This window comes from Alteromonas sp. ABE4_545, from assembly GCF_056161325.1.
In genome coordinates this window covers 1-57,671 of the sequence record NZ_JBSWYY010000014.1, presented here as the reverse complement: position 1 = coordinate 57,671, position 57,671 = coordinate 1, and the positions used below count along the sequence as shown (strand labels likewise).

Sequence of the window (57,671 nt, the reverse complement as noted above, 5' to 3'; positions counted from 1 at the left end):
TGTTTGAAATATCGATAAAGCCCTGCACCACGCCATTGCCATCACTGATAAGGTTCAGTGCGGTATAAGACAAGAACAAGCCGCCAGCAACAAGCAAGACCACTTGGATAATGTCGGTCATTGCCACCGCTTTAAGGCCGCCGTAGAGCGAATAAGCCAATGAGAATGCACCAAGGAACACCATGCCGTAAACCATATCGACACCGGCGATAGTGTTGATAGCAAGCGCACCCAACCACAATACTGCGGTAAGGTTTACAAACACATAAACACCCAACCAGAAAACGGCCATTACCATACGTACACGATGGTCATAGCGCTGCTCTAGAAACTGAGGCATGGTGTAAATTTTGTGTTTTAAGAAAATAGGTAAGAAGTACTTACCAACAATAATTAAGGTTAGCGCTGCCATCCACTCATAAGAGGCAATGGCTAAGCCAATTTTATAACCTGAGCCTGACATACCAATGATTTGTTCAGCAGATATATTGGCAGCAATAAGTGATGCTCCAATTGCCCACCACGGCAAGCTAGACCCTGCCAAAAAGTAATCATTGGTGTCTTTTTCGTGTCCTTGTTTGTCACGGGATACCCACCAGGCCACCCCAATCAGCGCCACCACATAGATGACGAATAGCGCAATATCTAAGGTCTCGATATTCATATTATTTCCCAACGTCTTTGTTGTTTTAGAGACTCACATTGAAGCAACTAAGTTAATGACTTATGCAAAAGCCCCTTGCTCAGCTGAACATATGTAAATGGTTTGTTTATGCCCGGTGTGCGCATGATATAGCGTATCGACCACTTCCGTCACCTCCGAAACGCGATTTTTTGGCACAAGTGCGACCACACAGCCGCCAAAACCACCACCTGTCATACGAACACCGCCTTCTTTACCCAATACATCGTCGATAATTTCAACAAGGTAATCGATAGGCGGTACTGTAATTTCAAAATCGTCTCGCATTGAAGCATGTGATTGCGCCATCAATTCACTCACGTCAGCAATGCGCCCTGCGCGCAACGCGTCGAACATATCCAACGTACGTTGGTTCTCGGTGATCACATGACGAGCACGTCGATATACTGGGTTAGACATAGCAGGCTTGTGCTGCTCCAATAGCGCGAGATCGGCATCGCGAAGGGCAGTTACGCCCATGATTTTTGCACTTTCTTCACACTGTTCTCGGCGAACATTGTACTCACTGTCGACAAGCCCACGCTTTACATTGGAGTTAATGATGACGATAGCGTGAGAGTCTGGCAGTGGCGTGTGCTGGAAATCAAGCGAACGGCAATCAAGGAGCATTGCTTCTCCCTGTTTACCCATTGCAGAAATCAACTGGTCCATAATCCCACATGAACATCCCACAAAGGTATTTTCCGCTTTTTGCCCGAGCAACGCTGCTTCTACACCAGTGACTTCTAGGTTGTAGAGGGCTTTAAACATTTTCACGATCGCCACTTCAAACGACGCAGAAGAACTCAACCCTGCTCCTTGAGGTACATTACCTGTTACCGCAAGGTTTGCACCTTGCAAATCAGGGAACACATCAAGTAACACCTTACACACACCACGCACATAGTTAGACCAAGTTGCAGTGTCAACGTGTTGAATATCATCAAGAGAAAATTGAATACGCTCGCCGTCGTAATCTAATGCGACAACATCGATAATGCGGTCATTGCGCGGCGTAGCAGCGATCCACGTACCAAAATTAATCGCAGCAGGAAAGACAAAACCATCATTGTAATCAGTGTGCTCACCAATAAGATTTACGCGACCCGGTGCTTGAATATTTATCGCAGGAGTCTCACCAAACGCTACTTCAAAAGCTGCTGCAAGATCTGTTTGTTGATTCATAATGTTATTTCTCTTTGTAATGGATCGCAGGCAAGGCTTTTAGTCTTTCTGCCGCTTGTTCTGGTGTTAGATCACGTTGGGCTTCTGCCATCATTTCGTAACCCACCATAAATTTACGCACTGTGGCAGAGCGCAATAGCGGTGGGAAGAAATGCGCATGTAGCCCCCATTCAGGATGCTCTTGGCCATCAAATGGTGCACTGTGCCAACCCATTGAGTACGGGAATGAAGTTTCGAATAAATTGTCGTACTTCACGGTTATTTGCCCAACAATGTCAGCCAAGCTGTGCTGTTGCGCCTCTGTGAGTTGTGTCAGGTTTTGAATTTCAAAACGAGGTAATAGCAAGGTTTCAAACGGCCACGCCGCCCAGTAAGGAACAACCACTGCCCAATCGTCGTTTAGGCACACAACGCGTTCGTCACTGGCCACTTCACGCTGCACATAATCCAACAACATGCTGCTGCCATGTTTGGCTGTATATTCAGAGAAATGGGTTTGCTTTTTCGACGCCAGTGTAGGCAAGTGTTGCTGAGCCCATACTTGTCCATGCGGGTGTGGGTTAGAACAGCCCATTACCGCACCTTTGTTTTCAAACACTTGTATCCAGGCGTAAGACTCACTTAGTTCCAACGTTTGTTGTTGCCAACACTTCACTACACCCACGCGAGCTTCATGAGTAAGCTCTGGCAATGTCTTACTGTGATCAGGTGAGAAACAAATTACGCGACTACATCCTTGTTCTGAACTGAAGGTAAACAAAGGGTCATCAGAACTTGCTTCAGGGGTATCTTGTTGCAGCGCGGCAAAGTCATTCGTAAAGACAAATGTACCTTCGTAGCTAGGATTTACTTCTCCGTTAACACGCGTATTACTTGGGCACAAATAGCACGTTTCGTCGTAGCTCGGGCGTACTTCATTAGAAGGTGTTTCGTTTTGCCCTTGCCAAGGTCGCTTAGCACGGTGAGGAGACACCAACACCCATTCGCCAATCATTGGATTATATCGACGATGAGGGTGGTCGGTTGGATTAAATTCTACAGTCATGACATGTCTCACTGATAAACTGAATACGTTAATAAATTGTACATGCTACAAGAACAAAGGTAAAACGTTTAACCTTTTTAATAACCAGCATGTTAGCTAAAATAAATACTGACTTAAGCTAGGCCTTACTCACCAAAAAAATTCATACTCGATATGGGTATGATGCGCTTCCCCCGGCAATAACCAGCCAGCGGGAAATGCGGCTTGGTTTGGAGTATCAGGAAACGCTTGCGGCTCCAAACAAATTGCGCCTCTGTTCACCAATGCTGCATGAGAGCGAAAGCCCATGGCTTCACCTAAGAAATTAGCGGTATAGCATTGTAAGCCTGGCGTATTGGTGGTTAGCTTGAGCACTCTTCCTGACTCAGGATCGCGCAGTACAGCGCTTGCTTGCCCATTGTTTTGACTACTGCGAAGTACAAAGTTGTGGTCGTACCCTGCGCCTAGTCGCAATTGTTCGTGAGCGGCATCGATATGCTCACCAATCTGTTTTGTTGTGCGAAAATCAAATGGCGTGCCACTGACATCAGCCAGCTGTCCCGTTGGAATTAATGCATCATTCACTGGAGTGTATGCGTCTGCATTAATAAACAACTCATGGCCCAATACACTGGCGCTAGCAACCGGCGATGACGCATCAACCACACCGGCTAAGTTAAAGTAACTGTGGTTAGTTAAGCTTATCGGTGTTTTATGATTGCTAGTGGCATACATATCCAACGTCAACACACCCGCATTGTTTAAGCGGTACTCGGCTTTAATCGCAACATCGCCTGGGAATCCGCCTTGACCGTCAGGGCTAATTAGCCTCAACGTCAACATTACGTGGTCGTCGTATTGCGCCTCTTGTGGCTCCCAATGCTTTTTGTTTACGCCAGCACTGGCACTGTGTAAATTATTTGTGCCGTTGTTTTGTTCCAGTGCGTACGACTTGTTAGCAATAGTAAACTCACCATTGGCGATTCGATTGGCATACGGCCCAACGATCGCACCTAAATACGCATTATCCGCTTTGTAAGCTGCCAAGTCGTTGTGGCCAACCACGATATTCGCTTTACGCCCCGCTTTATCAGGCGTTTCAATTGCCGTGATAATGCCGCCGTAATTGGTCACCTTGACAACGACACCAGCGTCAGACGACAAGGTATATAACCATACAGGCTTTCCATCTACTTCACCAAAGGGGGCTTTTGTTATTTCAGGCACAACTTTTTTCTCTATTTATTCGACCGGCTAAACCGTTAAGTGGCAACAAACCTGTTAACACTCAAGTTACATTAAGGGTATACGTTTTCCCTCTTTTTGAAAAGAGTTAGTTACAAGTTTACGTCTATCGCTCCGATAAATAGGGAAGTTTTTATCAAAGTGAGGCATAATTACGGCAAGATAATCAGAGTCACAAGGGAAATGTTTACCCTTCATTGGACGAGTTAGATTAGAACATGGCCACAATTAAAGATATTGCCAGCGCAGCGGGCGTTTCATTAGCAACGGTATCACGTGTTATTAACGATGGTCCGAAAGTAGGTAAAGAAACCCGAGAACGCGTTAAAAAAATTATGCGAGAAATGGGCTATCGTCCCAATGCGAATGCCCGAGCCCTTGTCACTCAGCGCAGTGCTTCATTAGGCGTGGTTATCGCCGAATTGCTAGACCCCTTTTTCGCTACACTCGCACACGGTATTGAGTCAACCACTCGTAAACACAACGTACAAATTCTCATGAGCGCGGGTTCTATTGCGAAAGAAACCGAACTCAAAGCCATTGAGACTCTACTCGAACATCGCTGTGAAGCTATGGTTGTGCACAGTAAAGCCCTTGACGACGACACGCTGATAGAATTTGCCCAACAAGTACCCGGCTTTGTACTGATTAACCGTCACATTGAAGCAATTTCTAATCGTTGTGTATGGCTGGATAACGAAGCCGGTGGCAGACTCATGGCTGAGCATGTGTTGCATCAAGGCCATAAAAAACTCGCCGTCATCAGCAGTAAATATCAGATTGACGACCCCGTCGACCGTTTGGCTGGTATCCGACAAGCCATTGAAGCTGCAGGCATGTCATTACCCGATACTCACATAGAATTTGCGACGCCTGACCAGGAAGGAGGCGAGAGAGCTATTCAAAACTTGTTGGCTAGAGGGGTCGAATTCAGTGCCGTGCTGGCGTACAACGATGCCATGGCCTCTGGTGCAATGACCATGTTGTTAGACCATAACATTCAAATACCTGATCAAGTCTCCGTTGTGGGATACGACGATGTACTGTTAGCAAAATACTGCCGCCCCAAACTCACAACACTGCATTACCCGATAGAAATGATGGCGTGCAAAGCGGCTGAGTTAGCCTTGCAATACGCGAACGGCATTCGCGCTCAAGAAGGCATAACGTACAAGTACACCCCGACCATCGTGAAGCGTGAGTCAGTGGCCAGAATCTAAGCCGTAAAATTAACGAGTCATTGAGCGAGTTAAACCAACGGGATAGGTTGGTAGACCAGTTGCCCCCACATCGAGAATAAAAACATCGCCGGCGGCAGGATATTGTTGACGCTGGGTAGGTGACAAATCAGCCCATGCGGTTGTCACCACCAGTTTGTCTAGCTGGGGGCCTGCGAATACCACATTTGTCACATCTCTCACTGGTAAAAACCACGTGCTTAACAATGTACCCTGCGGTGAGAAACAACGTATGCCATGGCCGTCCCAACCAGCAATCCACAACCGACCTTGCGCGTCTACCGTCATACCATCAGGCGAGCCATCTTTGTGTTCAAACTGAGCGAACACCCGTTTATTGTCGAGCTGTCCGTCATCTACAACGTCAAACGCGAACGTTGTAAAGTCCATTGACGCGTTGTGATAAAGGGTTTTCCCATCTAAGGTTAACGCAGGTCCATTACTGACGATGTAATGATCATCAAGCTGACGTAAACAACCATCGGGTGATAAACAATAAAAAAATCCAGAAGGAGAACGTTCGAGCTTGTCCATGGTGCCAAAATACAGCCGGCCTTCACTGTCCACCGAAGCGTCATTTAAACGATTAATATCTGGGTTGTCTGGGTGCAGAACAAAATCTCGTTGGTTGGTCGCTTCACTCCACCAATAGATGCCGCTGGCAAACCCAGCTAACCACTCACCGGCTTCGTTTTCAACTAACCAACACACAGGTTCAGGCTGTGCCCACGTTGTGATTTTGTTTGTTTGCCAATCTAATCGATATATTGCGTTACCACGAATATCTACCCAATAAACAGCAAGCTTTCGCTGACTGTAATACACGCCTTCACCAAGACGACATTGGGTGTGAAATTGATTAATAATACCAAGAGGTTGGGTCATGCGTTTTCGCTTTTAGCTGCGCCTTTGATTACCTCGCAAAACATCGCTAAAAGGACGTGTTGTGGCAATACAGGTTTTTTCACATCAGGATGATGTCAGTTTACCCATTAGAAAGCACAAGTACTAGACCTGCAACCGTGGCGACAAGCAGAATTAATTTTCGAATGAGTGCGGCATTAATAGAGCGATTGATAAGAAACGATACGCCCCAGCCGAGCAATACTGCGGGTATGCACTTCAGAAAAAGTACAAAGTCGGTACCGTCTACGGCATCGGTTATCCAAAGCACAATAATACCGAATAGGTTTATGTAGACAAAAAATATACTAAGGTTGGCTTTTATTTTGTCTTGGTCTTCAGATTGATAAAGAAGGCCCATTGGCGCCCCACCCGCAGAGGTTGTTGTACCCATAAACCCCGAAACCACCGCAGCAATAAGGTTAGACACCACACTCAACCGTGGAATAAACCCCCAAACCGACAGCAATACCGCGAGTAAAATACAGCCACCAAACAGGAGTTGATATTGATGAGCGTCGATGTACAGCATGACGCTACCGGCAATGAGCACGCCAGCCGTGCCACCTAAGATAGAAAAACCCGTATGCTTTAAATCGATTTGACCGCGGTGTTTAACCGCCAAAATAGACGTGATCAGTAACGCATTGAGAATCATGGGGCCTGGCACTAACTCAGGCATGATCAGATAGACGAGTGGCGCGCTAAGAAGGCCTAGCCCAAAGCCAATAACACTTTGTAAGCATGCTCCTATAATCAAAACGCAGTAAACCAATACGAAATCGGTTAGCTCAACACCAATCATCACTTCTCTAAATCGTGTAAGACATTATTGATGATTTCATATCAATAACGTAATTTTAACATATTATAATATTATTTATCGCAGGCCAACGCAGTAATTGTCAATGTTTATTCACAAAAAAGCATCAAATGTGGAACTTTATACCCAACCTGCGTCTATGATCAGGGTTTGCGCCGTCATCATTTTACTTTCGTCAGACGCAAGGAATAGTGCAGCTTTTGCAATATCATAAGGCTGCAACGTTTGCGGAATACATTGGGCTTCTTGTACATCTTGAACAATGTTCGGGTTCAACCAACGCTTCATTTGGCGTTCTGTCATCACCCAGCCGGGAATGAGTGTATTCACACGAATATGATCTTTGCCCGCGCTAGCAGCAAGGCTTCGAGTCAGACCTTCTATCGCCGCCTTCGCGGTTGTGTATGCTGGCATACAATCTTGTTTTAACCGCCAACTCACCGACCCCATATTGATGATAGAACCACCACCTAATTTGCGCATTTGAGGGATCACGGCTTGGGCAGCGAAAAAGCTCGGTCTCAGGTTGACCGCTAACCGGTCATCCCAGTAATCAACCGTTACGGTTTCGAAATCATGACGGGTATCGTCTGCAGCGTTATTCACCAATACTGAGATGTCACCAAACATGTGTGCCGCTGAATCGATGGCTCGCTTAAGACAGTCTACGTCGCGCAGGTCACATTGAATAAAACGCGGCGCATGAGCATATTGCCCGGCTAACCGTTCAACCAACGCCATACTTTTTTCTGCTTCTAGATCGACAAAAGTGACCTTCGCACCTTGCGCACAAAAATGCTCAACCATCACCTCACCAATGCCTGTACCACCACCAGTGATGAATACACTTTTCTCAGCTAAGCTGGGGTAAATTGCATGATTTTCAGAAGGCTTGGACATCATAGACAGACCGAATGGACCCTAGAAGTTGGATTATTGTATCACAGAAGCGCCACGGCGAAACGGCAATTAAGCCGCTCCGTCCATACGTTCTATCTCAGCGTCGATGAATGCCATCGCTTCATCGATCAAGTAGGTCATCATGTTTTTTGCACGCTCAGCTTCACCACTGGCAATAGCGACATATATCTTTTTGTGATCTTCGGCGATATCACACAAGCTACCTTTTGCTGGTGTAGTGTGCTGAATACTCACATTTAATGCCGTGCGAATAAAATCGCGCAACTGGAAGAAAAAGCGATTACCGCTAGCAAACAAAATAGCAGTGTGAAATGCCAAGTCACCTTCATGCATTCCACCTTCACCACTTTCAGCCGCGGTGTGCATTTGTTGTAAGGCCTCACCAATTTGCGCAATGGCCTGTTGATCACCTTTTTTAGCAGCGAGCGCAGCAGCTTGGGGTTCTATCGCTAAGCGCATCTGTAAAAATTCTTTCAACACGTGCAGTGAAGGACTGCTTTCCAGCATCCATTTCAATACACTCGTATCGTACAAATTCCAGTTCTCTGGAGATTCAACACGAATACCTTGACGCGGGCGACTCGTAATCAGCCCTTTTGCAGCCAACATTTTCACCGCTTCACGCACAGCGGTACGACTAATGCCGTATTCCGCGCACAATTGGGCTTCAGTAGGCAACCCGGTCTCTGAGTTGTAACTACCTGAAATAATGGCCTTGCCTAGCTCGTTCGTCACTCGTTGTGACAAGTTTAAATTTTCAATTCGCGCCATCTTTAGATCCTGTTATTTTCACGCGTGCCTGCATATTACCACAAGTAACGAATGGCGCGATAAATCACCACCCACAAACCTTAAAATATCTTTAAATTTAGACAGTTTTTCAGTTTTGAGCACAACAATTTCACGTCATGCTCTGATTCTACCAAGTGCTAACAGATAAACAACAATAGACTTAACGCTAATTTAACAATAGTCTTCCATTTATGTAATTTGTCATATAATATTTCAATAATTGTTAAAAGCTGACGTGACGATCGGCATTTCAGAGGTTAAAAACGGATTATGGTTGAATTAAGTACACTAGACTGGCTGGTATTAGCCGGTTTCTTTGTCTTGCTTCTCGGTGTGGTAGTCATGTCTATGCGCCAAAAAGAAGAAGACACTGCTGATTACTTTCTCGCTGGTCGTAACGCCAGCTGGTTGGTCATAGGTGCCTCAATATTTGCTTCAAATATTGGTTCAGAACACCTAGTCGGATTGTCTGGCTCTGGTGCTCAATCTGGTATGGCACTCGCCCACTGGGAACTCCAATCATGGATTATCCTGTTACTCGGTTGGATATTCGTGCCCTTTTACTGGAGCAGCAAAGTTTACACCATGCCCGAGTTTCTCGAGCGCCGCTACAACTCCCAATCTCGTACTTTCCTCTCTGTTATCTCGCTCGTCAGCTATGTACTTACCAAGGTGGCAGTAACTGTGTACGCCGGTGGTATAGCCTTCAAAACCATTCTGGGCATTGAAAGTATTTGGGGCATCGATTTCTTCTGGATTTCAGCTCTGGGGCTCGTCATTATCACGGGTATTTATACGGTACTCGGTGGTATGAAAGCCATCATGTGGACATCGGTGCTTCAAACACCAGTATTGATTATCGGCTCGGTAGTCATTCTTGTGGTTGGCCTTGATAAAGTAGGTGGCTGGTCTGAAGTTGAACGTTTGAATGAAGCCAATATGCATCTCATTCGCTCGGCATCCGACAGTGAATTCCCATGGCCTGGTATTATCTTTGGCTCTTTCATCATCGGATTCTGGTACTGGTGTACCGACCAATATATCGTGCAGCGTGTATTGTCAGCTAAAGGGATCAAGGAAGCACGTCGCGGCACCATGTTCGCAGGTTACTTAAAACTACTTCCAGTATTTATCTTCCTAGTACCCGGTATGATTGCTTATGCCTTAAACGCGAAGGGTATTATTACTTATGAATCAGCCGACCAGGCTTTCCCAACTCTAGTATCTGAACTCCTCCCCTCTGGCGTGAAAGGGATTGTTATCGGTGGTTTGGTAGCAGCATTAATGAGTTCCTTAGCATCATTGTTCAACTCGTCTGCAACCCTGTTCACCATTGACTTCTACAAGAAGTTCAAGCCAGAGTCGACAGAGAAGCATCTACTCAAAGTTGGCCGTTTAGCCACCATCGTTATCGTGGTATTGGGTATTTTGTGGATCCCAGTAATGAGTTTAATCGCTGATGTGTTGTACGAGTACTTGCAGAGCGTTCAGTCGTTGATTGCACCAGGAATTGCAGCCGTATTCTTACTTGGTTTGGTGAGCAATCGCATTACACCAGCAGCGGGTTACTTTGGTCTAGTATCTGGTTTCGTATTGGGCATGATTCGCCTAGTGCTACTGCCATTCAGAGACAGTCTAGTCGGCACCTCATTAGAATGGATTGTGTCTATGAACTGGCTTTACTACTGTATTTTACTGTTTGTTGTAGTGACTGCGCTGATGATTGTAGTGAGCTTCTTTACCAAACCGGCAGATGAAGAAAGCTTAAAAGGACTTACCTTCCCAAGCATGAGCAAAGACACCTTGAAAGAAGTCGTAGCCGGTATCGACAAATGGGATTACATCCATACCGCAGGCATTATCGGTATCACGGCATTTATATATATCAGATTCTGGTAAGTACCGATTCTCTGCTCTCCATAGTGAGATTGGGCGCCTTCGGGCGCCTTTTTTTATTGAGTCAAAAGCAGATGTCAGTTAGCTTAATCACCATAACGACAACACTTCTAACTATGCCAACAGCTTGTTAGAATTCGATAAAACCTAATTGTGAAGTGAAATGATGGACCAACAACCCGATTACACCCAGTATTCACTGGAAGAATTAAAGAACGCGGCGGAAGGCATTGATCGCGAAGCATATCCTGATCGCGCGGCCCTGCTCGATGCTTTGATTGCAGAGAAAGAAAAAAATCAACACACTGCACCAATGGTCGATGAATTCGTTGATGATACGTTAGCAAGTCGTGGTGAACGCTTTGGTGCCGCCATTATTGACGGGCTGATTAGTCTGGTCGCCACTGTACCATTGTTTATGTATTTTGGTTTAGAGCGCATTCAAGAACCGGACTTACAACTTTATGTAATGAGCTTTGTATACAGCATTGTTACTTTGCTTATCATCCACGGTTACACTTTGCACTATTTTGCTCAGACTATCGGCAAACGCATGATGGGCATTCGAATTGAAACGCTCGACGGGCACCCCGCTACGTTGAGTACGATTCTTTACAAGCGCATTATCCCAACTGGATTGGCCGGTCAGCTAATCCCTTTATTGGCTCTGGTCGACGTATTGTTTATCTTCAGACAAGACCGCCGTTGTATCCACGACATGATCGCGGGAACCAAAGTGTCACGTGTACCTGAATAAGCGCAAGACTCGTTTGTTTTAGTACATTAAAAGTATAAAAAAACGCCGCCGTAATTATTAATTATGGCGGCGTTTTTATTTTCTCTTTTCTAAGGATTAGTCAGCTTGGTTTGGCATTAACACCGGAAAGCCTTCTGCATCCCAATAAATCACTCGGGCGCGTGCATGTCGGTTTGGATCAGTAAGTGGATTGCCCTTCAGTTCAAGATAATCTCGACTGTGATAAATCATCAGGTCAGTCACCCCATCTTCCGCTTTTACAAAACTATTGTGGCCCGGACCAAAACGCCCTGCATCGGCATTGGTTTCAAAAATAGGCTCAGGCTTCTTTTGCCAACTTGCAGGGTCGAGTAGGTCAGCATTGTCATCTGCCCACACTAAGCCCATGGCATACCTGTGGTCGGTCGCACTCGCAGAGTAAGTAATCATAACTTTGCCATGTCGTTGAATCACCGCCGCCCCTTCATTCACTTTATAACCCTGTACTTCCCAAGGTAAGGTAGGTTCTGTGAGAAGGGTCACCGGTTGTTTAATACTGGTTGGCGAGTCCATTTCAGCTATCCAGAGGGCGGAATTATAAGTTTGCTTTGCGTCTTGTTGCGCCCAAACTAAATAGCGTTTGCCGTGATGCTCAAACGATGTTGCATCTAAAGAGAAGCTATCAAGATGGGAATAAATTCTCCCCGTTTCTTCCCATTTCCCTTGCATAGGGTCAGCGGCAGTATTCTTCAACGCATACATGCGAATACTGAACGGCTTATCAATATCACCTGCGGCAAAATAGATATACCAAGCATCATCGATATGGTGAAGCTCCGGCGCCCAAATATTCACACTCATTGGGCCGTGTTCTTTTTTACGCCAAATCACCTTAGGCTCAGCTAACTTTAAATCATTTAAGCGACAAGCCTGACGCAATTCAATTTCATCAAATTTCGGTGATGTGCCAATAAAGGTATAGCAACCCGTGTCTTCATGTCGCACTAACCATGGATCTGCCCGTTGTAAAACAATGGGGTTATCAATAGGTGGTAATGGTTGCGAATACGCAGAAAAACTGCTGACAATCGCACTAAGTACACATAGAGAGATGGCTAAAATCTGACTTCGCTTCAACATGGGGTTGTCCTTATAATGAAGTGGAGTAATGCTAATCAATTATTAATATTGTATTACATATTTAACATGAATCCTGTTAAACTGTAAAAAGACTTTTTAGAGAAATTTGAGGACCTCATGATTCGACGTATTTGCCACTGTTTTCCTCAACTTGTAAAACGCGCTTTAACGGCCTTTACGGCATTAGCCATCGTAGGTTGCGGCGCACAAGCGAAGCAAGTTGAAGTACACGACCCCGTCATGGCGAAGGAAGGCGACACATATTATGTGTTTAGCACTGGGCCAGGCATTACCTACTATGAATCTAAAGACATGGTGAATTGGACACTGACCGGCCGTGTATTTAAAGACGAGCCCAGTTGGTCTCACCGTGTTGCTCCTGGTTTTGGCGGGCATTTATGGGCGCCAGATGTGTACTTTAAAAATGGTCAGTACTACCTTTATTACTCGGTTTCTGCGTTTGGTAAAAACACATCGGGAATAGGGGTCACCGTGAATAAAACTCTCGACCCTGACTCTCCTGATTATCAATGGGTTGATTACGGTATTGTGATCCAATCAGTTCCCGGCCGAGACCATTGGAATGCGATAGACCCAGCTATTGTAGAAGATGAAAACGGCGACGCTTGGATGAGCTTTGGGTCGTTTTGGGAAGGTTTGAAACTGGTTAAACTCGACGATGATTTGGTGCGGGTGGCCGAGCCTCAAGAATGGCACAGTATCGCTAAACGCCCTTCTGCTGATGGTATGGGCGCCATTGAAGCTCCGTATATTTTTAAGAAGAACGGTTATTATTATTTATTTGTTTCTTTCGATAAATGCTGCCGTGGTTTAGATAGTGATTACAACGTACGCGTTGGCCGCAGTAAAACAGTTACAGGGCCATATCTCGACAAAGACGGAAAGTCGTTAATGGAAGGCGGCGGTTCGCTGGTTATCAAAGGTACAAAAGATTGGGTAGCGTTGGGGCATAATGCAGCCTACACCTTTGACGGCAACGATTACCTTGTGCTGCATGCCTATGAAACCGCCGACAACGGCATTCAAAAATTGCGGATTTTGCCGATGAGTTGGGACAATGACTGGCCGGTAGTTAATCCTGCAGATCTCAACACTCATAAAACCGTTTTGCACCCCAAACCATAAAATGCCCATTTGCGCTGGCGCAATAAAGCCAGCGCAAATTTTGACTCCCCCTTCGACCTTACGTATAAATAGTCAACACAGCCTTATGTACAATTTGGTGCACAACCTAGGGACAGTGCCGTGTTTACCATTGCTGCGTCATACCAAGCCTATTATGTTTTCGCCGTTATTCTGTTGGCCGCTGTATTAATGGCGACAAATCGTGTGCGGTACGATTTGATCGCCTTACTGGTAGTGCTTGCCCTTTCATTAACCCATATATTAACCATTAACCAAGCTTTATCTGGGTTTGGAAACACGGTGGTGATATTAGTCGCTGGGTTGTTAATTATTGGCGAAATGCTAGATAGAACGGGCGCAGCCCGGTTTGTTGGTGACTATATTGCTAAATATGGTAAGCACTCGTTCAGTCGGCTAACCATTTTGACCATGATCGCCACTGCGCTTTTGAGTGCAGTCATGAGCTCAACAGCGGTGGTTGCTATTTTTATTCCTATCGTTTTACGTATTGCCAAACAAACCTCTTGGTCGCCGAGTCAACTTTTACTACCTATGTCATATGCGGCTTTGGTCAGTGGGATGCTCACGCTCATCGCAACACCACCGAATTTAGTGATCAGTGCACAACTCACCGAGGCTGGCTATAACCCTTTAGGGTTCTTTAGTTTCTCGGTTATCGGCGTGTTTGTGCTTGCACTAACATGTTTGTTAATGGTTCTCGCTGGGCCGGTATTGCTTCCCAAATTATCTAACCCAAGCCCACCTAGCTATGCCAGAAATTGGACGGCGCTATGGAACGATTTCAGAGTGAGCCAAGAATTAGTCGACTTACGCGTTTCTGCCCAGTCACCATTTTGCGGACGCTCCATCGCGTCGACATTACTGTACCAAGACTATCGTGTACGCATCTTAGCTGTCACCCGAGTCATTAATGGTCAACCAACTCATTTTGCAAACCCTAGCACCGACTTTATTCTACGCCCAAGCGATGGACTTTATGTTGCGGGCAAACAAGCGTCTATAGACACCATTCGGTCATTGTTCTCCTTGGATGATTATCAACCATCTCAAATCAGTTTGCAGTTTCGTCATTGGGAACTGGGGGCTGTGAGTGTGTTGTTGCACCCAAACTCTACCTTAATTGGGCGCACTTTGAAGTCTGCGAGTTTTCGCGAGCGCTACGGCTTAACCGTATTCGGGTTACGCCGAAACCAACAAGCTATTGAGGACTTTGAGCAAACGCCATTAGCTTCAGCTGACAGCCTGTTAATCAGTGGCGCATGGTCAAAAATTAAAAAGCTACAACAGCAAAACAGCGATTTTGTGGTATTGGAAACCCCTACTGATGCCGATGATGTTGTTCCTGCCTATCAGCGCCTGCCTACCGCACTCGCCATTACAGGGTTTATGATTGGCATGGCACTATTGAATGTGATCCCTCTGGTCTCGGTAGTACTTATTGCGGTTATTGCGGCCGTATTAACGCGTTGTATTTCAGCCAACCAAGCGTATCAGTCTATTCACTGGCAAAGTATTGTTTTACTTGCCGGCATGTTACCGCTAGCCGATGCGCTAGTACAAACCGGTGGCACACAAATGATAGTAGATGGCATGCTGTCATTAACACAAAGCGCCAGCGCTGAAGTGATGTTGTGCTTGCTGTTCGCGATAACAGTGATCATGACCAATGTGTTGTCTAATACTGCCTCAGCAGTGCTCATGGCCCCCATCGCTATAGAAGCAGCTAACGCTCTGGAGGTTTCACCTTACCCTTTTGCAGTTGCAGTACTTCTTGCTGCGTCTTCGGCTTTTTTAACGCCTGTCGCGTCTCCGGTTGTCACACTTGTCGTCGAACCAGGGCAATACAAACTATCAGACTTCTTAAAAATGGGGTTACCGCTTGTTATCGTGGTATTTGCCACCGCCTATTTTTTCGTTCCGTTACTCTTCCCTTGGTAACACACAAGCCCTATAAATATAGGGCTTGCCTTATAAACAGACGTTTATCACTTCAGTCTGCTATCAACCGCCGCTTTTACACGAGTGGCGTAGTCGCTATCTGCCTGTTCGTATTGCGAATACATACGCTCTCTCACGTCTTCGGTTACCTGAGATAGCCCATCAGCAATGTTGTTCGCTAGCTGGTCTTTCTGGTTCTCAGACATAATCCGGTACAACTCACCTGCTTGGGTAAAATTGTCGTCATCCTGCGTATTATAAATATCTAACCACGCATCTTGCTCAATCGGCATTGCTGGCTCCAACACCTCTGGTACGGTATCGGGTGCGCCTTGCGTTGTTCTATCATTGGGATAGAAGTTAGCACCACTCCCAGCAAGTGAAGGTGTGATACCAGCAAATGCACCATCGCGTTGGTAGTTGTGTACAGGACAACGCGGCGCGTTTACCGGTATCTGGTTGTAGTTGGCACCAATACGATAACGGTGTGCATCCTGATAGGCTAACAAACGAGCCTGTAACATACGGTCAGGTGACGCGCCTATACCGGGCACCATATTACTCGGCGCAAAAGCAGACTGCTCATTTTCAGCAAAGAAGTTATCTACGTTGCGATTCAACTCAAGTTGGCCAACTTCGATCAATGGGAAATCTTTGTGCGGCCATACTTTAGTCAAGTCGAACGGATTAATGCGATAGTGACGCCCTTGTTCTTCCGTCATTATTTGCACTTTCACCGTCCAGCTCGGGAAATCCCCATTATCAATACTGTTCACTAAATCTTGTTGGGCCCCAAAAGGAGACATTTTCGCCGCTTCTTCACCGGTCAAGGTTTTAATGCCTTGATTAGTTTTAAAGTGCCACTTCACCCAATAACGCTCACCTTTGTCATTCCACAAGCTCAACGTATGTGAGCTATAGCCATTGGTATGGCGGTACGACAACGGAATACCACGGTCAGACATCAAAATAGTCGCTTGATGTAAAGATTGTGGATTGTTAGCCCAGAATTCATAAACCGCCTGAGGATCAGGCAAGTTAGTACGAGGGTTCTTCTTTTGGCTATGAATAAAATCGGGGAACTTAATACCGTCTCGTAAGAAAAAGACCGGCGTGTTGTTACCCACCATATCCCAGTTGCCGCGCTTGGTGTAAAACTTCACCGCGAAACCACGAGGGTCTCGAGCATAGTCGCTAGAATCTTGACCACCGCCTACGGTTGAAAAACGCAAGAACACGTCGGTTTGTTGACCTTCTTCCTGTAGAAAATCTGCAATGGTGTACGCAGCTAAGCTTTTAGTCAGAGTGAATGTGCCATAGGCGGCGCTACCACGTGCATGAACAACACGCTCAGGAATACGTTCACGGTTAAAGTGGGCTAGCTTTTCGAACAAATAATGATTATCGAAAGTTACAGGACCACGTGCACCGACGGTGCGGCTTTGGTTATCTTCTGCAACAGGGGCACCAGCACTGGTGGTCATTGGGCAACGCTTTATATCACTCATTCTACTCTCCTCAATATTTTATTGATTGGCACTGTGTGCTAATCAGTTTTTAAGATATTAAAGAGAATTACTGATTACATAAAGTGATATAAAGCTATTCAGAAAATCGCTTTTTAAGATTAAAGTGTGGCACTCACTTTTCAACAAACCGACGCGTCAAATGACATTTACCGCTCATCTAAACTATTCAAAAGACACTAATCGAACATCTACAATCATCACCGCATTCGGACCAATTTTACCGCCATTGCCTTTCTTCCCCCACGCGAGTTCAGGAGGGATCACAAATTCATAGCGGCTACCCACAGGCATCATGGGTATGGCTTCTTGCAGGCCTTCTATGGCTTCTTCAAGAGCAAATTCTTCGGGCAGCCCTTTCTTATACGTATCGTCAATCACGCTACCATCAGCCAATAGAATACGCTGTTGCACTTTCACTGTGTGCATCAGGCTTGGCTTCTCTCCCTCGGCGGCTTGCACCACGCGAAACATCAACCCAGAAGGAAGGGTCTCAACACCATCTTTTTGTTGATATTTTTGAATGTACTGCTCGGTGAGGTTTTTATTTTGTCCTGCCGACCCTTTCGCGGTCTTTTTGGTTTTGCCTTTAGCCATGGTGTCTAATTCGCTTTGTTTGTTTTTTACTATGTTGCATCAAAAACAGGAAAAGCCGGCTAACCGGCTTTTCCATAAGAAGACAAATTATATTACTGATTAATGAGTCTAATGCCATAAATACCACCAGCGACAGAGCCTTCGGCAGCCTCGAATCGCAAACTCAGTGTTTTATTGGCTTTCATTTTATCGGTTAGTGGATAATCCACGTTATAAAAGTCTTCTTCACTTGTAGTCACAGGTAAAGACACATTCGCCAACACCTCACCGTTTATTTTGATAGCAAAGGTGCGATTCACATCACCTTTAAAATAAGTAATACGCAGGTGTTGCGCTGCTAAATCTGCATTTTTTAGCTGATATTCAAAATAGCCGGTAGCATCACGCCAATGCCAGCCGTTGTTCACGCCAGCGCGAGTGCCCTCGCCCTTAAAGTCATGCTCCACTTCCGGTTGCTGTTCTCCCGGCGTGATTTTATCAACGGTCATTGCCGCTAATGCTGCCTTTTCAGCTGCTTCCTGCTTTGCCTTAGCCACAAAGCTGTCAAAACCTTTGGCATCCAACTGTGGCCAGTACACTTGATAACGGCTGTCATGGAGTCGGAAAAAAGGAATAAGCGTAGTTTTCTCATTTTTATTAACCGGATCAGCAATAGCGACATGGTCGGTCACATCGAATACTAATTCGGCCCCACTTTCCCGCTGCAAAGAATCAATAAACGCTTGCGGTTTGCCTAACATAATCGGCAACGCCTCAGGCGGACAAACCGGCCCTGCGGCAATGTGCCCCATTCTGCTGTCGTCGGCAACAAAGTTAAGATGCTCATCTTTAAACGCCGTAACTTTTGTTGCCATAACCACCGGCCCATACAACACCGAATAGTAATTCTGACCGTCGGGTAATTGTTCTGTGGTCAACGCGGGTGTTAATGTGAAGCTCACTGTATCACCGCTTTGCCACGTACGCGCTATCTCAACGTAGCCATTAGCCGACTTGGCTGCTACCACCTCGCCATTTACAAGCACTTCAAGTGCGCTCGTTGACCAACTTGGTTCACGTACTTTCAATGTAAAATCAGCACTTTCATTGTCGGTTAGTACTTCAATATTCACATCATTAGCGTCGGGGAAGTTTGTGTCTTGAACCAGCACTACGCCTTTTTCAGCCCAATTCAGTTGCGCAGGCATAAATAGATTTACCGCGACACTGGTATCGTCATGGGAGTAAACGAGTTCACCGTACTTACTGTGGTTTTCAATGCCAGACCCAACACAGCACCACATCGAATCTTCAACTGAAGAATACATACGGTAATGGCCCGGACGCATAGAAGTAAAATACACTAAACCACCATGTTGTGGGTGCTGGCTTGAAAGAATGTGGTTGTAGGTAGCGCGTTCGTAAAAGTCTAAATAACGCATATCACCAGTGTGAAGGAACAACATTTTGCTCAACTTCATCATGTTATAAGTGTTGCACGTTTCCGGCCCTTCCACGTCTTCGATCATCGGCGTGAAGTCTTCGCTATCGTGGAAGTGCTCTCTCACACTGTTGCCACCAATCGACACTGAGCGATGCTGGGTCACGGTTTCCCAGAAAAACGTAGCCGCATCTTCCCACGCTTTGTCGTCGGTTTCTTCAGCGACTTTTAAAATACCAATAATTTTAGGAATTTGGGTATTGGCGTGCAGACCGGTCAGTTCGTCTTTGTGTTGAATTAACGGTTTCAATATACGTTGATGAGAGAACTGTCTCGCGAGTTTGATAAACCGCTCGTCGCCTGTAATTTCAGCAATATCAGCGAATACTTCATTTAACCCACCGTACTCTGAATACAACATTTGTTGAATCTGCTCGTCGGATAATTGCGCAGTGATATCCAGCATCCATTCGCCCAATTCAACCAACATGGTTTTGGCTTGCTCAATGTGAGCAATTTGGTAGGCGTCGCGCAAACCGTGAAAGATTTTATCGATGTTGTAGAGAGGCACCCAACGGTCATTCAAACTGAATAGGTCGGCTTTAATTTTACCTGCTTTTATCTCAGCCCACATGGCATTGCCGTTGGGGATGCCGCCTAAATAGCCATGGTTGGCCAGTTGTGCTTCGCGCAATTGATCAAGCATGTAATCTAATCGGTCTTTTAACGCCGTGTCGCCCGTTGCCGCCCACGCCAAACTCAAAGCACTGAGGTAGTGGCCACCTATATGACCGTCTAAGCCGCTGTTTTCCCAATTGCCGTAGGAGGCCGACTTAGGTTCTATGCCCGCTTCTCGCAAGTATGGTGCAAGTAAACGGTCTGGCTCCATCGCCAGTAAGTAGTTCACATTGGTTAATTGGGCATCTGCGAAAGGGCCATGAGCAATACGCACGTTACTCAGATCAAACAACGTTTGCTGATGCACCTGTTGAGTGTGCGTGGCCTTAGCCGGAGCTGTTACCGCCGTTCCCGCCTGTGATGTTTGTTGGCCTTCACTTTGTTGCTGGCTGCAACCAGATAGTGCCAGAATCACAGCACTCGCACATAATGTGGTACGTAAGAATGAGGTCGGTAATGTCATCGGCTAAACGGCTCCTAGTAAAGCTGAGGTATAACGCGGTTACACACACGCCACTAACATTAATAATCAGTGGCGTGAGATGTTAAGACTTATTCAGGTAAACGCTGCTCTTTCACCATGTTGTTGTAGTAGTTGTCAGAGATTTTATATTTAAACAATACAAAGCCTGTTAACGCATGGAACACGCCCGGAATGACAGTGAGCATCAAAGCTAACCCTGTAAGAGTAAAGTCTGACTGGGCGACATTGGGCTGATATTCGAAGAAGCTCAACAACAAGCCTCCTGTTAAGCCAGCTAAGCCTCCACCTGCTTTTTGACAGAATGAGATACCACCAAACGACAAACCTGAAGCTCTTACTTTGTCTTTCATTTCGCCATAGTCCACAGCTTCAGCAATGGCTGACCAGAATACAGGGGCGTGTAAATCAACCACAAAAGAAAGGAAAATATAAAAGATGAACGCCAATAGCACATCACCAGGTTGTACGAAGAAATACATCCCTACAGAGATAAGCAGAACTGCTATTTGTGAATAACGGAACAACTTGATTTTACAGTAGCGTTTTGTGATCCATGTACTCGCCACCATAGACACAATTGACGCTGCGATGCCGGCACTGGTGAAGGTGCCCGCTAAGTCAGGTACTTTCAAATAGTAGGTCGCGTAGTACATTGCCACACTGCCGCGAATCGCATAACCCAAAGTACCAAATACGCAGGCCGCACAAAGCAATAACCATTGGTCGTTTTTCAACAACACTTTAAGTTGTTCACCAATCCCCTGCTGTTCAACTTTGTGCTCCATACGCTCCTTGGTTTTAAAGAAGCAAAATAGCAACAAGCCGATACCACACAGAGAAACGAGAATCATCGCCATTTGGTAACCGTGAGCAATGTTATCGCCGCCCCACAATTTCGCTAACTCTGGTACAGACCATACAATCAGTACGTTGGCAATTTTGGCAAAGAACATTCGATATCCGTTTGCCGACAAGCGCTCTTTAGGGTCTGCCGTTAATACCCCGATATACGAAATATAAGGAATGGCCACGCCAGTAAACATCAACGTTGCTAGCAAGTATGTTGCATAAGCCCAAATCAATTTGGTTGCGTAATCAAAGTCGGGCGTAGTAAACAGCAGCACAATGGATACGCCATAAGGGACAGACAAAAACAAAAACCAATGTCGGAATTGCCCCCAACGCGTTTTCACTTTGTCAGTGATTACCCCCATCATCGGATCACTAAACGCATCAACAAAGCGAGCAACGAGGAAAAGTATCCCCATATCAACAGGGTCCAGACCGAAAATATCGGTATAGAAGAACGACATAAAGTAGAACAAGGCTGCCACCATGATATTGACCGCCATGTCGCCTGCGCCAAATCCTACTTTTTCCGTGACAGAGAGTTTTTGTGAAGTCATACCGCTTTAATCCGGTTCGCGAATACTCACCGCGTTATTGTTACGAAAGTACTCGAAATGTGAATGCTGCTTTTGTATTCTGCCAACGCTTGTTTTAAGCTTTGCTTTTGAATACATTTGCAAACCAAATGTTAACGGCAAATATACTATTATCATACCAATAATACTACAACAGTTTTTCCACCTATTTCTCTTCCCCTAGACATATCAATAGCTCGCTAAGATGAGCTTAAAAAATCCCTAAGAGAAAAAACAAAAAACCCCGACACAAGGTCGAGGTTTTTTTACATTTTACTCTAGCAACTTGTTACATTGAGTAACGTACACCCAGCGCGAATGTGCGGCTATAAAGCGCATTACCAAAGTTATAAACATCAGGGTACTGGTAATAGCTCTGATAGTACTCTTCCGTCAAGTTGGTGGCATCAAACGTTACCGTTAGGTTTTCAGTTACGTCGTAGCTCATTTGGAAATCCAAACTTTGCTCAGGCTTACGATATACACCAAGCGGGTTAGCAAACAATGCCGCTTCGTAGTTATTCAAGAAATCATCACGCCATACATAAGCTAAACGGGCGCTGTAGTTTTCTTTTTCGTAAATCAATACACCACTGTAAGACGTGTCTGAAACACCGAAGATAGGCTGTGGGATATAGCCGGTAATTTCACCTGTATTGTTGAACTGTGGAATATCTTGATTTGAATCCAACAAGGTCAAGCTTGCTTGAATACCAAAGCCATCAAGTACTGCTGGCAGTTCTTCAGGGAAGTAAACCGCGCCAAATTCCCAACCGTCTAGTACACCGTTTGACGTGTTACCCGGCGCTGAAAGAATGTAAGTACCCGCTTCAATATCGTCTGAGCCTTCGTAGTCAATGGCGATACGTGAAGCATAAACCAACCCTTCAATGTCACGGCGGAACCATGTGGCATAGATTGAGTTGCCTTCGCCAAAGTAGTATTCCAAGCTTAAGTCTAAATTTTGAGACTCAACGGGTGCAAGGTTAGAGTTACCACCAGCAGCAGTACCATATCCCACATCCGTCACATCTTCGTAATACTGAATCACTGAATTTAAGTCAGTAAAGTTAGGACGACGGATAGTTTCTGTGTAAGCAAAACGCGCCACTAGGTCATCAGTAATGTGATAGCGAGCTACCAAGCTTGGTAATAAAGTCCCTTCGCTTGCAGATGCTGAACTCTGCTCTACAGGGTTAGTGTTGATATCCCAGAAAGTCATGTCTGTGCTGACGTGCTCATAACGCAAGCCCATTTGACCATCTAGCAAACGACCGCCGATTTCAGTCGAGAAGTTACCTTCAACATAAGCGGCAAGCGTTGTTTCATCAATCTGGAACGTCTGTTGGAAGCTCTTCTTGGTTAAGCCGTACATTTCACGGAATTCATCTTGATTCGCGTAAATGTAGTGACCGTTTGCAACCGCCCATGACGATGGGAAATCTGCTTTACCGTCAAAGAAATCTTCAGTTAAGTAAACAAGACCAGGATCTAGGTCGCTAAGAGGCACACCTAAGAAACCATCTTGAGAAACGCGCTGGTGATCTTCAGCTCCGCGTTTGTCAGCGAAAATACCGAAGTTCACTTTCTCAAAGAAACCTGAATCTAAGGTATAATCAGCATCCACAGTTAATGTAAGCGCATCACCTGCACCACGACCACCGCTATCATAAAGCTGAGCCACATTCCAAAGCGCAGGGTCGGTCAAATCAGACTCGTCTATGTCTGTATCTGGATTGTCCCAGAATGACAAAGATGGGATGCCGTTACCTGCGTTGAAGTCAACGTCTAAACCGTAAGCAACACGGTCGGTACGCATAGCGAAGAACTCTGTTTCAAACTCTGAATCTTGATAATACAAGTCAGACTTAACGTGAAGGTTATCGGTAAGGTACCATTCCCCCGATAGTGCCAACATGTAAGTATCAGTTGAAGACTTAGTTAAGTCGCCCGAGTTAAAGCCGTAAGGTGCATTAACTTGGCGCTCTTTAATAATGTTGGTACCTTCGAACAATACTGGATCATTCAAACTACCCGCATCGCCCCACCAATCTACGAAGGTGAAGAACAATGAGTTAAAGCTCTCATTGCGATAGCCATTGTAAAACGCTTCAAAGGTATAGGTAGAGTCGGCATTCGGTGCCCACTGCAATGACACATTCACAGCTGGACGTTCGCGCTTACCAGTAAAGTCACTGGCGAATAAGGCATCACGACCCAAGTAATATTCGTCTTCTGTGCCGTTCAAATCTAGCGTAGAGCCAGCAGCAAACGGCAAACCAAGATCGAGACCAGGTGTCCAACACGATGATTCACATTCACCAGGAAAAATACGCTGCAGAGGTGTATAGTCCGCAAATTGGACAGCGCCATTTTCATCAATGTAACGGTACTGGGCAGACGGGTCAGTTCCTACAAATGGAATTACTGCACCAGGCGTAATGCTCTGGTCGCGATAGTTGGTGCGGGCGAATGAGAAGTTGACTAACGCACCGAATTCACCTTGCGAGGTGTCCCAGCGATCACTTAACAGCAAGCTTACGATAGGGTCGGTTTTATCCGCTTGCTCTTGGTAAATACCACGGGCAGCGAATACCACTTTGCTGTCTTCAAAATTGAAAGGTCGCTGAGTTTTGATATCAATTTGACCTGCAATACCACTGCCAATTTGAGATGCAGAGCGGGTTTTAAATACTTCAACAGATTCAAGCAGTGCAGCGGGAATGTCAGCAAGCGCAACGGCACGTCCATTCGAAGTAAACATGTTGCGGCCGTTTACTGTTGTGGTTACGTCAGTCAAACCACGAATCGTTACCGTGTTCACTTCACCTGCGCCACGGTCTGTAACCTGAATACCCGTCACACGTTGTAGTGCTTCCACAACGTTGTTATCGGGGAATTTACCAATGTCTTGTGCAACAATAGCATCAACAACTTGTAGATTTTGACGTTTGATATTCAATGCTTTGTTCAAGCTACCGCGAATACCAGAAACTTCAATTACTTCGACTTGTTCACTTTCAGCGTCCTGCGCAGGGGTTTCTTGCGCGTAGAGAAAAGGACTACCTAGCGCTAAAATAAGTGCACTCGCTAGCTGTGTTCGCTTAAACATGTGTGTTTATCTCCAGTTTTTATGTACTGGCGTGACGCTCTTTTTCCTGAGCTTTAGCCAGACTGCCTATTCCATCAACGCGTTTGTTAACAAGGTATTGCGTTAATGAACCGCTTTCTCTCTGCTGTTAATTTTTTGTTATTGTGGTTTAATCATATTGTATGATTATTTTACTGTCAACTAGTGTCAACAACTGTCAAAGCAGGATCAATTGGCAAATTGAGATAGATCAAAATAAAACCAACGTCTGAATTCCGTAATTTTATTAGAAATGATCATTACCCCTATTATCGGAGTTGATCTTTTATGCATTTAAAAACAAAGAGATAAGATTTAAAAAAGAAATGTGGCGTTATAGGGTTGATTAGAGGCAAAGCAAAATGAAAGAAAAGTACTACAATAATACCTATAGATAAAACTTTAGTTTATATGTAAATAAAATTGAAAAAGCTGGGTCATTTCACGTCATGAACCCAGCTTTTTATTAGATTGCATCAAGTTTACATGGTGTAACGTAAACCCAATGCGAAGGTTTGGCTGTAAACACCGGCTGAGAAGTTGTAAATATCCGGTTCTTGATAATAAGCACGGAAAATTTCGTCAGTCAGGTTCGTAGCATCAAACGTTACAGTCAGGTTGTCGTTTACGTGATATGAGAATTGGAAATCCAAGCTTTGCTCGGCAGCGCGATAGCGAGCGAGAGGGTTAGCAAAGATTGCCGCTTCGTTGTCATAGCGGAACGCATCGCGCCACACATAGGATAAACGCGCACCAAACTTCTCTTTTTCGTAGGCCAGCACCACACTGTATGATTCGTCTGATACACCAAACATCTCCACGGTGTCATAACCAACGGGATCAGGGTTAGTGGGGTCATCTTCATCATAAATAGGTAACTGCTGCGATGAATCGAGAATAGTGTAACTCGCCTGCACGCCTATACCGTCGAGATAACTTGGTAAGCCATCAGGAAAATACGTCATACCGATTTCAATCCCTTCTAGCTCACCATTAGATGAATTATCGGGTTTAGTCAGAATATGCAATAGCTCGCCAATTTCATCACCGTTATCATCTACATCGTCAGGGTAGTCATAGAACACTTCAGAACGAGAACTTACCACCAACCCTTCAATATCGCGCTTGAAGTAAGTCGCGTAAATGGCGTTACCTTCACCAAAGTAGTACTCCAATGACATATCAAAGTTACTAGATAGTACGGGTTGCAGATTCGGGTTACCCGACGAGGCGGTACCCGTACCCACTGAAGTTACCCCTTTGGAATAAGTGGTATAAGGGTTAAGCGCTCCAAAATCTGGACGGCGCATGGTTTCCGTATACGACAAACGGAACATGAAATCGTCTAAAAAGTTGTAACGAGCAATAAAAGTCGGCAACACTTCGCGACTGGTATTTTCACCCGAATCCACTTCGGCTATTTGGTTAGCCGCATCAACGCGATCAAACAAATAAGGCGTTTTCGCGTCGGTGTAACGCAAACCGAAGGTGCCGTCGAGAATACCAAAAGGGACCAAGTATTCGTATTTTGCTTGCGCATACAAATCAAGGGTTTTCTCTTCGGCCTCGAACGTACGACGCATCACCAAAGAAGGGCCGCCGGTAAGGTAATTATCAATCGGCTCCCCGTTTTCATCAATAAAGCCATACAACTCACGAAACTCGTCTTTGTTGTTGACCATATAGTCGATATTACCAATTAACCAACTACTTGGAAATTCAGCTCGGCCATCAAAGAAATTGGTGGTTTTGTCATAAAACGCCTCGGGCATGTCCGTCATAGGTATTTCATATTGACCAATATTGATGTTTGCACCTCGACTACGATTATTCGTTTCTCGAATTTCGTAGAACAAGCCAAAATTCACTTCAGTAATGCCTGCAAAATCTGTGTACCAGTCGGCGTCAACATACAAGGCATTCGATGTACCTTCGTCACGCGAGCCGTTGTCCCACGCTGGTCCCATCGAGTACAAACGAGGATCTAACAAGTTAGATTCATCAATATCCGCAGTGGCTGGGTTGTCGTGGAATGTCAGCCCAGCAACGCCTTCACCCGTATTAAAATCCACGGTCATTGCGTAATAGTCACGCAATAAGCGGACGGCAAAGAAGTCTGACGTAAACACACTGCGCTGAGAAACTAACTCAGCCCCTAGATGAAAGTTGTCAGCCAGATCCCATTCTCCGCCTAGCGCAAACATGTAAGTATCAGTTTGGCGCACATCAGCATCAGTGCTGTTGAAGTCGGTTTCCCACACACCGTAGCGAGGGTCGCCATCATACGTTGTGCGTTGTTTGACAATATTAGTGCCTTCATAAAACACAATATCATCGTCAAAATCGATATTGTAAGACGAGTCAGGGTAGCTAAAGAACAAGCTATTTCTCACCGTTTCACGATAACCATTATAGAAAGCTTCAAATACGTACTCAGACTTGTCATTCGGTGCGTATTGCAGTGAAATATTCAGCGCAGGACGTTCGCGAACACCTGATAAGTCACTTGCAAACACGGCATCCCGAGACAAGATATATTCGTTCTCGTAACCATTAGTATTGAGCGTTGAACCCGGCGCATAAGGCAAACCTTGTTCTAAACCCGGATCCCAATATGCTGAATTAATACGTTCGTACGCCGGAAATTCGCCCTGATTACCAAAACGGTCGACCCCTTGCCCCTCTGGAGAGGCATTGAAATAAGGGAATACCGCCCCTGCAGTAATGCCTTGGTCGCGCCAGTTAGTTTTTGCGTAGGCGATATTCACCAAAGCACCGAATTTACCTTTGTCGGTCTCCCATATATTACTCGCCATAGCGCTAATATTTGGGTCTACGGTACCTTCTTGGTCCGAGTAAATTCCACGTGCCGCGACGGCAAATTTGGCACCCTCAAAATTAAACGGGCGGTTAGTAATAACATCTACCTGACCGGCAATACCACTGGGTAGCTTGTCTGCCGAACGAGCTTTGTAAACATCAACACGGTTAATTAACGACGCTGGCGTATCGGCCATGGTATAAAATCGGCCTGTAGAAATGTACATCTGACGACCGTTTACCGTAGTCGTAATATCAGTTAAACCACGAATAGAAAGTGTACCCACTTCCCCTCTATCCCTGTTTGTTACCTGAACACCAGGCACACGCTGTAGGGCTTCAATCACGTTGTTATCGGGGAACTTACCGATATCTTCTGCGACGATAGAGTCAACAACTTCAATTTTTTCGCGTTTGATATCAATTGCTTTTGCTAAACTGCCTCGAATACCAGATACCTCTATCACTTCAACGGCACCGTCTTCGGTTACTTCTTGGGTATACGCGTTCCAACTTGTTGCAAAGAGTGCAGAAGTAATCGCTGCACTTAATAAGGTGGGTTTAAACATAGTGTTCTCCCAAATTCCTTTGTTGAGCTCGATGCATCCGCACCGAGCATTCAATCTTTTGTTATTACCGAGCCAAATCACTCGGCACCGGTTTTATTGATTGCCTTCCGCATAAAGCGTTTGAACATCGTCGCCTGACAGTGGATCGTCATAAATCACTAACTCATCCATCAAGCCGTTAAAGTTCGCATCCCATGGGAATAGGTTGGTCGCAAGCGCAAACCCTGAGTTAGCACCCGCCGATGTAAACACATCAGGGAAATTACTCATGTTGGCCACTTGTACCCCATTGAGGTAGGCAGTAAACACACCTTCGTTTACAACAAACACTAGGTGTGACCACTCGCCAGACGGAATTTGTTCGCCCACAGTGCCATCAAACCAAGCTTCGCCCGACCACAACATGGTGTCACCGGTCGCTCCGAAAGGTACTACACTGATCCAGCTGTTACTTGCTGCGTAGCCGAAGAAAGCGGTAGTGAACTGGGTTTTCTCGGTTGGGTTCAACCACATTGCCACCGAGTAGCTGAAGTCGGTTATCAAACCATCTGGCAACTTAACTCCTGGGCCAGCATCACCAAGGAACTGAATCGCTTTCCCTACAGCACCATCGGTATAAGTTAGCATTGCATCAGACGGTGTAATGAGTGGGATCTCAGCCGTTTTATCAGCAGGCTCACCCGCACCAAAGTTACCCGTGCTGTCTTCAACATTGTCTTCGAAGCTAAAGCGTGCAACCGGTGACGGAGGCGTTTTAGAAATAACCGTAGCGACAAAGCTTTTATCAACACTTTGACCTGCCAGTGAAATGGTCGCGGTTAACGTAACAGTTGCATCTGCTTCACCACGTGCAGGGCGGGTCACCACACCCGTCGCAGGGTCGATTACCGTGCTGTCACTCGACGTCCAACTCAACGACGACGCAAATGGTCCTGTGTAAGGTAATGCGAGGTTATCAATAACAAAGTCTACATTTCCTAGAGACAAGTCAGCTTCCGCGATAGCTATTAAGTCTTCGGCAGCTAAGCGATCCACATCCAATGCTTTGATTTCGGCAGCAGAAAGCGCTTCGTCATAGATTTTCAGCTCATCAAATTGCGCAACGAGAGCTGGGTCCCAGTAGTTCAGGCCAAGTGTAATGACCGCATCTTCAGGCTTAAAGGAGTGCATATCTTCTAAACCAGACACGCTACCGACTAACTCGCCGTCATAGAAAATTTCTACATAACCGTCGTTAACTGAGTAAGCTACATGATGCCATTCAGCAACTGGATAAGGTATTACACTGGTTGTTGCGTCTAACCACGGCCAAGAGCCATCTTCCTCAAGCCAATGTGACCACATCATCAAACCGCCATTCCAACTGTGCGGTAAGAAACTCTGCCATCTGTCAGCGGAATGCGCTGAGAAAAACGCAGGACGGAAAGCCCAGCTTTCAACTTGATTCAACCAGAACGACACTGTGTACTGATAGCTATCAATCATGTCGTTTGGCATCAACACACCAAATGAACCGTCAAGGTTAACCGCTTGATTGACGATACCTTCTGCAAATGAAGCACTGGCTGCAGTCCCCGTGATGTCGGCTGCGGGTACACCATCAGCGTAGTTATTCAAGGTATCAGACAAATGGTTATCGAAGCTGTAGTAAGCGGTTCTGTTGTAGGTTGAGCGTGCAACCACCAGCACATCTTTGGTGATAGACAGAGTTTGCCCTTTTAACAACACGTCTGCTGTTAAGGTGACAACTTGGTCGCCTTCTTCCACATTAGGGCGTGTCACTTTACCTTCGCTGTTAACATAAGTCGGCTTGCTAGAAGACCAAGTGAGTGTTGCACCACGCGCACCAATTGTGGTGAATGACAGATCTTTTTTCACATTCAACAATTGGGTTGGGTCAACCGGGTTAGCAAACGCCTCATCAATAGCTGCGCCAATATCATCAACCACATCGGCAACGGTTTTCTCTGGCAGTTTAGCGGCAATCAGGCTTTCACCAGCACTGCTCATACCAGAAATCACCACTTCAAATCGTTGATCTTCAACGTTCCATTGCCACTGCGCCACACCTTCATAGGTAGTGTCGTCATCAATACTGATACGAATGCGATTCGGTGAATCTGCGTAAAGCTTGTAACTCCCCGAAGCTTGACCTTCAACAAAGCGACCTTGGCTGGTTAACGTGACATACAGTGAGGTATGTTCATCACCATTAGAGTCGTTGCTTTGCAGAATTAATCGATAGTCACCTGCGATGTCGCCTGCGTCGACTTGGTTGTCACCGTCAATCGGTGCGTAGCGGTGTGGAGATGTGACCAACCATCCGTCATTATTGACCCACATTTCATGTACCCGAACCGCGTGGGCTTCGGCGTTGTCGTAGCGCCCTTCCTCAACAGGGAATCGCGTGTGGGTAAAGAGTAGATGTTTACCTAAAGCTTCATCATAAATAGCAGAACTGTGGCCAGGCGCGTTATAGCCATAAACGGAAGAACTGTCACCAAATGAAGCAGTCCAAAGATGGCTACCTAATAGTTTATTACCGTAGTTATTGGCAACAGTCGCATCCACCATGTCGTTGCCGGCAGCATCGAGATAAGGCCCCTCTGGGCTCTTAGAACGTGCAACACGTATGTTATAGCCACCATCAGCAGCAAAGCCGGCATTTGACCAGAACAAATAGTAGTAATCACTTTCAGGACTGTAGATTACATAGCTGCCCTCAATGGCGTTGTAGTCGCCACCAACAAGGTGCGTACCATAACCTTGACCCGCTTCGGGCATGCCGGTCTCTTCATCCATAGCAAGAATAAAAATACCACCAGAATAAGAACCGTAAACCATCCATAAATTGCCGTCTTTATCGTAAAACGCAGCGGGATCGATGGCGTTAGGGTGTACGGCAGGGTTGTAAGCTTCTACGCCTTCTACGGGATAGGTGTCTAACTCACCATCGCGATAACCCGAACGCAAAAAAAGACCTTCGTTTACGTAAGGCCCTTCCACACTCTCCGATGAAGCAACCCCCATGTAAGAACGATGCCAGCACACTTCGTCCACTTCCGGCGTGTTTGGATTGTCTTGTGCACAGTGATTGTAATAGAACCAAAACTCACCGCTTGGCGCTTGAATAACGTCCGACGCCCAACTTCCAGCAAAATTATCGGTCCATTCAATACCTTCCGCAAATTCAGAAGAGTAGGTATTAAACAAAGGAGATTCATCAACTGCATTGTTGGCAGACAGTGTGGAAATATACTCCCAGTTCATCAGGTCGGTCGACTTAGCGGCAGCCAAGTGAGAACCGAATAGATAGTAGGTACCGTCGACTTTAACGATAGATGGGTCGTGAACCCCAATATCGTTGTATTGGCTACTGTCACTAATAGAAGATACAGGGTCCGCAGAAGTAGAATTTTCAACAACTGTAAACGTGGGTGGTGGAGTGCCATCATCTCCCGCACCACCACAACCGTAAACAGCTAAAATTCCACTCGCGATGAGTGTGGTTTTAAGTTTCATGTTGGTGTGCCTCGTTATAGTAATCACGGCTTTTGCAGTAGTACTCATGAACACTCAACAACACATGTTCATATTTCAGTTACAAAATCCGCCATTTAGTAATACAATAGTATTTATCTAAATATTTACTATATATTTACACGCAGACAATTATTAATACAATATTAACATACAACAAATTTACAACATTTTTGTCTAACATATAGTCAAAGGTGAAGAAAGAATCTTATAAGTTATTGTTTTTATGAATTTTGAGACGCTATTTACGAATAATTCTTTTTTAGGCATTTGTTAAAATTTATTTACTAAGATATGAGGAATCAAGATGATCAAAACCTTAGTGACCACTGCCGCATTGGCTTTCAGTTTCACCGCAGCGGCGAGTAATCCTATTATCACCGATGCATTCACTGCCGACCCAGCAGCCATGGTTCATGACGGTAAAGTGTTCCTTTACACCGGCCACGACGAAGCTCCTAACAACGATGTATTTTTCCAAATGCATGATTGGTTATTGTATACCTCTACCGATATGGTGAATTGGGAACCACATGGCCCAATCATGAAAGCCACTGACTTTAAATGGGCCAAAGGCGACGCTTGGGCGTCACATATGATCGAGCGAGATGGCAAGTTCTACTTCTTTACCACGGTGCGTCACGATGAAACCAAGCCTGGTTTTGCAATTGGTGTAGCCGTGTCAGACTCTCCTTACGGTCCATTTAAAGATGCCATTGGTAAAGCACTAGTCACCGATGATATGACCAAGCAAACCCCGAATGATTGGGACGATATCGACCCAGCCATTTTTATTGAAGAAAACGGTGATGCATACATGTTCTTTGGCAACTTGATGCCTAAGTACGTCAAGCTCAAAGACAACATGATTGAACTGGATGGTGAAATAAAAACCATTGATGTGCCTAACTACACAGAAGCGTCATGGGTACACAAAAAGGGTGACAACTACTACTTGTCATACGCATGCGAATTCCCTGAAAAAATCTGTTATGCAATGAGTAAGAGTATTCATGGCCCTTGGGAATACAAAGGGATCTTGAACGAGATTGCCGGTAACAGTGAGACTAACCACCAGTCGATTATTGAATTCAAAGACAAAAGTTACTTTATTTACCACACCGGCGGTATGCCGCCGAAAGATGGTCAACCGAGTGGCGGCCGCTTCCGTCGTTCAGTTGCTGTCGACGACTTGATTTACAATGAAGATGGCACCTTAAAGCGTGTCATCATGACCACCGAAGGAATTCAAACTCCAGCAAAATAATAAGGAAAGAGCATGAAAAAAGCAGCCATCTGGGCGCTGATAGCATCGTCATTGACCATGACATCAGCGTGTGCCGACCAGCACGATGTGACCATTGAAGCCGATTTGTCAGCCACTGGGCCAACCATCAATAAGGATATTTACGGTCAATTTGCCGAACACCTGGGCAGAGGGATTTATGAAGGTATTTATGTAGGGAAAGACTCGTCTATTCCCAACACGAAAGGCTTTCGAAATGATGTACTCAACGCCTTGCGCGACATACAAGTTCCCCTTGTCCGCTGGCCGGGAGGCTGCTTTGCTGATGAATATCATTGGCGAGACGGTATTGGTTCTCAAGACCAACGCCCCGTTAAAGTTAATACACACTGGGGCGGTGTAGAAGAAACCAATGCTGTGGGTACCCATGAATTTTTCGATTTTGTAGAACTGCTCGGCGCAGATGCCTATATCAATGGAAATTTAGGCAGTGGCAGTGTACAAGAAATGGCTGAGTGGGTTGAGTACATGACGTCTGATAAAAACTCAACTCTGGCCAACGAACGTCGTAAAAATGGTAGAGAAGAGCCCTTTGATATCGCTTATTTCGGTATTGGTAATGAGTCTTGGGGTTGTGGCGGTAACATGCGCCCTCAGTACTATGTAGACCTCTATCGCCAGTACGCCACCTTTATCAAAACCCCACCGGGTAAACGTCCTAAGCTGGTAGCCAGCGGCGGCCACACTGAAGATACCGAATGGACAGACGTACTCAGTGCCAATATTAAGGGTAACATTGACGGAATCAGCTACCACTTTTACACCTTACCCACCAGCAATTGGGAGCATAAAGGTCACGCCACCGAATTTGACGAATCGATGTGGTTTTCTACCCTAGAGCGTACTATGCGGATGGAAAAGTACATTCACGACAACGTCGCCAAACTGGATAAAAACGATCCTGAAGGCAAGGTTGGCTTTTACGTGGATGAATGGGGCACCTGGTATGACCCTGAGCCGGACCGTGAACCGGGCTTTTTGTATCAACAAAATACCTTGCGTGATGCGGTAGTAACAGCGGTGAATTTCAACATCTTTCACGAATATGCTGAACGCGTTCACATGACAAACATTGCGCAAATGGTGAATGTGTTGCAGGCCATGGTATTAACCGACAAAGAAAAAATGCTGCTTACACCCACTTATCACGTGTATGGCATGTATAAGGTTTTTCAAGACGCCACGGCAATTCCCTTTACTCTCACGGCCGACGACTACACAGAGGGTGAACAATCGCTTCCCTCGGTAACTGGCTCATTAGCTGTAGGTAAAGACGGGAAAACCTACTTGGCACTGGTTAACTTAGACCCGAGCGAATCGGCTGATGTGTCTTTTACCTTCAAAAACGGTGATTTCACCCAAGGTGTGGGCCAACTCCTTACTGCGGATGAAATCACAGCGAAAAACACCTTTGATGCCCCCGCTGTAGTAAAACCCACGCCGTTTACCACAAGTCTCGATGACTTCACGTTACCGGCCAAATCAATCGTGGTGGTTGCTTTGCAATAACAAAAGCCGTTTTTACCAATATCAAAAAGGGAGTGCTAACACTCCCTTTTTTGATACTAATACATGTGAGTAGCAGCTTACTTGCGGATATTACAGCCCTTAACGGCATAGAAGAAAATAAAGCCGTATAGCGGTACCATCATAAAATACGCATTCATGATACCCACTACTTCTGCCAACAATCCGAATACCATTGGCAGTACAGCTCCGCCTGCAATCCCCATAATTAATAACGCAGAGCCGCGTTCGGTAAACTTGCCCAAACCTTCAAGTGCAAGGGGCCACACTGCTGGCCATACAATCGCATTGGCCAAACCTAACAAGGCAACTAACGCAACCGGGTCGGGTAATGTCGTGATCCCCATCCATCCCCATATAATAGAAGACACGACGTCACTTTCTGCATTTGATAGCGGGATAGCAATAGACAAAACCACACCAAGAATGGCAGAAATAGACAGCATTTGATGTTGTGAAATCACTCGTGGAATTAAGGCCAGCCCCAATAAGTAGCCAATAACCATAAAGAACATGGTGTATTTGGTCAGCGAAATCGCGCCTTCCATACCAAGCTTCGACCCTAATAAGCCAATGGTATCGCCCGCGATCACTTCAACACCTACATAACAAAACAAGGTAGCAACACCCAACATTAAGTGTGGGAATTGAGTGATAGACAAATTATCGCTGCTCGACAACGCCGCATTTTCTTCAGATAGATCCAGCTCAGGTAACCCTGAATGACGTAGGCCAAACGCCAGCACTAATAATGCGATAGCCATACCCAAATAAGGCATGATTAAGCTGTCTGCTAATGCGTCTATTTGAAGTTGACGAGCATCAGGGGCTAACGCCGCTACACTTTGTGCGGTTACGCCTTCAAATTGCTGCATAACCAGCACACCAAATAAAACAGGTGCACACCAGCCTGCGCCCTTGTTCAATAACCCCATAATTGAAATACGCGCGGCAGCACTCTCAGCGGGACCAACTTTCACTAAATAAGGGTTCGATGCAGTTTGCAGAATAGTCAGGCCTGAACCCACTACGAATTGGGCAAGGATAAACACACTAAACCACTGAGTTTCTGCTGCGGGGATAAACAATAAACACCCCACCGCAATCATCACCAAGCCGAGTGACATGGCATTGCGATAGCCAACCAGATTCAGCACATAACTCATCGGCAGCGCCATCACTACATAGGCTATGTAAAACGCAAAGGCGATCAACATGGCTTGCAAATCAGATAAGTCACAGACGATTTGTAAAAACGGGATCAATGCACCATTGAGCCAAGTAATAAAACCAAAGATAAAAAATAGCGTGCCGATTATAGCTAAAGGCAGCCAAGTCGATTGAGGCTTTGCACCGGTTGCGGTATTCATAGTTCCACTCCTGCTTGTTATTGTTGTTGTCCTTTAATCCAACATTGACGAATATCGAGCTTTTCATCAAGTTGTAAAAAGCTTGCATCACTCCCGGGTATCAAGCAACCCAAAGTGTGGCTTAACCCTAAAAATCCTGCTGGTGTTCTTGCCGCCATTTTTAATGTATCGGCGAGTGACACGCCCAAATCAACATGAGTATGCTTTACAGCTTCAATCATGGTTAGCGACGAGCCTGCCAAGGTGCCATTCTCCAACGTCAACTTGTTGCCTTCACGCGTGACTTTTGCCCCTAAATAATCAAATTCCACAATATCACTGGCGGCGTGTGCCATGGCATCGGTTACTAGCATTACTCGGCTTGTGCCCATGGTTTTTATTGCGATTGCTGCCGATGCTGGATGCACATGTAAATGGTCTACTATGAGCCCAGCGTAGGCTTTGTCGTGATACAAAGCTGCGCCAACCATACCCGGCGCTCGACTTTGTAAACCTGACATGGCGTTATATAAGTGAGTAAAACCTTTAGCCCCTGCCGACAAGGCAGCGTTTGCCGTTTCAAAGTCGGCATTCGAGTGCCCCAAGCTAACAATAACTCCCGCATCAACAAGGCTGCGGATATCTTCTGGTGAAACATTCTCTGGCGCTAGTGTTACCATCACTTGCCCCAAATCCTGACGTAAGAAAAGGGCTTTTTCTGCTTCACCCAGTGGGCGAATGTGGGCGGCACTATGCATACCTTTTTTCGCTTGGCTCAAATGGGGGCCTTCGAAATGCACGCCAACAATTTGTGCAATGGCCTGATTGTGAATAGCCGCCGCAATGGCATCAGCACCTTGTTGCATCTTTTCGATGTCGTCAGTGATCAGTGTTGGTAACAGTGCCGTCGTGCCAAAACCACTATGAGCATCGGCCATGGTTTTAAGTGTGTCGAAGGTAGGCGCAAGATTGAATTGAACGCCACCTCCGCCATTCACTTGAACATCAACAAAACCAGGACACACCAAACCATCTAAAGATTGACAACCCGACGCATCAGCGCCGATGTCTAAACTAACCACTCGCCCATGCTCAACACTTAGCCTTACGTTGTTGTGCAGTACAGAGCCATCAAATAAGGTTTCGCAAAAATAGTGCTGCATCTCTTCACCTATACGGTTTCAGTGACTTTCTTTAAGCCTTGTGGACTGTCGGGGTCGAGGCCCATTTCCACAGCAATTTTTTCAATATCCAGATAAAAGCGCTGCATAATCAACAGCGGGATAAGTCGCGGTGACAAAGACACTTGGTTAAACGCCATTGTCACCACCTGCCCGCCGCGTCGCTGAATTTCATCAATCTGGCCTTGGTGATGTGCGAGGGTTTCATCAGGAATCGATAAATCTATCGACTTCACACCGCGATTAAGCAATGAAATAGGCCCGTGTAAAAACTCTGCACTACTGAACGCTTCAGCTTGAATACCGCACACCTCTTTCATTTTAAGTGCAACTTCTCGTGCAATGGCGTAACCAAAGCTGCGCCCAAGTACAACGCAGTGCCCGACTCCCGCTAACGACGCTGGCGTTAGCTGTGCTTCATCTGCAATTACAGCATCGAGCGCCGCAGGCAGTGCCTGAATGCTGGACATCAGCGTTTCGTCGCCTTTCCAATATGCCACCATGGTTGCCAAACTCGATAGTGTCGCTAGGTAACTTTTGGTCGCGGCTACCGCTATTTCAGGGCCTGCCTTTAATGGTACAAACACATCCACGTCATCGGCGAGCGGCGAGGTTTCATCGTTGACAAAAGCCACGGTCATGGCGCCAGCTTTTTTCGCCATTGCTACCTGAGCGAGAATATCGGGGCTGCGGCCAGATTGAGAAATGACTATCACCAGCGCTTTATCGAGCTTCAACGTTTGCTGAAATACCGAGCTCACCGACGGCGCAGCGTGACAAACGGGAATGCCCAACTCTACTTCAATCAAGTAGCGGCCGTATACACCCGCATGGTCAGACGTACCACGCCCAATCATATACACAAAAGACGGAGAGAAAGCGCGTATTTTGTCGGCAAGTTGTTCAAAGGTTGCCACGTTTTCGCTTAATTGACGCTGGATAATAGCAGGCGTTTCTCTGGCTTCACGTGCCATTAGTGTTTGTTGTGTCATGATTACCTCATAAATTTCTGTTTCGCCAACGCCACTGCTCCAAATTCAGGAGAGCACAACGGTGACTTTAAAAGTCGCTTCACATCATCAGGCAATACGTTGATGTAAGGCTTAGCCAAACCACCAATCATCGAGACTCGTGCAGGCTCTAATTTCACTAGTTGCAGTAACACGCGGTGCACATAGTGCACGGCTTCATCAACAATGCGTTTGGCATGACTGTCTCCCTCTTGTGATAGCGTAAGCACCAGAGGAGCAAGTACGGCATAATCACCCGGTTTGAAGTGCAGCGCTTTTGCCACTACATCTGCACTGGTTGCGCAATCAAGGGCCGCCAACACACGCGCTGATAATTGCGTTTGTGGTAATAAACCGTCGGCCATTTCTAGTGCTGTCGACAATGCTCGCCAGCCTAGCCAAGCTCCTGAAGCTTTGTCACCCAGAGGGAAACCATGGCCACCCAGAGTAGAAATTTTGCCGTTGACCAGAGCAAAAGCAGAGCTGCCTGTTCCCGTAATAAGAATTGCCCCTTCGTTACCGCCGTGTGCGCCTACGCAGGCAATATGCAGGTCGGTGGTCACATCTAAATTGGCAAACGGATGATTCCACTCCATCACAGGAGTGCGATAAGCCGGAATATTTGCCCCAGCCAGGCCCATCACTGCATGGCATTGACTGATCATGGTTGCCGGTAAAGAGGCCGAAACTAAAGCTTTAACACTCGCATCAGTGATAGATTCAAATGCTTGAACGGCATTTTGCGCGGGGTTAGCAGGGCCGGACAGCCCTTCTCCCAGTAACTCGCCATTTTGGTCTTCCAACCGGACTTTGCATTTTGTACCACCGCCATCAATACCCAAGAAAAGCTGTTGTGAATGCGTTCGTGAATACTTTTGTGCGTGCTCTTGTGACAATCCCACTGCGTAACCTCTATGTTGAGTGGACGATGCTCGCCCACCTTTTTACTTAAATCTTGACGAAAATTTGCTTTTTAAACATGACCCAAATAGGCAGTAGGCACAGGCCGATAAAGCAAATAATCCATACTGTTGCGCTAATAAACTCACTCATGCCTGCCGCTAAACTCCACTGCACATAAGCGCCGTGAATCGATTCGCCGCCAAACACTTCAGCGTCGAGTAACTTTTCCAACGCCACGTGCAGCACATAAGCAGTAATGGCGTTAGCACCGAACACCTGAGCAATATAAGTGCCTCTTCGCTCGCCACGAATGTCGGTGTACCAAAGCAAAAAGGCTAAAATCATGCTGCCAATACCTGAGGTAACCAACACAAATGAGCTCGACCAAATCTGCTTGATCATGGGGAACCCCAAGCTCCAGATACAACCCAATGCAAATGCACCAAAGCCCAGGAGGAATAAATACATAACGGTGTCGTTAAGCGATTTAGCCTGAATAATGATGCGGGCCATTAGCATGCCAAAAACACCAGAAACAATGGCTGGGAATGTGCTTAGTAAGCCTTCAGGGTCCCAATCACCACGCCACAACATGCCCGGCATAAATTGGTCGAACCAATTAATAATGTTTTGACCGCGTTCTAGATGCCCAGCAGGTAGGCCTGGTGCAGGCACGAGTAATACAAACAACCAGTAGCCAACAAGTAAGCCAATGCTTATTTTCACCCACTGACGGGGAGAGGCGTAAAGCGCTAGTACACAACAAGCGAGGTACACTAATGCAATACGTTGAAGTACGCCGAGAATTCGCACCTGTTCAAAATGGGTGTACATGAGGTTAACCACGAGTCCCAATCCAAACAGTATCAAGGTGCGCTTTAGCGCTTTGCGAAGCGCTGTTGATTTATCAAATGATTCTGATTGCGCGTTTTTAAAACCCAACCCAACAGCAACGCCCACGATCAGAATAAAAAATGGAAAAACCAAATCGGCGAAATTCACCCCCTCCCAGTAAGCGTGTGAAAACTCCCCGTAGGTGTTCGGGCTATTCACCATAATCATGAAAATGATGGTAAGCCCACGAAATACATCTAGAGAGAACAGTCTCGAATTTTTATTATTGGCCATGCTTTGCTACCTGCTTTGCCCGCTTGTATAAATTTCGTTCTTTTACGTTACTTTCTTATTGTCAACGTTGTCAACAACTACTTTAAATAATATCCAAAGTTGTATTTTGAGCACTTGACTACAGCTGTGTGGAGAGTTGCATGCAGGCAACAAAATATCTATGCTGAGCTAGCACTTAAGAGGAATCGAGCGAACAATGAAAAAGCCCACCATCAAGGATGTTGCAAAACTCGCTGGCGTATCGTTTAAAACTGTCTCTCGTGTCGTCAACAATGAAGACAGTGTGAGTGATGCGGTGCGAGAGCGCGTACGCGAAGCGATTAAAAAGCTCAACTATCAACCCAATCAAACTGCTAGGGTTATGCGTAAAGCGCCTTTTTCACTCGCGTTTGTCTACGACAACCCGAATAGTCACTACGTGATTGAAATGCAAAACGGCATTATTTCTCAGTGCCGTGAAAAAGGCTTTGAACTGGTAATTCATCCCACCGATTCAAAATCTGAAGATGTCGGAAAAGAGTTGTCAGCAATGATAGGTTCCAACCAAATTGGCGGTGTGATACTCACTCCTCCCTTGTCTGAGAACCGCGAATTAGTAACCTACCTCATCAACCAAGATGCCAAAGTGGTTCGAATTCTCTCAGGTACGGCTCCCCCTGATTCTTTAGCGCCTGTGGTCTACGTAAACGATATTGATGCGGGGCAAAAAATAACTGAGTTCCTCATTGAACAAGGTCATAGAGATATTGCCTTTCTCGGTTATCAAGGCGCTCACGAGTCGAGCCAAGGGCGGTTGGTCGGCTACAAAGCGGCATTAGAAAAAGCAGGGATCACAATCAATAAGAACCTAATCGTCGACGGTGAATTTACCTTCGAGTCAGGCATGAAAATGACCGAAGCACTGTTAACATCTGGCGCAAATCCCAGTGCAATTTTTGCCTGTAACGATGAAATCGCGGCTGGCGCTGTTTTTATGGCCCGAATGAAAGGGCTTAGCGTACCGGAAGATATTTCAGTTGTCGGGTTTGAAAATAGCCCATTCTCTTTGCAAACTTGGCCCCCTTTGACAACGGTAGACCAACCTAACTTCGAAATTGCCGCGACCGCAGCGTCTATGGTCATTGCCATGATGAAAGACAAAAAAGATCAATCTGTCGAGTCCAGAGGGTTCGATTTAGATATTTTAATTCGACAATCCACCCAGGCAAAAACGCCCGTCTAAGGCGGGATTTTTCCTCATTTTCCACCGAATTCAGGCTTCATATCTGTGCAATAAAATTTAATAAAAATGTAACTTGACCATTTGACAACGTTGACAGCTGGTGATAGCGTCGAAATGGATGTGATGAAAAATCCATCGAAAATTTTTATTTTCAGGCACGAATCTGGGTAATAAATCAGCACACACAACAAAAACAAAAGTGCGCCATTTACACGAAGGGAACATAACTATGAACACATTCAAAGCGAGTGTTAAATTACAAAGGTCTGTGCTTGCAAGCGCCGTGTTATGTGCTTGCAGCATGATGGCCCAGGCCCAATCGGCTGAAACACCAGAAGTCGCCGATCAAGATCTTGAGCGCATATCAGTAACATTTCGCTCTAGCTTGGCAGCAGCTGCTTCCATTAAGCGAGAAGAAACCAAAGTTACTGACGTCATCACCTCTGAAGATATCGGTAAATTTCCGATGGAAAACATCGCAGAAGCGATTCAACGCATTCCAGGCGTGCAAATCTCCAACCTCAATGGCCGAGGCTCAACTATCAGTGTGCGAGGCTTAGGTGCACAGTACGCACGTACAACATTGAACGGCCAAACCATGGCAAACGCCGATTTCACCGGTGGTTTCCGTTTCGATATTATCCAATCAGAACTTGCGTCAACCATCGAAGTGATAAAATCACCTACAGCCGATATGGACACAGGTGGTTTGTCTGGCACTATCAATATCGATACTACAAAGCCGCTTTCTTACGGCGACCGAAAAATCCTCGCATCAGTCAAAGGTCAGTATTCAGAATTCTCACCCACTGACAACGTAACGCCCAAAGCCAACATCACTTATATCGACCAGTTTATGGACGATACTGTGGGTATTTTCCTAAATGCTGGATATCAAGAATTAGATGACCGCGTCGATAACTTCTGGATGGGCCGTTGGTTTGAAGACGACGAAGGTAATTACTACCCACGCCGCCCTCGCTACCGCCGTATCGACCGCGAAACTGAACGCCAATTGCTCAACGGTGCGATTCAGTGGCGCCCCTCAGACAGCTTAGAAGTGCAACTCACCAGTGTTTATGCCTCTGATGACACTTATCAAGACTTAAACCAGCAAGTATTCCTGTTTGACCGCGACGAAATTACCTTACTGGGCAGTCCCACTAACGGTGCTTACACCGCTATTCAAATTGACGGTTTTACCACAGAAAACAACCGCCAGTTAGAAGACAAAGACGCCACCAGTAAAGCCTTTACCTTAGAAGCCGAATACAACACCGATTTGTGGACCTTAAACGGTGTGGCTCACTATACCCAAGGTAAAGCAAAACACGCTGAAGAAGCGGCAATTTTAGCAACCGTGATCTCTTCAGCTACCCTTGATATATCAAATCGCAACAACGTGATTTTTGATATTGCAGACGACCTGACCTCAGCAAGTTTGTATCCTTCAGATATGCCACGTAACGAATACCCTAACGGTGCGACGCGTTACATGGAATCTGAAGAAACCGCTTATCAGTTTGATGCAAAGCGTTATATTGAAGACAGTTTCATTACTGAAATTCAGATGGGCGCAAAATATCGCAGCGAGAAGTTTGACCGTGCTGTGTATCGTACCGACCGAGCCGCCATCGGCGAAGCTGATCCTGATGACTTGCCTTTGATGTCTGAATACAGCTTTATGGTGACAGATTTCTTAGACAACCAAATGTCGATCCCTCACGCGTGGATTGCACCAGACATTCAAGCATACAAAGACGCGCTTATCGCTGAGGGCGCGGAAGTACCCACTCTCTTTGCTGCACAATCAAGTTACGGCATTGAGCGCGACATTACCTCTTTCTACTTGTCGGCTGACTTTGAAACCGAAATTGGTGATTTCCCAGTACGTGGTAATCTAGGTGGCCGTTACGAGATGACCGATCGTGACATCAACTCTTACCTGACTGGTGACACTCACCCAGACAATGAAGAGATTAAATTGGTCGTGGGCGAATACACCACCAGCTATGACTACAATAATTTCTTGCCTAGCCTAAACGTTGTGATGGAACTCAACGACGAAGTACAGGCGCGTTTTGCAGCGGCAAAAGTACTGGTTCGCCCAATACTGACTTCGCGTTCGCAAATTGCGGCATCAGAAAGCTCTACGGCTAACTCCTTCGGCACCACGACTTATACCATCGATTTAGGTCAACCTAACATGAAGGCAATGACCGCTAACCAAATGGACCTAGGTATTGAATGGTACTACGGCGAAGGCGACAGCTTAACCGCAGCCATTTTCTGGAAAGACATTAAAAATGGTACGGTAAGTGAGTACGTGTGCCCAGATGCATACGACGGCACCTCATTGTCAGGTACGGGTAGTGACTGTGTAGATAGCGAAGGCAACATTTACGAAATCAGCAGTACTTACAACGACGATTCATCGTTGAGTATTAAAGGTTACGAACTTGGTTGGAACCAAGGACTGGATGAGTTCTTACCTATTCCGGGTTTTGGTTTAAGCGCCAACTACACCTACATTGACGCTGAAGATTCAGAAGCCTTCGTACTCACCAATTCATCAGAAAAAACCTACAACCTTGTGGGTTACTGGGAGAACGAAACCTTCAGCGTACGCGTTGCACTGAACAACCGTAGCCCTTACATCCAAGATAACACCGATGCATTCTTCGCTCGCGAAGGACGTGTGGTAGATGGCCGTAACCAAGTAGATTTACTACTGAGCTACAACGCCACTGAAAACCTGAACGTTCGCTTTGGTGCATTAAATATTAATGGCAACGACGAAGAGGCGTACTTCCAAGAAGAAACGCCGATTTGGCAAACGACTAGTGTGATTGGTACTAGCTATTATTTGAGTCTGATTTACAGTCTGTAAGACGATTCTCCGTTATGGACAGGACAGTGAGGTTCGCCTCACTGTTCCTGTCCTTTTTATTACAACAAGCATGTTGCAGGAAAGTAGATACGTATGTTGAGAAAGTCCTTACCCACATCAACAAAAGCCAGTTGGTTACGAGTCGGCTTAGTCGCTGTTGCCGTGTCGATAGCGGGTTGTTCACAACCACCTCAAAAGGTTTCGACACCCACCACATTGACGCCAGAAGAACAGGCACTACAAGTGCTCACGCGTACAACGGGTCAACAGGTTGAGCATATTCACTTTGCGATAGACGACAACGCCTCTAACAACAGTTGGTATCAAGTAAGTGCATCTGAGGGCGAATTGCAAGTGAGTGCGTCTTCTGTGAGTGCGGGGACCTACGGCGCCTATCAATATTTACGTAACGCTGGCGCTCTGTCTGTTAGTTGGGAAGGCAAGCGCGTTAACTTACCTCAGCAATTTGCCGATTTTACTGGTTCGAAAGTCTCCACCGCTTTTGACTATCGCACTTATCTCAACGTGTGTGCTTACGGTTATACGACCCCATTTTGGGATTGGCAACGCTGGGAAAAAGAAATCGACTGGATGGCACTTCACGGCGTGAACAATCCAGTTGCGATGGAAGGCCAGGAATATGTCTGGCAAAAACTGTGGCAAGAATTTGGCGTGAGTGATGCTGAATTAGCGGCTTACTTTTCAGGCCCGGTATTCACACCTTGGCAACGAATGGGCAATATCGAAGGCCATGAAGGCCCCCTGCCCCAAAGCTGGATTGATAAAAAGCATCAGTTACAAAGCAAAATCCTCGAGCGCATGAAAGCACTGGGAATGAAGCCGGTTGTACCTGCTTTTAGTGGTTATGTACCCAAGGCTTTCGTCACGCTATTCCCCGAAGCGAAAATTACCGCCATGCCCAAGTGGACAGGCTTCGAGCATGAAACTTATTGGCTCGACCCCGCTGATCCTTTATTTAATAAAGTGGCCAAGCGTTTTATTGAAATATACACAGAAGCCTACGGCGAACACGGTTTTTACTTATCTGATGCCTTCAACGAAATGCTTCCACCCGTTTCAGAAGACAATCGCTACGACGAATTAGCCTCTTACGGCGCAAGAATATACGACTCCATTAAACAAGCCGCGCCTAATGCAACCTGGGTGATGCAAGGTTGGATGTTTGGTGCCGACGAGGAATTCTGGGACCTTGATTCTATCGAAGCATTTTTGAGTAAAGTGCCAGACCAAAAGGCGATGATCCACGATATTGGCAACGACCGCTACCATGTGTGGCAACGCACTGAGGGCTTTAAAGGCAAACCTTGGATATTTGGCTTTATCCATAACTATGGCGGTAGCGACCCTGTTTATGCAGACTTTGGCGACTATGTAAAACAACTGTCTACAGTGCAAGAGTCTGACATTAAGGGTAACTTGAGCGGCTTTGGTGTGTTCCCTGAAGGTATCCACAATAATTCAGTCGCTTATGAATTCTTATTTGATTTGCCTTGGTCCACTAGCCCCGATATTCAAGAATGGGTAGCCAATTACACTAATGCCAGATACGGCAAAAATACCCCAGCACTGAATGCGGCGTGGCAAGACCTGATAAAAGGCGTTTACCAAGTAGGCTATTGGCGTTCTCGATGGTGGGAAGGGTCAGCAGGCGCTTACTTACTATTTAAACGCCCAACGGCTGAGATTACCGAGTTTGGCCCTCACCCCGGTGACATAGAAGCCCTCGACAAAGGCATTGCACAGTTGCTCGCAATTGCGCCAAGCTACAACAGCTCCATGTTATTCACTTATGACTTAGTAGACTTTGTAAAGCAATCGGTATCACTGCATGCCGATCGCCTGCTACAACAAGCTGTTGAGGCATACCAAGCAGGTGAGCTTGAACAAGGTGATGCAATCACAGCGCATGTCTCCACCATGGTAGAAAAGTTAGACTTGTTAATGGGTATTCACCAAGAAAGTCTAAACAGTTGGTTAAGTGATGCTGCCGCTTACGCAGATGACAAAGCGCAACGTGATTACTATGTGCACAACGCACGATTGCAAATTACCCAATGGGGTGGCCCTAAACTGAAAGACTATGCATCGAAAGCATGGCAAGGGATGTATGCAGATTACTACATGCCGCGCTGGCAGCTCTATCTCACGCAGCTTCGTGATTCTATAGCCAATGACACTGAGTTTGACGATGCATCTGCCCAGCAAGCGGTCATTGATTGGGAATCAGCTTGGATAGAACAAACGGCTATTCCTGAATTGAAAAAGCCGGCAGCGCCTATCCAATTAGCGCGAGAGTTGATGGCGTTAACCCAGTCTTCGGGTAATTAAGACTCCTTTTTAAAGGGAATAAACAAAGCCAGTGTTGCTCACAAAAAGTTTTGTTGAGCGTTGCACTGGCTTTTTCTTTTCACCATCTCTCTACTCGTCTCTATTCGCCTTCCCAAGCAAACACCTCGTCAATGGTAACGCCAAAAACCCGAGCAATGCGAAACGCGGTTTCGAGTGACGGGGAGTAACGTCGTTGCTCTATCGCCGCCACCGTTTGGCGTGTAACCCCCACAGCTTCACCCAATTCCGACTGCGTCATGCCTTGATGTTGCTCTCTTAGTTCACGTACTTTGTTGGAAATCGGAAGTAATTTAGCCATTAATCAAAGTAGGTCCTGCTGTAAACAATCTGCGCAATGTATTCCACAATTTGGCTCACTACCAAACTCGCGAAAACGATGTAAAAAAGGGTATTACCATGTTCATTAAATACATAGTGAAACAGCCCTGATATCACGCCGATACCAAATACGTACCCAGAAACATAACCCGCTTTGCGTTCAATTTGACGTTCCCGTTCGTCTAAATCTGCCCCAGCCTCTTTGGGAGACATAGCACCAATGACAATGTGACCAATAACCACAAGCACAATCAACACTATGGTGTATTTAATGATCACGGCGACATTTGGCGACACTAACTCACCCGCCGTTGCCGATAATTGATATACGCTACTTGCGCACATGTAGGTAGTAATACTCAACGCGATGGCCATCACCCACGCTGATTTTTCTTGAAATGACATATTCTTCTCCATGTTAAAAATGTTTAACACGGCTAAGAATATGTTTAAAATACGACCATGTCAAAGATTTTTAACATAGTAATTGATCGATATGGAATGTTGAAATGTAACCAGTGATGTCTGGATCAAAATACAAAAAAGGCGCTCAATTGAGCGCCCTTTCAAAGACAGTGAGTCTAGATAAATTACTGTGGTTCGCGCAAATGGAACACCTGGCAACGGTTGCCTAAATCAGGCTGTTGCGCAATATTGGTGTCTTCTGCAAGACCACAATTTTCAAGGCCCATTGCTTGGCGCGTATAACGGTTAATAAGCTTCACACCACCGCCATTTACTGGACTGATGCGCCATTGTGCCGTTTTCTGCTCACACGAAGTAAGCAGTAAATTCGCACCAGGTACCACTTCGTTTCCATCTACACCAATGCACACTTCAGCGTTGCTCGACGGCTTAAGTGCCACATAACCGGTATCCGTTGGGGCAAAGTGCCACTTCTGACCCGGCAGGTAAGCAAAACCTTGCTGCTTCACATTGGTGCCCGCTTGCACATCACCAGTTACAGTAACCGCTTTACCGCTTTGCTGGCTCATAATAGCAACTTGACCTACAGGGCGCAGTTGCCATTGATTACATGCGCTTTGGGCATTTTGCTGTAGTACCGCTTGGTTTGCTGAAGCAGAACAACCGGCTACGGCTAGCGGCTTACCTGAGTAACGGTTTTTAATCGTTACGTTACCGTCGATACCAGACTCAACTTTCCACTGTTGGCAATAGTTGTTACGCCATGCCGCTGATTGCACACGTGCATTGTCGGCCTCACTACAACCATCGACTTCAAGGAATTTTGAGTCTTCGCGATTGGCCAGACGAATATAGCCATCGGTTGTTGAATCTAATACCCACTGACCATTGGTTCCGGCACAAGCACGTTGAACAGCACGGTTATCTTCTGGGTCCGCAGAAATGTCTAAGCATAATTCGCTGGTCGCATTCACAAGCTGATAGCGCTGACCTTGTACACGAGTAACCAATGGGCCATTTTCACCCGCTGGCGGCTCAACAACGATACCCGGCGTTAAAGGCTCGCCAAAGTTTGGTGTGCCGTCTTCATTCCATTCAAATTTTTGCGCACGAAGTGAACGGGTTGCACTACAGCCGTGCTCTACAGAGTCGTTACCGTGATATACCAACCAGTCTTCGGTACCGTCAGGCGACGTAAAGAAGCCATTGTGGCCTGGACCAAACACGGTTTCAGTGCGAGTAAATACTGGCTCGTCAAACTTCTTCCACGCTTTCGGGTCCATCGGGTCATCACCCACGAGTTCCAACAAACCTAACTTGTAATCAGGCGTGTTACAGAAGCTCGCAGAATACGTCATAAACGTACGGCCATTGTGCTGAAGAATTTCAGCCCCTTCCGTCACTTTACGACCACTGATTTCCCAGTCTAACTCTGGCGTTGTGAGTACTGTATGCGGCGTGTCTTTTAACGTCCACGGGTCTTCCATTTCTGCAATGATGTTCAACTGAGTATCACCACGCCATTGTGAATAAATCACAAACAGGCGGTCTTTGTACTCTAAGTAATTGCCGTCGATGTTCCATACATTTGGCATCAAAGCGCCTTTGTACTGGTAAGGGCCCATTGGATCATCACCCACACTCTCAAGCACGTTGAGGTGTTGATGATCTAACGTACCATCCTGACCAGCGGTATACATCATGTACCAGCGATAGCCATTTGGCCCTTTTAAACGATGAAATTCAAACGCCCAAAAGTTACAGCAGCGATCTGGGTCAGCAGAAGACCACACGTTTACCGGTTCTGCATCGGCTAGACCTGCCAAGGTAGGCGATTTTCGCATCACCAACTCAGAGGTCCACGTGGTGGTGGTCAGGTAATAGTTGCCATCCCAGTATTCCAACCAAGGATCGGCGCCATTAGGAAACAGCGGGTTGGTAAAAGTGCCTGCCGAACTCGTTGGTTTTTCAGCTTCCGCTTTTGGCGTGGCTGTCGTTTGCTCTGATGAAGAGGTAGCTTGGCAACCACTCATCAATGCTGCCAATAGGCCTACAACACCAATTGACTTTAAAAACTTCACATTCATTGTGCTTCTCACTCGTGTGTTATACGCGACTTACTTAGTACCAAACTCGTACACGATACGTGTTGAATACACTTCTCCAGGCAACAAGGTCGTGCTTGCGAAGTTAGCTTGGTTAGGTGAATCTGGGTTGTGCTGAGGCTCTAAGCAAAGTCCTGAGCGGAAGTTGTGCACCATACCTTGTTGGGATGTCGCCCCTTCTAAGAAGTTACCAGAATAAAACTGAACCGCAGGCTCAACGGTGTAAACCGTGAGAGTACGGCCTGTTTTAGGGTCATACACATTGGCTGCTTCAACCAACTCATTGTCTACATCATCTTTGAGTACAAAGTTGTGGTCGTAGCCTTTGCCGCGAGCAAGTTGCTCGTTTTCAACGTCAATATCTTTGCCAATGGCTTTGGCGGTTGTGAAATCAAACGGCGTACCGGCTACAGGCATTAGCTCGCCTGTAGGAATCAAGCCCGCATCCACAGGCGTAATGGCCTTCGAAGGGATCTGCAACTCATGGTCAAGAATGGTACCTTCACCAGCTAGGTTAAAGTACGAGTGTTGCGTCATGTTGACGATAGTTGGCTTGTCGGTAGTGGCGGTAAACTGCATATCCAATGTGTTGTCATTGGTCAGTGTGTAAACCACTTCAGTAACAAGCTCACCCGGATAGCCTTGGTCGCCATCGGGGCTGATAAGAGACAGGGTCACGCCCGCGCTGTTTTCAGTAGTGAACGGCACCATTTTCCACACTTTTTTGTCAAAGCCATGCACACCGCCGTGCAAATGGTTAGCCCCATCGTTAGTCGCTAACTGATACGTGGTACCGTTTAAAGTAAATTTGCCTTCTGCAATACGGTTGCCATAACGGCCAATGATAGCCCCAAAATACGGGTTAGAAGACACATAGTCTTCCAAGTTATCCATGCCTAAAACGATGTTACCCGGCTTGCCATTGGCATCAGGAGTAACAAGACGCGTAATAATACCGCCGTAACTAATAACATCGACTTCAACGCCATTGCTATTTTTTAATGTCACTTGATTCACTGGCGTGCTGTCTGCCAGTTTGCCGTATGCCTGCATTAGTGCAGAAGGAGCAGTGCTCATGGAAGTTCCTTTATCAGCATAAGTTGAAGTGCAGCCAAACGTCAGCACAATGGCGCAAGTGGCCACAACCTGACGTTTAACATGATGAGTAACGCGTTGAAAAACGCTTGTAGAGTGTAACTGTTGAATCGCAGACATAGTTAACGCTTCCATAACCTATTTTATACTTTTATATTACAAATAAGCGTTACAATGCAACCTTTATCTAAGCTTGAATTTTACCTGCTTTAACAAGGATACAATCCATTCCTGCATCCATCGCCGCTTGGTAGCCAATTTGGGTATCTTCAAACACCACACAATCACCCGGTGCGACACCGATTTTCTCAGCAACGGTTAAAAAGGTTTCTGGGTGAGGTTTACCATGAGTCACATCAGTGGCTGTTACCAGTGCGTCTAAACGCTCCAGTAAACCGTGATGTTCAAGCAGATGAATAGCATGTGGGCGCTCGGCTCCGGTGCCAATGCCTATTTGTAATGTCGGGCGATAATGATCAAACACTGCCATGGTTTCTTCAATGATGGTGGGCGTGTGTTCCATTAATTCCCACTTCTCGCGTTTTGTTTTCGCGACCTCGTCAGGATTGTGGAGCAAGCCATACTTTTCATTGAGAATTTCGACAGTTTTACGGGTTGGAACACCACCTAGACTATGCATATAGTCGTAGTCATAAGGATAGCCGTACGCTTCACAGGTTTGTTGCCACGCTTCTAAGTGTGCACCCATCGAATCGATCAGTGTGCCATCCATATCAAAAATAATGCCTTTATAGGCGCTGAGATCCAGCATAACGTCTCCAGAGGAATTAAAAGTCAGTCTCTGCTACAAAGGTAAGGTGGGTAGTGCCATCCGTTAAGGAATAAGCGACAGATCCCCTGTGTTAAACGCTCTGCAACAGCGATAGGTTTACCACAGGATCACACACTAACACATCCAACCCCTCGCTATCGGGACACTGATAAGCTGAGGGGCTAGATGGTCAGAGTTTAAAACTTAAACGCCTTGTTTAAGCTGATAGTAAGCCGCGTTGTAACGAAGCTCAGACTTAAACGCACGTAGGTTTGTGTCTTCGTCGATAACGACAGTTTCCACACCCGCCATATCTGCGAAGTCTTCGATCATTTCAGTGGTCAACGCTTGGCTGTAAGCCGTGTGGTGAGCACCGCCAGCATGGATCCAAGCTGAAGACGCTACCGCTAGATTTGGCTTAGGCTCCCAAAGGGCAGATGCCACTGGAAGATTAGGCGTATCTGAAGGTGGCGTTACTGTATCCACTTCGTTGATCAAGATGCGGAAACGGTTGCCCATATCGATTGGCGATACGTTGATTGCCGGACCTGCTTTTGCAGAGAACAACAAACGTGGAACGTCACATTTCACACCGATAGTGTGGTGGTGAAGTTCTAGGCGTGGTTTAGCTTCAGAAATTGACGGGCAAATTTCTAGCATGTGCGCGCCCAATACTTGGTCTACATTACCAGTAAAGTTGTAAGTGTAGTCTTCCATAAATGAACAACCACCTTCCAAACCTTCTGCCATCACTTTCATGATGCGCACCATAGCAGAGGTTTTCCAGTCGCCCTCACCGCCGTAACCATAGCCTTTAGCCATCAAGCGCTGTGTTGCAAGCCCAGGCAAACCAGAGAGGCCAGCTAGGTTTTCAAAACAGTTGGTGAATGCTGTGAATCCACCGTCTTGCATGAATTTTTCCATACCAAGCTCAAGGCGTGCTTCTTTAACAAGACGCTCACGTTGGTAGTCGTCTTTCATCAAGCCTTCGCTCACGTCGTAGTCTTGGTGATAAGCGTCGATTTGAGCAGCCACGTCACCGTCGCTGATGCCGTTAACTACGTCGGCGAGGTCTTGCAGGCCGTAAGCATGTACTTCGTAGCCAAACGCGATTTGCGCAGCTACTTTGTCGCCTTCTGTTACCGCCACGTTACGCATGTTGTCGCCAAAACGTACCACTTTCAAAGATTGGCTTTCAGCCCAACCCAGTGCAGCGCGGCTCCAGCCATCGATTTGAGATAGAACTTGAGGATCTTGCCAGTGACCAGCAACCACTTTACGCTCTTTGCGCATACGTGTACCGATGAAACCGAATTCACGGTCACCGTGTGCACTTTGGTGCGTGTTCATGTAGTTCATGTTGATGTCTGACCAAGGTAGACCAGCATTGAACTGAGTATGAAGGTGTAGCCAAGGCTTACGCAATTCAGTCAAACCTGCAATCCACATTTTCGCAGGCGAGAATGTGTGCATCCACAAGATCAAACCAACACAGTTTGTGTCAACGTTAGCTTGCTGACAAACCTGATGGATTTCAGCCGCTGATTTTACTGTGTCTTTGTAAACGACTTTTACTGGCAAGCTGCCAGCTTCGTTCAGACCACTTGCTAGTGCCTGACTGTTGCCCGCAACTTCTTCAAGTACTTTCGGGCCGTATAGATGTTGTGAGCCGGTAACAAACCAGACTTCTTTAGTTGCTGTAGTCATAATAAATCCTCAATTAATCGAGACACGCGGTACGATTACTCTTGCCCGTAGTAAGCGTTCTTACCGTGTTTACGTAAATAATGTTTATCAAGAATAGCTTGGTTCAACGGCGCTGCATTAGGAACTAGCGTGCGCGTGAGGTAAGCCATTCGAGCGATCTCTTCAAGTAGCGCAGCGTGATACACTGACTGCGCGGCATCCTTACCCCATGTGAAAGGAGCATGTCCTGCTACAATCACCATAGGAGCTGCCATTGGGTCTCTGTCTACGTAAGAGTCAACGATTTGCGCGCCGGTCTCTTCTTCGTAGTCACCCTTGATTTGTTCGTCCGTTAATTCACGCGTACACGAAATTTCGCCGTGTACATAATCTGCGTGAGTGGTTCCCAAGCAGGGAATACTTTGCTTCGCTTGTGCCCAAGCGGTCGCATAAGTGGAATGTGTGTGTGTAACCCCACCAATATTGTCAAATTTACGATAGAGGTGTGTGTGGGTTTTTGTGTCTGAAGAAGGGCGCATGGTCCCTTCAACAATGTTATTTTCTAAGTCTACGATAACGATGTCGTCTGGCTTCATCGTCTCGTAGTCAACGCCACTTGGTTTAATTGCAACCACACCAGCAGCACGGTCAATTTGTGACACGTTACCAAAGGTGTAAATAACTAGGTTGCGACGTTGAAGCTCCATATTGGCTTCGTAAACTTCGCGTTTTAATTCAGTATAGCTCATGCATTGTCTCCGCTAACGTATGCGCCAAGGGTTTGGTACTTAGCGTAAAGTTCGTCGTAAACTGCGACGCGCTCAGGGTTAGGTGTGTATTGCTTACACACAGGTGATGCCATCACTGCTTGTGCAGCCGCTACCGATTCGAATTCACCCGCCGCTACTGCTGCCATAATCGCCGCACCTAAGGCACAGCTTTGGTCGCTTTCAAGCACATCGATGGGGCAATTCCATACGTCGGCACACGTTTGCATGACATAATCAGATTTTTTCGAGATACCACCAATGGTCACAACCGACTCAATGGGCACACCTTCAGAACGGAAGCGTTCAGTAATGGCCCGCGCACCGAAGGCAGTGGCTTCTACCAATGCTTTGAATAAATGCGGTGCTTCAGCACCCATTTTGATGCCAGTGATTGCCATTGACACTGACTGGTCTGCATCTGGCGTACGACGACCGTTTACCCAATCTAGTGCGGTAATATCTGAGGCATTCACAGGCAACATCGCGGCAGCATTGCTCAGACGTTGAAGTGTGGTTTCTTCGATTTTTTCCACCAACTCCTTTTGACCAGAATCGGTCAACTCAGACACTAACTGAGTAGTTGGCCACAACACGACGTTTTTAAACCATGCGTACAAATCACCGAACGCTGACTGGCCCGCTTCTAAACCGATAAGCCCTGGAATAACTGAGCCATCTACTTGGCCACAAATTCCGCGAACACATGTATCGCCTAGTTGCTCTGCCGACGTTACCGTAATGTCACAAGTTGATGTGCCCATTACTTTGGTCAATACACGGGGACGCACATTGGCCGCAACCGCGCCCATGTGACAGTCGAAAGCACCGTAACCAATTGCGATACCTTCAGGTAGACCGAGTTTTTCTGCCCACTCTGCGGTTAAGTTACCCGCGAGTTGGTCACTGGTTTGCGTGTTTGGATTAAGCTTTTCAACCAAACCATCTAGCACAGGGTCAAGTGAAGTGAAGAAACTGTTTGGTGGGAAGCCACCCCAGTTTTCATTCCACATGAGTTTGTGACCCGTGGCGCAACGCCCCATCACCATGTCGCTTGGATGAGTTTTGCCTGCCATTAAAGACGTCATCCAGTCGCAATGCTCAACCCAGCAATGGGTGGCTTCGCGTACCGATGCATCTTTGCGGAAAATGTGAAGTGCTTTGGCCCAATACCACTCAGACGAATAGATGCCACCCATGTGTGATAGGTAGTTCACATCATTTTCATTCGCTGCTTTAGTGATCTCTGCGGCTTCTTTGATTGCCGTGTGGTCTTTCCACAAAACAAACATCGCATTGGGGTTTTCAGCGAACTCAGGTGTTAATGCCAATGGCACACCTTCGCTGTTAACCGCAACAGGTGTTGAACCTGTGGTGTCAAAGCTTAAACCGACGACTTTGTCAGCGGTACCTGCAGGTACTTTTTCCCACAGGCCACGGATAACCGCGATCAGGCTGTCGATATAATCCTGAGGGTGTTGACGATACTGGTCCTGTGATGGTTCACAGTACTTGCCTTCCGCCCAACGCGGATAATTGATTAAATGACTGGCTAATTCAGCGCCGGTATTCACATCAACTAGCAATGCTCTTACCGAATCAGAGCCGTAATCCAGTCCCAAAGTATAACGAGACATAAAACCCTTTTCGTGATGATTATCTAACAAAGTTAGTCATAATTCTTATTTGTATGATAATATCAACAATACGGAATTGTAAAGGTAATATAAAAATAATATTAACGAGGCAATTTTGCCAAAACCAGGGTTGTTTGCTGGTTTTTTCGTCGCTTTCGTCGTTTTTGACGTAAGTACCTATTTTATTTGTATGAATATTAAATGAATGGAAAGCGTATGACTACTCAATTAGCACAATTGAAAGCCATGACTACTGTCGTTGCCGACACCGGCGACTTCGAGGCAATCAAAACTTATCAACCTCAAGACGCAACAACCAACCCTTCTTTATTGCTCAAAGCAATGCAGATTGAAAAGTATCGTCCTCTCGGTGTAGAAGCCGTAGAGTGGGCAAAAGCACAAGGTGCCGCTGCCGACGAAATTGGCAAAGTTGCAGCAGATAAACTCGCCGTATTGATCGGTAGCAAATTGATGGAGCAGGTACCAGGTTTGGTGTCTACTGAAGTTGATGCGCGCTTGTCGTTCGATACAGAAGCAACCGTAGCAAAAGCCCATCGCCTCATTGCGCTATACAAAGAGCAAGGTATCGACACGTCTCGCGTACTGATCAAAATCGCAGCGACTTGGGAAGGTATTCAAGCAGCGAAAATTCTTGAAGCCGAAGGTATAAAGTGTAACGTCACGCTTGTATTTGCATTCGCTCAGGCTCGCGCAAGTGCAGAATCTGGGGCTTTCCTTATCTCTCCATTTGTTGGCCGTATTCTCGACTGGTATAAAGCAGCCAATCCAGAAGCGGATTACACCGGTGAAAATGATCCTGGCGTACAGTCAGTGACCAACATCTATAACTTCTTCAAGCAACATGGATTTAACACTATTGTAATGGGAGCAAGCTTCCGCAACACAGGTGAAATCATCGAACTTGCCGGTTGTGACCGCCTGACAATCAGCCCAAATCTATTGGCTGAACTAGAAGAGTCAGACGAGACTATCGAGAAGAAATTAACCCCATGTGATGCGCCAGAAGCAGCGCCTGCGGCAATGACTGAGCAAGATTTTCGTTGGGGAATGAACGAAAACCAAATGGCTACAGAAAAGCTATCTCAAGGTATTCGTCAGTTTGCGGTTGACCAAGTTAAGCTAGAAGAGATTCTACAAACGCTTGTCGACTAAGCCGTTGCACTAATAGTTAAAGCCCAAAACCGGTCACATGACCGGTTTTTTATTGCCTTTCATTTATTGCCTTTCATTCGCCCACAAAAAAGGCCGCTTACGCGACCTTTTGAAGTGATGTGTGCCATAGGCTGGTTGCTGTCGGGCTTAGCCGATAAGCGCTTTACCTTTCGCCACAATGTTGTCAGCCGTAAAGCCGAAGTGCTCTAGCAATACACCACCCGGTGCTGATTCACCGAAGGTTGTCATACCGAGAATGTCACCATTGGTGCCCACGTACTTGTACCAGAAGTCGCTGTGCGCCGCTTCAACTGCCAATTTAGGAATGTCAGCTGGCAAGACTTTCGCTTTGTACTCGGCGTCTTGTGCATCAAACTGCTCAGTACTTGGCATCGACACTACGCGTACGCGACGGCCTTCGTCGGCCAATTTGTTGGCTGCGTCCATCGCAATACCCACTTCAGAGCCCGTGGCAATGATGATGAGTTCTGCTGGCTCAGCACAGTCTTTCAAGATATAGCCGCCTTTGGCCATTTCTTTCAATTGTGCTTCGCTACGCGCCATGGCTTTTGTGCCTTGGCGAGAGAAGATAAGTGCACTTGGGCCATCTTGCTTCACAATCGCCTGACGCCATGCTTCTGCTGCTTCCGCTGCATCACAAGGACGCCATGTGGTCAGGTTTGGCGTAAGGCGTAGGTTAGCAATTTGCTCGATAGGTTGGTGTGTCGGGCCATCTTCACCCTGACCGATTGAGTCGTGGGTGTACACAAAGATGCTTTGCGCTTTCATCAAGGCTGACATACGCACTGCGTTACGCGCGTATTCCATAAACATCAAGAAGGTTGCACCGAACGGGATAAAGCCACCGTGCAGGGCAATACCGTTCATAATCGCACTCATACCAAATTCACGTACGCCGTAGAACACA

The 57,671-nt window shown here is 46.3% G+C and carries 41 protein-coding genes (1 of these 41 running past the window's edge); 11 read left to right on the top strand and 30 right to left on the bottom strand.

Annotated elements, in window-relative coordinates:
- From ACXAH6_RS13380 to ACXAH6_RS13365, 4 genes are all read right to left on the bottom strand, one after another.
- Positions 1 to 664: the 5' end (the start) of a sodium/sugar symporter gene (locus ACXAH6_RS13380; protein ID WP_474877573.1), read on the bottom strand. Its footprint begins 899 nt before the window's first position; the window shows 664 of its 1,563 coding nt (coding positions 1-664); it begins with the start codon at positions 662 to 664; its stop codon lies off the left edge, out of view.
- Positions 665 to 724: 60 nt separating this feature from the next.
- Positions 725 to 1,867 carry a galactokinase gene (gene galK / locus ACXAH6_RS13375; RefSeq protein ID WP_474877571.1) on the bottom strand — a complete coding sequence of 381 codons (1,143 nt, stop codon included), beginning with the start codon at positions 1,865 to 1,867 and terminating at the stop codon, positions 725 to 727.
- Positions 1,868 to 1,871: 4 nt separating this feature from the next.
- Positions 1,872 to 2,912 (bottom strand): UDP-glucose--hexose-1-phosphate uridylyltransferase, encoded by a 1,041-nt coding sequence (locus ACXAH6_RS13370; RefSeq protein ID WP_474877570.1) that lies wholly within the window; start codon positions 2,910 to 2,912, stop codon positions 1,872 to 1,874.
- A 129-nt stretch (positions 2,913 to 3,041) separates the two neighbouring features.
- On the bottom strand, positions 3,042 to 4,118 hold the full coding sequence (locus ACXAH6_RS13365) for an aldose epimerase family protein (RefSeq protein ID WP_474877568.1): 1,077 nt from the start codon (positions 4,116 to 4,118) through the stop codon (positions 3,042 to 3,044).
- 236 nt (positions 4,119 to 4,354) lie between these two features.
- On the opposite strand from ACXAH6_RS13365, the gene ACXAH6_RS13360 reads away from it, so the two are divergent.
- Entirely contained in the window at positions 4,355 to 5,356 is a 1,002-nt protein-coding gene (locus ACXAH6_RS13360; protein ID WP_474877567.1) for a LacI family DNA-binding transcriptional regulator, read from the top strand.
- A gap of 9 nt (positions 5,357 to 5,365) precedes the next feature.
- Here the strand turns inward: ACXAH6_RS13360 and ACXAH6_RS13355 are convergent, their stop codons facing one another.
- The 4 genes from ACXAH6_RS13355 to ACXAH6_RS13340 form a co-directional block, all read right to left on the bottom strand.
- Positions 5,366 to 6,259 carry an SMP-30/gluconolactonase/LRE family protein gene (locus ACXAH6_RS13355; protein WP_474877565.1) on the bottom strand — a complete coding sequence of 298 codons (894 nt, stop codon included), beginning with the start codon at positions 6,257 to 6,259 and terminating at the stop codon, positions 5,366 to 5,368.
- A 100-nt stretch (positions 6,260 to 6,359) separates the two neighbouring features.
- Complete coding sequence (locus ACXAH6_RS13350) at positions 6,360 to 7,082, bottom strand: sulfite exporter TauE/SafE family protein (protein ID WP_474877564.1); 723 nt, start codon at positions 7,080 to 7,082, stop codon at positions 6,360 to 6,362.
- 138 nt (positions 7,083 to 7,220) lie between these two features.
- Positions 7,221 to 8,003, bottom strand: coding sequence for an SDR family NAD(P)-dependent oxidoreductase (locus ACXAH6_RS13345; RefSeq protein WP_474877562.1), 783 nt, complete (start codon positions 8,001 to 8,003; stop codon positions 7,221 to 7,223).
- Between the two features lie 66 nt (positions 8,004 to 8,069).
- Positions 8,070 to 8,792 (bottom strand): FadR/GntR family transcriptional regulator, encoded by a 723-nt coding sequence (locus ACXAH6_RS13340; protein ID WP_474877561.1) that lies wholly within the window; start codon positions 8,790 to 8,792, stop codon positions 8,070 to 8,072.
- A 291-nt stretch (positions 8,793 to 9,083) separates the two neighbouring features.
- On the opposite strand from ACXAH6_RS13340, the gene ACXAH6_RS13335 reads away from it, so the two are divergent.
- Both ACXAH6_RS13335 and ACXAH6_RS13330 read left to right on the top strand, forming a co-directional pair.
- Positions 9,084 to 10,712, top strand: coding sequence for a sodium:solute symporter (locus tag ACXAH6_RS13335; RefSeq protein WP_474877559.1), 1,629 nt, complete (start codon positions 9,084 to 9,086; stop codon positions 10,710 to 10,712).
- A gap of 160 nt (positions 10,713 to 10,872) precedes the next feature.
- The gene (locus ACXAH6_RS13330; protein ID WP_474877558.1) at positions 10,873 to 11,466 is read left to right on the top strand and encodes an RDD family protein; all 594 of its coding nucleotides are present in this window, start codon (positions 10,873 to 10,875) and stop codon (positions 11,464 to 11,466) included.
- A gap of 96 nt (positions 11,467 to 11,562) precedes the next feature.
- On the opposite strand, the gene ACXAH6_RS13325 is transcribed toward ACXAH6_RS13330, so the two are convergent.
- Entirely contained in the window at positions 11,563 to 12,585 is a 1,023-nt protein-coding gene (locus tag ACXAH6_RS13325; protein WP_474877557.1) for a glycoside hydrolase family 43 protein, read from the bottom strand.
- Positions 12,586 to 12,702: 117 nt separating this feature from the next.
- Here ACXAH6_RS13325 and ACXAH6_RS13320 point away from each other — a divergent pair, with 117 nt between their 5' ends.
- Together ACXAH6_RS13320 and ACXAH6_RS13315 are read left to right on the top strand one after the other, a co-directional pair.
- Complete coding sequence (locus ACXAH6_RS13320; protein ID WP_474877555.1) at positions 12,703 to 13,731, top strand: family 43 glycosylhydrolase; 1,029 nt, start codon at positions 12,703 to 12,705, stop codon at positions 13,729 to 13,731.
- A 120-nt stretch (positions 13,732 to 13,851) separates the two neighbouring features.
- Complete coding sequence (locus ACXAH6_RS13315; protein ID WP_474877553.1) at positions 13,852 to 15,690, top strand: SLC13 family permease; 1,839 nt, start codon at positions 13,852 to 13,854, stop codon at positions 15,688 to 15,690.
- 47 nt (positions 15,691 to 15,737) lie between these two features.
- Here the strand turns inward: ACXAH6_RS13315 and ACXAH6_RS13310 are convergent, their stop codons facing one another.
- The 7 genes from ACXAH6_RS13310 to ACXAH6_RS13280 all read right to left on the bottom strand — a co-directional run bounded on the left by ACXAH6_RS13310 (position 15,738) and on the right by ACXAH6_RS13280 (position 31,860).
- Positions 15,738 to 17,198 carry a catalase gene (locus ACXAH6_RS13310; RefSeq protein WP_474877552.1) on the bottom strand — a complete coding sequence of 487 codons (1,461 nt, stop codon included), beginning with the start codon at positions 17,196 to 17,198 and terminating at the stop codon, positions 15,738 to 15,740.
- A gap of 183 nt (positions 17,199 to 17,381) precedes the next feature.
- Positions 17,382 to 17,813 (bottom strand): FKBP-type peptidyl-prolyl cis-trans isomerase, encoded by a 432-nt coding sequence (locus ACXAH6_RS13305; RefSeq protein ID WP_474877550.1) that lies wholly within the window; start codon positions 17,811 to 17,813, stop codon positions 17,382 to 17,384.
- 92 nt (positions 17,814 to 17,905) lie between these two features.
- Positions 17,906 to 20,374 (bottom strand): beta-L-arabinofuranosidase domain-containing protein, encoded by a 2,469-nt coding sequence (locus ACXAH6_RS13300; RefSeq protein ID WP_474877548.1) that lies wholly within the window; start codon positions 20,372 to 20,374, stop codon positions 17,906 to 17,908.
- A gap of 89 nt (positions 20,375 to 20,463) precedes the next feature.
- Positions 20,464 to 21,801 carry an MFS transporter gene (locus ACXAH6_RS13295; protein WP_474877547.1) on the bottom strand — a complete coding sequence of 446 codons (1,338 nt, stop codon included), beginning with the start codon at positions 21,799 to 21,801 and terminating at the stop codon, positions 20,464 to 20,466.
- 307 nt (positions 21,802 to 22,108) lie between these two features.
- Positions 22,109 to 24,931: a TonB-dependent receptor gene (locus ACXAH6_RS13290; RefSeq protein WP_474877545.1), complete on the bottom strand. Its 2,823-nt coding sequence runs from the start codon at positions 24,929 to 24,931 to the stop codon at positions 22,109 to 22,111.
- Positions 24,932 to 25,431: 500 nt separating this feature from the next.
- Complete coding sequence (locus ACXAH6_RS13285) at positions 25,432 to 28,338, bottom strand: TonB-dependent receptor (RefSeq protein WP_474877544.1); 2,907 nt, start codon at positions 28,336 to 28,338, stop codon at positions 25,432 to 25,434.
- A 93-nt stretch (positions 28,339 to 28,431) separates the two neighbouring features.
- Positions 28,432 to 31,860: a LamG-like jellyroll fold domain-containing protein gene (locus ACXAH6_RS13280; RefSeq protein ID WP_474877543.1), complete on the bottom strand. Its 3,429-nt coding sequence runs from the start codon at positions 31,858 to 31,860 to the stop codon at positions 28,432 to 28,434.
- A 325-nt stretch (positions 31,861 to 32,185) separates the two neighbouring features.
- On the opposite strand from ACXAH6_RS13280, the gene ACXAH6_RS13275 reads away from it, so the two are divergent.
- Together ACXAH6_RS13275 and ACXAH6_RS13270 are read left to right on the top strand one after the other, a co-directional pair.
- On the top strand, positions 32,186 to 33,145 hold the full coding sequence (locus tag ACXAH6_RS13275; protein WP_474877541.1) for a glycoside hydrolase family 43 protein: 960 nt from the start codon (positions 32,186 to 32,188) through the stop codon (positions 33,143 to 33,145).
- Positions 33,146 to 33,157: 12 nt separating this feature from the next.
- Positions 33,158 to 34,693, top strand: a complete 1,536-nt coding sequence (locus ACXAH6_RS13270) for an alpha-N-arabinofuranosidase (protein ID WP_474877540.1) — start codon at positions 33,158 to 33,160, stop codon at positions 34,691 to 34,693.
- Between the two features lie 77 nt (positions 34,694 to 34,770).
- Here the strand turns inward: ACXAH6_RS13270 and ACXAH6_RS13265 are convergent, their stop codons facing one another.
- Genes ACXAH6_RS13265 through ACXAH6_RS13245 form a run of 5 tightly spaced genes read right to left on the bottom strand, consistent with a single transcriptional unit; the run spans position 34,771 to position 40,282 of the window.
- Positions 34,771 to 36,081 carry a sugar MFS transporter gene (locus ACXAH6_RS13265; protein WP_474877539.1) on the bottom strand — a complete coding sequence of 437 codons (1,311 nt, stop codon included), beginning with the start codon at positions 36,079 to 36,081 and terminating at the stop codon, positions 34,771 to 34,773.
- A gap of 17 nt (positions 36,082 to 36,098) precedes the next feature.
- Positions 36,099 to 37,223, bottom strand: a complete 1,125-nt coding sequence (gene nagA / locus ACXAH6_RS13260) for an N-acetylglucosamine-6-phosphate deacetylase (protein ID WP_474877537.1) — start codon at positions 37,221 to 37,223, stop codon at positions 36,099 to 36,101.
- An 8-nt stretch (positions 37,224 to 37,231) separates the two neighbouring features.
- Positions 37,232 to 38,233 (bottom strand): glucosamine-6-phosphate deaminase NagB-II, encoded by a 1,002-nt coding sequence (nagB-II, locus tag ACXAH6_RS13255; protein WP_474877535.1) that lies wholly within the window; start codon positions 38,231 to 38,233, stop codon positions 37,232 to 37,234.
- Between the two features lie 2 nt (positions 38,234 to 38,235).
- Positions 38,236 to 39,153: a glucosamine kinase nucleotide-binding domain-containing protein gene (locus tag ACXAH6_RS13250; protein WP_474877533.1), complete on the bottom strand. Its 918-nt coding sequence runs from the start codon at positions 39,151 to 39,153 to the stop codon at positions 38,236 to 38,238.
- 46 nt (positions 39,154 to 39,199) lie between these two features.
- On the bottom strand, positions 39,200 to 40,282 hold the full coding sequence (locus ACXAH6_RS13245) for an acyltransferase family protein (protein ID WP_474877531.1): 1,083 nt from the start codon (positions 40,280 to 40,282) through the stop codon (positions 39,200 to 39,202).
- A 196-nt stretch (positions 40,283 to 40,478) separates the two neighbouring features.
- On the opposite strand from ACXAH6_RS13245, the gene ACXAH6_RS13240 reads away from it, so the two are divergent.
- The 3 genes from ACXAH6_RS13240 to ACXAH6_RS13230 all read left to right on the top strand — a co-directional run bounded on the left by ACXAH6_RS13240 (position 40,479) and on the right by ACXAH6_RS13230 (position 46,743).
- The gene (locus ACXAH6_RS13240; protein WP_474877530.1) at positions 40,479 to 41,504 is read left to right on the top strand and encodes a LacI family DNA-binding transcriptional regulator; all 1,026 of its coding nucleotides are present in this window, start codon (positions 40,479 to 40,481) and stop codon (positions 41,502 to 41,504) included.
- Between the two features lie 229 nt (positions 41,505 to 41,733).
- A complete protein-coding gene (locus ACXAH6_RS13235; protein WP_474877528.1) occupies positions 41,734 to 44,394 on the top strand; it encodes a TonB-dependent receptor in 2,661 nt (886 codons plus the stop codon).
- A 93-nt stretch (positions 44,395 to 44,487) separates the two neighbouring features.
- Complete coding sequence (locus tag ACXAH6_RS13230; protein ID WP_474877526.1) at positions 44,488 to 46,743, top strand: alpha-N-acetylglucosaminidase; 2,256 nt, start codon at positions 44,488 to 44,490, stop codon at positions 46,741 to 46,743.
- Between the two features lie 100 nt (positions 46,744 to 46,843).
- Here the strand turns inward: ACXAH6_RS13230 and ACXAH6_RS13225 are convergent, their stop codons facing one another.
- The 8 genes from ACXAH6_RS13225 to ACXAH6_RS13190 all read right to left on the bottom strand — a co-directional run bounded on the left by ACXAH6_RS13225 (position 46,844) and on the right by ACXAH6_RS13190 (position 55,570).
- Entirely contained in the window at positions 46,844 to 47,062 is a 219-nt protein-coding gene (locus tag ACXAH6_RS13225) for a helix-turn-helix transcriptional regulator (protein WP_474877524.1), read from the bottom strand.
- The gene (locus ACXAH6_RS13220; RefSeq protein WP_474877522.1) at positions 47,062 to 47,487 is read right to left on the bottom strand and encodes a hypothetical protein; all 426 of its coding nucleotides are present in this window, start codon (positions 47,485 to 47,487) and stop codon (positions 47,062 to 47,064) included. The genes ACXAH6_RS13225 and ACXAH6_RS13220 overlap by 1 nt, the downstream gene beginning before the upstream one ends.
- A gap of 185 nt (positions 47,488 to 47,672) precedes the next feature.
- Entirely contained in the window at positions 47,673 to 49,595 is a 1,923-nt protein-coding gene (locus ACXAH6_RS13215) for a family 43 glycosylhydrolase (RefSeq protein ID WP_474877521.1), read from the bottom strand.
- A 30-nt stretch (positions 49,596 to 49,625) separates the two neighbouring features.
- Positions 49,626 to 50,690 (bottom strand): aldose epimerase family protein, encoded by a 1,065-nt coding sequence (locus tag ACXAH6_RS13210; protein WP_474877519.1) that lies wholly within the window; start codon positions 50,688 to 50,690, stop codon positions 49,626 to 49,628.
- Positions 50,691 to 50,895: 205 nt separating this feature from the next.
- On the bottom strand, positions 50,896 to 51,480 hold the full coding sequence (locus tag ACXAH6_RS13205) for an HAD family hydrolase (protein WP_474877518.1): 585 nt from the start codon (positions 51,478 to 51,480) through the stop codon (positions 50,896 to 50,898).
- A gap of 204 nt (positions 51,481 to 51,684) precedes the next feature.
- Entirely contained in the window at positions 51,685 to 53,190 is a 1,506-nt protein-coding gene (gene araA / locus ACXAH6_RS13200; protein ID WP_474877640.1) for an L-arabinose isomerase, read from the bottom strand.
- A 32-nt stretch (positions 53,191 to 53,222) separates the two neighbouring features.
- Positions 53,223 to 53,915: an L-ribulose-5-phosphate 4-epimerase gene (locus ACXAH6_RS13195; protein ID WP_474877516.1), complete on the bottom strand. Its 693-nt coding sequence runs from the start codon at positions 53,913 to 53,915 to the stop codon at positions 53,223 to 53,225.
- Positions 53,912 to 55,570 (bottom strand): ribulokinase, encoded by a 1,659-nt coding sequence (locus tag ACXAH6_RS13190; protein WP_474877514.1) that lies wholly within the window; start codon positions 55,568 to 55,570, stop codon positions 53,912 to 53,914. Before ACXAH6_RS13190 ends, ACXAH6_RS13195 begins: the two co-directional genes overlap by 4 nt.
- Before the next feature lie 216 nt (positions 55,571 to 55,786).
- Between ACXAH6_RS13190 and tal the strand changes: the two genes are divergently transcribed.
- Positions 55,787 to 56,743 (top strand): transaldolase, encoded by a 957-nt coding sequence (tal, locus tag ACXAH6_RS13185; RefSeq protein ID WP_474877512.1) that lies wholly within the window; start codon positions 55,787 to 55,789, stop codon positions 56,741 to 56,743.
- Between the two features lie 147 nt (positions 56,744 to 56,890).
- On the opposite strand, the gene ACXAH6_RS13180 is transcribed toward tal, so the two are convergent.
- Positions 56,891 to 57,671: transketolase-like TK C-terminal-containing protein (locus ACXAH6_RS13180; RefSeq protein WP_474877511.1), on the bottom strand; the 781-nt coding region annotated here is incomplete at its 5' end.

Excerpts from the sequence above, each read along its gene's own strand:
- galK (WP_474877571.1), bottom strand. The coding sequence starts at position 1,867 with ATGAATCAACAAACAGATCTTGCAGCAGCTTTTGAAGTAGCGTTTGGT.
- ACXAH6_RS13370 (WP_474877570.1), bottom strand. The coding sequence starts at position 2,912 with ATGACTGTAGAATTTAATCCAACCGACCACCCTCATCGTCGATATAAT.
- ACXAH6_RS13360 (WP_474877567.1), top strand. The coding sequence starts at position 4,355 with ATGGCCACAATTAAAGATATTGCCAGCGCAGCGGGCGTTTCATTAGCA.
- ACXAH6_RS13355 (WP_474877565.1), bottom strand. The coding sequence starts at position 6,259 with ATGACCCAACCTCTTGGTATTATTAATCAATTTCACACCCAATGTCGT.
- ACXAH6_RS13350 (WP_474877564.1), bottom strand. The coding sequence starts at position 7,082 with ATGATTGGTGTTGAGCTAACCGATTTCGTATTGGTTTACTGCGTTTTG.
- ACXAH6_RS13345 (WP_474877562.1), bottom strand. The coding sequence starts at position 8,003 with ATGATGTCCAAGCCTTCTGAAAATCATGCAATTTACCCCAGCTTAGCT.
- ACXAH6_RS13340 (WP_474877561.1), bottom strand. The coding sequence starts at position 8,792 with ATGGCGCGAATTGAAAATTTAAACTTGTCACAACGAGTGACGAACGAG.
- ACXAH6_RS13335 (WP_474877559.1), top strand. The coding sequence starts at position 9,084 with ATGGTTGAATTAAGTACACTAGACTGGCTGGTATTAGCCGGTTTCTTT.
- ACXAH6_RS13330 (WP_474877558.1), top strand. The coding sequence starts at position 10,873 with ATGATGGACCAACAACCCGATTACACCCAGTATTCACTGGAAGAATTA.
- ACXAH6_RS13325 (WP_474877557.1), bottom strand. The coding sequence starts at position 12,585 with ATGTTGAAGCGAAGTCAGATTTTAGCCATCTCTCTATGTGTACTTAGT.
- ACXAH6_RS13320 (WP_474877555.1), top strand. The coding sequence starts at position 12,703 with ATGATTCGACGTATTTGCCACTGTTTTCCTCAACTTGTAAAACGCGCT.
- ACXAH6_RS13310 (WP_474877552.1), bottom strand. The coding sequence starts at position 17,198 with ATGAGTGATATAAAGCGTTGCCCAATGACCACCAGTGCTGGTGCCCCT.
- ACXAH6_RS13305 (WP_474877550.1), bottom strand. The coding sequence starts at position 17,813 with ATGGCTAAAGGCAAAACCAAAAAGACCGCGAAAGGGTCGGCAGGACAA.
- ACXAH6_RS13300 (WP_474877548.1), bottom strand. The coding sequence starts at position 20,374 with ATGACATTACCGACCTCATTCTTACGTACCACATTATGTGCGAGTGCT.
- ACXAH6_RS13295 (WP_474877547.1), bottom strand. The coding sequence starts at position 21,801 with ATGACTTCACAAAAACTCTCTGTCACGGAAAAAGTAGGATTTGGCGCA.
- ACXAH6_RS13290 (WP_474877545.1), bottom strand. The coding sequence starts at position 24,931 with ATGTTTAAGCGAACACAGCTAGCGAGTGCACTTATTTTAGCGCTAGGT.
- ACXAH6_RS13285 (WP_474877544.1), bottom strand. The coding sequence starts at position 28,338 with ATGTTTAAACCCACCTTATTAAGTGCAGCGATTACTTCTGCACTCTTT.
- ACXAH6_RS13280 (WP_474877543.1), bottom strand. The coding sequence starts at position 31,860 with ATGAAACTTAAAACCACACTCATCGCGAGTGGAATTTTAGCTGTTTAC.
- ACXAH6_RS13275 (WP_474877541.1), top strand. The coding sequence starts at position 32,186 with ATGATCAAAACCTTAGTGACCACTGCCGCATTGGCTTTCAGTTTCACC.
- ACXAH6_RS13270 (WP_474877540.1), top strand. The coding sequence starts at position 33,158 with ATGAAAAAAGCAGCCATCTGGGCGCTGATAGCATCGTCATTGACCATG.
- ACXAH6_RS13265 (WP_474877539.1), bottom strand. The coding sequence starts at position 36,081 with ATGAATACCGCAACCGGTGCAAAGCCTCAATCGACTTGGCTGCCTTTA.
- nagA (WP_474877537.1), bottom strand. The coding sequence starts at position 37,223 with ATGCAGCACTATTTTTGCGAAACCTTATTTGATGGCTCTGTACTGCAC.
- nagB-II (WP_474877535.1), bottom strand. The coding sequence starts at position 38,233 with ATGACACAACAAACACTAATGGCACGTGAAGCCAGAGAAACGCCTGCT.
- ACXAH6_RS13245 (WP_474877531.1), bottom strand. The coding sequence starts at position 40,282 with ATGGCCAATAATAAAAATTCGAGACTGTTCTCTCTAGATGTATTTCGT.
- ACXAH6_RS13240 (WP_474877530.1), top strand. The coding sequence starts at position 40,479 with ATGAAAAAGCCCACCATCAAGGATGTTGCAAAACTCGCTGGCGTATCG.
- ACXAH6_RS13235 (WP_474877528.1), top strand. The coding sequence starts at position 41,734 with ATGAACACATTCAAAGCGAGTGTTAAATTACAAAGGTCTGTGCTTGCA.
- ACXAH6_RS13230 (WP_474877526.1), top strand. The coding sequence starts at position 44,488 with ATGTTGAGAAAGTCCTTACCCACATCAACAAAAGCCAGTTGGTTACGA.
- ACXAH6_RS13225 (WP_474877524.1), bottom strand. The coding sequence starts at position 47,062 with ATGGCTAAATTACTTCCGATTTCCAACAAAGTACGTGAACTAAGAGAG.
- ACXAH6_RS13220 (WP_474877522.1), bottom strand. The coding sequence starts at position 47,487 with ATGTCATTTCAAGAAAAATCAGCGTGGGTGATGGCCATCGCGTTGAGT.
- ACXAH6_RS13215 (WP_474877521.1), bottom strand. The coding sequence starts at position 49,595 with ATGAATGTGAAGTTTTTAAAGTCAATTGGTGTTGTAGGCCTATTGGCA.
- ACXAH6_RS13210 (WP_474877519.1), bottom strand. The coding sequence starts at position 50,690 with ATGAGCACTGCTCCTTCTGCACTAATGCAGGCATACGGCAAACTGGCA.
- ACXAH6_RS13205 (WP_474877518.1), bottom strand. The coding sequence starts at position 51,480 with ATGCTGGATCTCAGCGCCTATAAAGGCATTATTTTTGATATGGATGGC.
- ACXAH6_RS13195 (WP_474877516.1), bottom strand. The coding sequence starts at position 53,915 with ATGAGCTATACTGAATTAAAACGCGAAGTTTACGAAGCCAATATGGAG.
- ACXAH6_RS13190 (WP_474877514.1), bottom strand. The coding sequence starts at position 55,570 with ATGTCTCGTTATACTTTGGGACTGGATTACGGCTCTGATTCGGTAAGA.
- tal (WP_474877512.1), top strand. The coding sequence starts at position 55,787 with ATGACTACTCAATTAGCACAATTGAAAGCCATGACTACTGTCGTTGCC.